This is a genomic window from Kutzneria buriramensis (assembly GCF_003387475.1).
In the GTDB taxonomy this organism is placed as follows: Bacteria; Actinomycetota; Actinomycetes; order Mycobacteriales; family Pseudonocardiaceae; genus Kutzneria; species Kutzneria buriramensis.
In genome coordinates this window covers 283727-341397 of record NZ_QUNO01000005.1, presented here as the reverse complement: position 1 = coordinate 341397, position 57671 = coordinate 283727, and the positions used below count along the sequence as shown (strand labels likewise).

At 67.8% G+C, this 57671-nt stretch carries 43 protein-coding genes (2 of these 43 running past the window's edge); 21 read left to right on the top strand and 22 right to left on the bottom strand.

What is annotated here, in order from left to right; translation table 11 throughout:
* From BCF44_RS16830 to BCF44_RS16795, 8 genes are all read left to right on the top strand, one after another.
* Positions 1–719 carry the 3' portion of a DnaJ C-terminal domain-containing protein gene (locus BCF44_RS16830; RefSeq protein ID WP_116175224.1) on the top strand. Its footprint begins 136 nt before the window's first position, so 719 of the gene's 855 nt are visible here — the last part of the coding sequence; the start codon falls outside the window, past its left edge; the stop codon is at positions 717–719.
* Complete coding sequence (locus BCF44_RS16825; RefSeq protein WP_116175223.1) at positions 719–1015, top strand: chaperone modulator CbpM; 297 nt, start codon at positions 719–721, stop codon at positions 1013–1015. The genes BCF44_RS16830 and BCF44_RS16825 overlap by 1 nt, the downstream gene beginning before the upstream one ends.
* Positions 1006–3618, top strand: coding sequence for an ATP-dependent chaperone ClpB (clpB, locus tag BCF44_RS16820; protein ID WP_116175222.1), 2613 nt, complete (start codon positions 1006–1008; stop codon positions 3616–3618). Before BCF44_RS16825 ends, clpB begins: the two co-directional genes overlap by 10 nt.
* Complete coding sequence (gene trxA, locus BCF44_RS16815; protein WP_116175221.1) at positions 3615–4058, top strand: thioredoxin; 444 nt, start codon at positions 3615–3617, stop codon at positions 4056–4058. The genes clpB and trxA overlap by 4 nt, the downstream gene beginning before the upstream one ends.
* 61 nt (positions 4059–4119) lie before the next feature.
* The gene (locus BCF44_RS16810; protein ID WP_116175498.1) at positions 4120–4383 is read left to right on the top strand and encodes a UBP-type zinc finger domain-containing protein; all 264 of its coding nucleotides are present in this window, start codon (positions 4120–4122) and stop codon (positions 4381–4383) included.
* Positions 4380–6059, top strand: a complete 1680-nt coding sequence (locus tag BCF44_RS16805) for an FAD-dependent oxidoreductase (RefSeq protein ID WP_246015159.1) — start codon at positions 4380–4382, stop codon at positions 6057–6059. Before BCF44_RS16810 ends, BCF44_RS16805 begins: the two co-directional genes overlap by 4 nt.
* Positions 6059–6511 (top strand): DUF1931 family protein, encoded by a 453-nt coding sequence (locus BCF44_RS16800; protein WP_116175219.1) that lies wholly within the window; start codon positions 6059–6061, stop codon positions 6509–6511. Before BCF44_RS16805 ends, BCF44_RS16800 begins: the two co-directional genes overlap by 1 nt.
* A 135-nt stretch (positions 6512–6646) precedes the next feature.
* Positions 6647–6883: a hypothetical protein gene (locus BCF44_RS16795; RefSeq protein WP_116175218.1), complete on the top strand. Its 237-nt coding sequence runs from the start codon at positions 6647–6649 to the stop codon at positions 6881–6883.
* A 465-nt stretch (positions 6884–7348) separates the two neighbouring features.
* On the opposite strand, the gene BCF44_RS16790 is transcribed toward BCF44_RS16795, so the two are convergent.
* A complete protein-coding gene (locus BCF44_RS16790) occupies positions 7349–10216 on the bottom strand; it encodes an ATP-binding protein (protein WP_116175217.1) in 2868 nt (955 codons plus the stop codon).
* Positions 10217–10538: 322 nt separating this feature from the next.
* On the opposite strand from BCF44_RS16790, the gene BCF44_RS16785 reads away from it, so the two are divergent.
* Positions 10539–11513 carry a ribosome-inactivating family protein gene (locus tag BCF44_RS16785; RefSeq protein ID WP_170217574.1) on the top strand — a complete coding sequence of 325 codons (975 nt, stop codon included), beginning with the start codon at positions 10539–10541 and terminating at the stop codon, positions 11511–11513.
* Positions 11514–11712: 199 nt separating this feature from the next.
* On the opposite strand, the gene BCF44_RS16780 is transcribed toward BCF44_RS16785, so the two are convergent.
* From BCF44_RS16780 to BCF44_RS16760, 5 genes are all read right to left on the bottom strand, one after another.
* Entirely contained in the window at positions 11713–12105 is a 393-nt protein-coding gene (locus BCF44_RS16780) for an LLM class flavin-dependent oxidoreductase (protein ID WP_116175215.1), read from the bottom strand.
* A gap of 207 nt (positions 12106–12312) precedes the next feature.
* Positions 12313–12882 carry a carboxymuconolactone decarboxylase family protein gene (locus BCF44_RS16775; RefSeq protein ID WP_116175214.1) on the bottom strand — a complete coding sequence of 190 codons (570 nt, stop codon included), beginning with the start codon at positions 12880–12882 and terminating at the stop codon, positions 12313–12315.
* Between the two features lie 32 nt (positions 12883–12914).
* Positions 12915–14438 (bottom strand): bifunctional 3-(3-hydroxy-phenyl)propionate/3-hydroxycinnamic acid hydroxylase MhpA, encoded by a 1524-nt coding sequence (gene mhpA / locus BCF44_RS16770; protein ID WP_116175213.1) that lies wholly within the window; start codon positions 14436–14438, stop codon positions 12915–12917.
* Positions 14435–15370 (bottom strand): fumarylacetoacetate hydrolase family protein, encoded by a 936-nt coding sequence (locus tag BCF44_RS16765; RefSeq protein WP_116175212.1) that lies wholly within the window; start codon positions 15368–15370, stop codon positions 14435–14437. The genes mhpA and BCF44_RS16765 overlap by 4 nt, the downstream gene beginning before the upstream one ends.
* Positions 15367–16500 (bottom strand): VOC family protein, encoded by a 1134-nt coding sequence (locus BCF44_RS16760; protein WP_116175211.1) that lies wholly within the window; start codon positions 16498–16500, stop codon positions 15367–15369. The genes BCF44_RS16765 and BCF44_RS16760 overlap by 4 nt, the downstream gene beginning before the upstream one ends.
* A 92-nt stretch (positions 16501–16592) precedes the next feature.
* Here BCF44_RS16760 and BCF44_RS16755 point away from each other — a divergent pair, with 92 nt between their 5' ends.
* Positions 16593–17303 carry a TetR/AcrR family transcriptional regulator gene (locus tag BCF44_RS16755; RefSeq protein ID WP_116175210.1) on the top strand — a complete coding sequence of 237 codons (711 nt, stop codon included), beginning with the start codon at positions 16593–16595 and terminating at the stop codon, positions 17301–17303.
* Between the two features lie 225 nt (positions 17304–17528).
* A complete protein-coding gene (locus tag BCF44_RS16750; RefSeq protein ID WP_246015157.1) occupies positions 17529–18188 on the top strand; it encodes a TetR/AcrR family transcriptional regulator in 660 nt (219 codons plus the stop codon).
* 5 nt (positions 18189–18193) lie between these two features.
* On the opposite strand, the gene BCF44_RS16745 is transcribed toward BCF44_RS16750, so the two are convergent.
* Genes BCF44_RS16745 through BCF44_RS16735 form a run of 3 tightly spaced genes read right to left on the bottom strand, consistent with a single transcriptional unit; the run spans position 18194 to position 21271 of the window.
* The gene (locus BCF44_RS16745; RefSeq protein ID WP_246015155.1) at positions 18194–19291 is read right to left on the bottom strand and encodes a catalase family protein; all 1098 of its coding nucleotides are present in this window, start codon (positions 19289–19291) and stop codon (positions 18194–18196) included.
* A gap of 26 nt (positions 19292–19317) precedes the next feature.
* A complete protein-coding gene (locus BCF44_RS16740) occupies positions 19318–20649 on the bottom strand; it encodes a Dyp-type peroxidase (RefSeq protein ID WP_116175208.1) in 1332 nt (443 codons plus the stop codon).
* Between the two features lie 13 nt (positions 20650–20662).
* Positions 20663–21271 carry a hypothetical protein gene (locus tag BCF44_RS16735; protein WP_116175207.1) on the bottom strand — a complete coding sequence of 203 codons (609 nt, stop codon included), beginning with the start codon at positions 21269–21271 and terminating at the stop codon, positions 20663–20665.
* Positions 21272–21523: 252 nt separating this feature from the next.
* On the opposite strand from BCF44_RS16735, the gene BCF44_RS16730 reads away from it, so the two are divergent.
* From BCF44_RS16730 to BCF44_RS16720, 3 genes are read left to right on the top strand one after another with little or no spacing between them, the layout of a single operon-like run.
* The gene (locus BCF44_RS16730; protein WP_116175206.1) at positions 21524–22753 is read left to right on the top strand and encodes a recombinase family protein; all 1230 of its coding nucleotides are present in this window, start codon (positions 21524–21526) and stop codon (positions 22751–22753) included.
* Positions 22750–23379 carry a hypothetical protein gene (locus tag BCF44_RS57540; protein ID WP_246015153.1) on the top strand — a complete coding sequence of 210 codons (630 nt, stop codon included), beginning with the start codon at positions 22750–22752 and terminating at the stop codon, positions 23377–23379. Before BCF44_RS16730 ends, BCF44_RS57540 begins: the two co-directional genes overlap by 4 nt.
* Entirely contained in the window at positions 23376–24041 is a 666-nt protein-coding gene (locus tag BCF44_RS16720; protein WP_116175205.1) for a DUF2637 domain-containing protein, read from the top strand. The genes BCF44_RS57540 and BCF44_RS16720 overlap by 4 nt, the downstream gene beginning before the upstream one ends.
* Positions 24042–24545: 504 nt before the next feature.
* Here BCF44_RS16720 and BCF44_RS16715 read toward each other — a convergent pair.
* Positions 24546–25673 carry a DNA cytosine methyltransferase gene (locus tag BCF44_RS16715; RefSeq protein ID WP_116175204.1) on the bottom strand — a complete coding sequence of 376 codons (1128 nt, stop codon included), beginning with the start codon at positions 25671–25673 and terminating at the stop codon, positions 24546–24548.
* Between the two features lie 252 nt (positions 25674–25925).
* Between BCF44_RS16715 and BCF44_RS16710 the strand changes: the two genes are divergently transcribed.
* The 3 genes from BCF44_RS16710 to BCF44_RS16700 are packed head-to-tail and all read left to right on the top strand — an operon-like array spanning position 25926 to position 32279.
* A complete protein-coding gene (locus BCF44_RS16710) occupies positions 25926–27464 on the top strand; it encodes a sigma-70 family RNA polymerase sigma factor (protein WP_116175495.1) in 1539 nt (512 codons plus the stop codon).
* Positions 27464–30523 carry a helicase-related protein gene (locus BCF44_RS16705; RefSeq protein ID WP_116175203.1) on the top strand — a complete coding sequence of 1020 codons (3060 nt, stop codon included), beginning with the start codon at positions 27464–27466 and terminating at the stop codon, positions 30521–30523. Before BCF44_RS16710 ends, BCF44_RS16705 begins: the two co-directional genes overlap by 1 nt.
* Positions 30524–30536: 13 nt before the next feature.
* Complete coding sequence (locus BCF44_RS16700; RefSeq protein WP_116175202.1) at positions 30537–32279, top strand: hypothetical protein; 1743 nt, start codon at positions 30537–30539, stop codon at positions 32277–32279.
* On the opposite strand, the gene BCF44_RS16695 is transcribed toward BCF44_RS16700, so the two are convergent.
* A complete protein-coding gene (locus BCF44_RS16695) occupies positions 32269–32703 on the bottom strand; it encodes a very short patch repair endonuclease (protein ID WP_116175201.1) in 435 nt (144 codons plus the stop codon). The genes BCF44_RS16700 and BCF44_RS16695 overlap by 11 nt on opposite strands.
* Positions 32704–32805: 102 nt before the next feature.
* Here BCF44_RS16695 and BCF44_RS16690 point away from each other — a divergent pair, with 102 nt between their 5' ends.
* The 4 genes from BCF44_RS16690 to BCF44_RS16675 are packed head-to-tail and all read left to right on the top strand — an operon-like array spanning position 32806 to position 48924.
* Positions 32806–35715, top strand: coding sequence for a helicase-related protein (locus tag BCF44_RS16690; protein WP_116175200.1), 2910 nt, complete (start codon positions 32806–32808; stop codon positions 35713–35715).
* Positions 35712–40451: a class I SAM-dependent DNA methyltransferase gene (locus BCF44_RS16685; protein WP_116175199.1), complete on the top strand. Its 4740-nt coding sequence runs from the start codon at positions 35712–35714 to the stop codon at positions 40449–40451. Before BCF44_RS16690 ends, BCF44_RS16685 begins: the two co-directional genes overlap by 4 nt.
* Entirely contained in the window at positions 40448–46786 is a 6339-nt protein-coding gene (locus tag BCF44_RS16680; protein WP_116175198.1) for a DEAD/DEAH box helicase, read from the top strand. The genes BCF44_RS16685 and BCF44_RS16680 overlap by 4 nt, the downstream gene beginning before the upstream one ends.
* Positions 46786–48924, top strand: coding sequence for a UvrD-helicase domain-containing protein (locus BCF44_RS16675; protein WP_116175197.1), 2139 nt, complete (start codon positions 46786–46788; stop codon positions 48922–48924). The genes BCF44_RS16680 and BCF44_RS16675 overlap by 1 nt, the downstream gene beginning before the upstream one ends.
* A 132-nt stretch (positions 48925–49056) precedes the next feature.
* Here BCF44_RS16675 and BCF44_RS16670 read toward each other — a convergent pair whose 3' ends face one another.
* The 11 genes from BCF44_RS16670 to BCF44_RS16625 all read right to left on the bottom strand — a co-directional run.
* Positions 49057–49311: a hypothetical protein gene (locus tag BCF44_RS16670; RefSeq protein WP_116175196.1), complete on the bottom strand. Its 255-nt coding sequence runs from the start codon at positions 49309–49311 to the stop codon at positions 49057–49059.
* A 13-nt stretch (positions 49312–49324) separates the two neighbouring features.
* Positions 49325–50359 carry a TNT domain-containing protein gene (locus BCF44_RS56595; RefSeq protein ID WP_211353048.1) on the bottom strand — a complete coding sequence of 345 codons (1035 nt, stop codon included), beginning with the start codon at positions 50357–50359 and terminating at the stop codon, positions 49325–49327.
* A gap of 111 nt (positions 50360–50470) precedes the next feature.
* Positions 50471–51721 (bottom strand): PPE domain-containing protein, encoded by a 1251-nt coding sequence (locus BCF44_RS16660; RefSeq protein WP_116175195.1) that lies wholly within the window; start codon positions 51719–51721, stop codon positions 50471–50473.
* 13 nt (positions 51722–51734) lie between these two features.
* Positions 51735–52259: a DUF3558 domain-containing protein gene (locus BCF44_RS16655; protein WP_170217573.1), complete on the bottom strand. Its 525-nt coding sequence runs from the start codon at positions 52257–52259 to the stop codon at positions 51735–51737.
* 77 nt (positions 52260–52336) lie between these two features.
* Positions 52337–52744, bottom strand: coding sequence for a hypothetical protein (locus tag BCF44_RS16650; protein ID WP_116175193.1), 408 nt, complete (start codon positions 52742–52744; stop codon positions 52337–52339).
* A gap of 57 nt (positions 52745–52801) precedes the next feature.
* A complete protein-coding gene (locus BCF44_RS16645; RefSeq protein ID WP_170217572.1) occupies positions 52802–53590 on the bottom strand; it encodes an ESX secretion-associated protein EspG in 789 nt (262 codons plus the stop codon).
* 88 nt (positions 53591–53678) lie between these two features.
* Positions 53679–54083: a hypothetical protein gene (locus BCF44_RS16640; protein ID WP_116175191.1), complete on the bottom strand. Its 405-nt coding sequence runs from the start codon at positions 54081–54083 to the stop codon at positions 53679–53681.
* A 41-nt stretch (positions 54084–54124) separates the two neighbouring features.
* On the bottom strand, positions 54125–55117 hold the full coding sequence (locus BCF44_RS16635) for a hypothetical protein (RefSeq protein ID WP_147328510.1): 993 nt from the start codon (positions 55115–55117) through the stop codon (positions 54125–54127).
* 99 nt (positions 55118–55216) lie between these two features.
* Positions 55217–56059: an SAM-dependent methyltransferase gene (locus tag BCF44_RS16630; RefSeq protein ID WP_246015151.1), complete on the bottom strand. Its 843-nt coding sequence runs from the start codon at positions 56057–56059 to the stop codon at positions 55217–55219.
* Positions 56060–56091: 32 nt separating this feature from the next.
* Complete coding sequence (locus BCF44_RS57535) at positions 56092–56658, bottom strand: hypothetical protein (protein WP_246015149.1); 567 nt, start codon at positions 56656–56658, stop codon at positions 56092–56094.
* A gap of 95 nt (positions 56659–56753) precedes the next feature.
* Positions 56754–57671 carry the 3' portion of a helix-turn-helix domain-containing protein gene (locus tag BCF44_RS16625; RefSeq protein ID WP_116175189.1) on the bottom strand. Its footprint extends 255 nt past the window's final position, so only the last 918 of its 1173 coding nucleotides appear in the window; the start codon falls outside the window, past its right edge — the gene reads right to left on this strand; its stop codon occupies positions 56754–56756.

Sequence of the window (57671 nt, the reverse complement as noted above, 5' to 3'; positions counted from 1 at the left end):
AGGAGGTCAGCCAGGCGTACGAGGTGCTGTCCGATCCGGCGCAGCGCAGCCGGTACGACCAGTTCGGCGCGGACTTCCGTCGGGTTGCCGTGGACGCCGATCGGCCGCGCGGAACCTCAGCGACACAAGGTTTCCAGGGCATCGACATCGAGGACCTGCTGAGCGGACTGTTCCGTGGCCGCGGGCCGATTCCCGGCGCCGACCAGGAAGCCGTGCTCGAGCTGACCGTCGAGGAGGCGTACCGCGGCGGACACCGGCGGCTGACGCTGCCCGGCACCGACAGACAGTACGACGTCACGGTGCCGCCGGGAGTCCTTGACGGACAACGGATTCGGCTCGCCGGAGAGGGTGGGCGCGGCGCGGGCGACGCGCCGGCCGGGGACTTGTACCTGGTCGTCCGGATCCGGCCGCATCCGCGCTACCGATTGTCCGGCAGGGACATTCACCTCACACTGCCGGTGACGCCGTGGGAGGCCGCGCTCGGCTCGACGGTGCCGGTGACCACGCCCGGCGGCGAGGTGAAGGTCCGCGTGACCGCCGGATCGTCCAGCGGCCGGCGGCTGCGACTGCGCGGCGAGGGCATGCCGAATCCACGCGGCACGGCCGGCGACCTGTACGCCGAGGTGCGGGTGATGGTGCCCAAGCACCTCACCCGGCGTGAGCGCGAACTCTTCGAGGAACTCGCCGCGGTGTCCGAGTTCACCCCAAGGAGGACCTGATGGCCGCATACCAACTCGTCCGGCCGGTGGTGCTCAGCGCCGAGACGGTGGCCGCGCGCAGCGGGCTGCATCCGGACCTGGTCCGCCGCTACGCCGCGCTGGGTCTGGTGGAGAGCACGACCGACCGGTCCGGGCGGTTGTGGTTCCCACCGGCGACGGTGCCGGTGCTGGCCCGCGTGCAGCGGCTGCGCGACGGTCTGGCGCTGAACTACGCGGCGATCGGGCTGGTGCTCGACCTGCTCGACCGGATCAGGGTGCTGGAAGCCCAAGTCAGGAGCCAACAGCGATGGACATGAGCGAACTGACCGAGAAGTCGCAGGAGGCGCTGCGGGACGCGCAGGCCGTCGCGACCCGGCAGGGGCACACCGAGACCGACGCCGAGCACCTGCTGCTCGCCCTGCTCGACCAGCCCGACGGCCTGGCGCCCCGACTGCTGGAACGGGCCGGCGTCGACGTGTCCCGGTTGCGCGCGGCGGTGCAGGAGGAACTGGGCCGCCGGCCGAAGGTGACCGGACCGGGCGCGACCCCCGGGCAGGTCTACCTGACCCGCAGGCTGGCCGGGCTGCTCGAGTCGGCGGGCCGGGAAGCCAAGCGCCTCAAGGATTCCTACGTCTCCGTCGAGCATCTGCTGCTGGCGCTGCTCGACGACGGACCGGCTGGAAGGATGCTCGCCGACGCCGGACTGACCAGGGACAAGTTCCTCACCGCGCTCACCGAGATCCGGGGCAACCAGCGGGTCACCTCGGCCAGCCCGGAGGGCGCGTACGAGGCGTTGGACAAGTACGGCCGCGATCTGGTCGCCGACGCACGGGCCGGCAAGCTCGACCCGGTGATCGGCCGGGACGCGGAGATCCGGCGGGTGGTGCAGATCCTCTCCCGCAAGTCCAAGAACAACCCGGTGTTGATCGGCGACCCGGGCGTGGGCAAGACCGCCATCGTGGAGGGCCTGGCGCAGCGGATCGTGCGCGGTGACGTGCCGGAGGGCCTGCGCGACCGCACGATCTTCTCGCTGGACATGGGTGCCCTGGTGGCCGGCGCCAAGTACCGCGGGGAGTTCGAGGAGCGGTTCAAGGCCGTGTTGGCCGAGGTGAAGGCCGCCGACGGCCGCATCCTGCTGTTCGTCGACGAGGTGCACACCGTGGTCGGCGCCGGCGCGACCGAGGGCGCGATGGACGCCGGCAACATGCTCAAGCCGATGCTGGCCCGGGGCGAACTGCACATGATCGGCGCGACCACGGTGGACGAATACCGCAAGCACGTCGAGCCGGACGCCGCACTGGAGCGCCGATTCCAGCCGGTGCTGGTGGACGAGCCGACGGTCGAGGACACCGTGTCCATCCTGCGCGGGCTGCGCGAGCGGTTCGAGGTGTTCCACGGCGTCAAGATCCAGGACTCCGCGCTCGTCGCGGCGGCCGCGCTGTCACACCGGTACATCACCGACCGGTTCCTCCCGGACAAGGCGATCGACCTGGTGGACGAGGCATGCGCGCGGCTGCGCACCGAGATCGACTCCATGCCGGCCGAACTGGACGAGCTGACCCGGCGGGTGACCAGGCTGGAGATCGAGGAGGCCGCGCTGGCCAAGGAGGACGACCCGGCCAGCCGGACCCGGCTCGCCGACCTGCGCCGAGAACTGGCCGACCTGCGCGCGGAGGCGGACGCCAAGACCGCCCAATGGAGCGCGGAACGGCAGGCCATCCGCCGTGTGCAGCAGCTGCGCTCGGAGCTGGAACGGCTGCGGCACGATGCCGAGGAGGCCGAGCGCAACTACGACCTCAACCGCGCCGCGGAGCTGCGCTACGGCCAGATCCGCGAGCTGGAGCGCCGCCTGACCGGCGAGGAGGAGCAGTTGGCCGCCAAGCAGGGCGGCGCGCGGCTGCTGCGCGAGGTGGTCACCGAGGACGAGATCGCCGAGATCGTCGCCTCCTGGACCGGCATTCCGGTCGCCCGACTCCGCGAGGGCGAGCGGGCGAAGTTGCTGCGCCTGGACGAGATCCTGCACGAGCGGGTGATCGGTCAGGACGAGGCGGTGCGGCTGGTCGCCGACGCGATCATCCGGGCCAGGTCGGGCATCCGTGATCCGCGCAAGCCGATCGGCTCGTTCGTCTTCCTCGGCCCCACCGGGGTCGGCAAGACCGAGCTGGCCAAGACGCTGGCCGCGGCGCTGTTCGACAGCGAGGAGAACATGGTCCGGCTGGATATGAGCGAGTATCAGGAACGTCACACGGTCAGCCGGCTGCTCGGCGCGCCGCCCGGCTACGTCGGCTACGACGAGGGCGGCCAGCTCACCGAGGCGGTCCGCCGAAAGCCGTACTCGGTGGTGCTGTTCGACGAGATCGAGAAGGCGCACCCGGACGTGTTCAACACGCTGTTGCAGGTCCTCGACGACGGTCGCATCACCGACGCGCAGGGCCGCACCGTCGACTTCCGTAACACCGTCGTGATCATGACCTCCAACATCGGCTCGCAGCATCTGCTGGACGGCGTCACCGCCACCGGTGAGATCAAGCCGGATGCCCGGGACGCGGTGTTCGCCGAACTACGCCGGCACTTCCGGCCGGAGTTCCTCAACCGGGTCGACGACATCGTCCTGTTCACGCCGCTGGGACGGCCGGAGATCGAACGGATCGTGGAACTCCAGTTCGGGCAACTGCGCGACCGGCTGGCCGAGCAGGGCGTGTTCATCGAACTGACGGAGGCGGCCCGCAAGCTGATCGCCGGCCGTGGCTTCGACCCGGTCTACGGGGCCCGACCGCTGCGACGGTTCATCTCCCACGAGGTCGAGACCAGGATCGGCCGAGCGCTGCTGCGTGGCGAACTCGCCGACGGGCAGGTGGTGACGGTGGATGCGGAGGACGGCGAACTCGCCGTGCGGCTCGGGGCGGTGGCGGCGGCATGACCACGGTGGTGTGTGGCCACTGTGGACACCGCAACCGGCTGCCGCCGGCGGCCGCCGGTCGGCCGAGGTGCGGCAACTGCCACGAGCCGCTGCCGTGGATCGTGGACGCCGGCGACAACGACTTCGCGGAGGTCGCCGAGCGAGCGACGCTTCCCGTGCTCGTCGACCTGTGGGCGACGTGGTGCGGGCCGTGCCGCATGGTCAGCCCGGCCCTGGTGCAGCTGGCGACGGAGAAGGCCGGCGAGCTGAAACTCGTCAAGGTCGACGTCGATCGGGCGCCGATGCTGTCCGAGCGGTTCACCGTGCGCGCCGTGCCGACCTTGTTGGTGCTCAAGGAAGGTCAGGTCGTCGCACGGCAGGCCGGTGCCGCGCCCGTGCCGGAGCTGCGCTCCTGGTTGGACCGCGCGCTCGCGGACCGCAGCGAGGAGGCCAGGACATGACCACGAACCGGTTGCCGTCCCGGCTGACGGCCGTCGACGAACGCGGAGCGGAGGAGTGGCGATGACCGCGATCGTGGATCCGCATCTGATGTATGTGCGGAACGTGCTGCCCCGCACCCCTCAGGGCTGCGAGGAATGCCTGGCAGGCGGCACATCGTGGCTGCATCTGCGGCTGTGCCTGACGTGCGGGCACGTCGGCTGCTGCGACTCGTCGCCGATGCGGCACGCCAGCCAGCACGCGCACGCGGTCGGCCATCCGATCGTCGAGTCGTTCGAACCGGGTGAGAACTGGCGATGGTGCTACGTCGACCAGGCCTTCGTGTGACCGCCCCCGTGGGGCAGCCGCTGCTGGAGACGCCGGACCCGGACGGCGCATTCCCCCGACTGACCGACGAGCAGATCAAGACTCTGGCCCGACTCGGCTCCGTACGGCCGACGAGGGTCGGCGACCGGCTGTACGAGCAGGGTGCGCCGGCCGGCGACTTCTACGTGGTGCTGGCCGGAATGGTCGCCGTCGTCGAGGGTGTCGGCGCACGGCAGCGCATCGTGCAGGTGCACGGCCCCCGCCGCTTCCTCGGCGAAGTCGGTCTGCTGGAAGGACAACCGGCCTTCGTCGGCGCGGTCGTCGCGCAGCCGGGCGAGGTTCTCGCCGTGCCGCTGGACTCGCTGCGGCCGGTGGTGCTCGGCGATCCGGCGCTCGGCGAGGAGATCCTGCGCGCCTACCTGATCCGACGGTCGCTGCTGATCGGGCACGGCGCCGGCCTGCGGATCATCGGCTCATGTTTCTCGCCGGACACCCGGCGACTGCTGGAGTTCGCCGCCCGCAACCGGCTGCCGCACCGGTATCTGGACGTGGAGAAGGATGCCCAGGCGGAGACGTTGCTCACCCGGTTCGGCGTGCCGCCGGACGAGACCCCGGTGGTCGTCCTGGACGGCGCGGACCTGCTGCGCAACCCCAGCAATGCGGAACTGGCCAGGAGGATGGGACTGCGCCGACCGCAGCCACGGTCCGACCTGTCCGACCTGCTCGTGATCGGCGCCGGTCCGGCGGGACTGGCCACGATCGTCTACGGCGCCTCGGACGGGCTGACGGTCACCTCGGTGGAGGGCACCGCCACCGGTGGACAGGCCGGCACCACCTCCAGGATCGAGAACTACCTCGGCTTCCCGTCCGGAATTTCGGGCGCGGAGCTGGCGGAGCGGTCCACCATCCAGGCGGACAAGTTCGGCGGACGGATCACGGTGCCCGCGGAGGCGCTGACTCTTCGTCCGTGCGGGGGCCATCACCTCGTCGGCCTCGACGACGGCACGGAACTCACCGCCCGCGCGGTGGTGATCGCCACCGGCGTGCGCTACCGGCGACTGCCGGTGCCGGGCATCGAACGCTACGAAGGGACCTGCGTGTACTACGCGGCGACCGCGCACGAGGCCCGGACCTGCCGCACCGCGCCGGTCTCCGTCGTCGGCGGCGGCAACTCGGCCGGGCAGGCCGCGGTGTTCCTGGCGCACGAGTCGGCCCAGGTCCACCTCCTGGTACGCGGTGGCGACCTCGGGGACAACATGTCCCGCTACCTCGTCGATCAGGTGACTCGTCATCCACGGATCGCGGTGCTGACGCACACAGAGGTGCGGGACGTGGTGGGAGACGAGGACCTGCGGGAGCTCGTCGTCGAGAACACCACCACAGGCGAACGGCACGTCCTGCCCACCCAGGTGTTGTTCGTGTTCATCGGCGCCCGCCCGCACACCGCGTGGCTGGCCGGCGCGGTCGCCCTCGATCCGGACGGATTCGTGCTCACCGGCCCGGACGCGGATGGCCATCGGGATGACGACGTGTGGCGGCAGGTGCCACGGCGACCGCTTGCGTTGGAGACGACCCGGCCCGGCGTGTTCGCCGTCGGCGACGTGCGCCGTGGGTCGGTCAAGCGGGTGTCCGCCGCGGCGGGCGAGGGCGCGACGGCGGTGCGGATGGTGCACGACCATCTCTTCGAGGAGGACTGATGCCGGTTTTCAGCGTGACCCGCTTCGAGCGGTTCTTTCGCGCGGCCGCTGGGCTGCACATGGACAAGAGCGATCTCAAGCGGTATGAGGACTTCCTGGACCGGAACGTGCACGACCTGTTCGTGGCGGCCGGCGTGACCGCGAAGGCGAACGGCCGGGACGTGATCGAGCCGGCCGACCTGCCGATCACCAAGGGCCTTCAGGAATGCGTGCGCGAGTTCCGCAAGCTGGATGAGGAACTGGACGTGGCGCCGATGCTGGCGCAGGTGATCGCGCTGCCGCCGCCGTTGCACCAGACCATCAGCGCCGACGCGAGGGACCGGTTGCCGGACATCGCCGGCGGACTCAGCGTGGCTCTGGCGCACGCGTTCCCGCTCGTCGCCCCGTCCGTGAAGAACCCGCGTACCGCCGAGTGGGAACAGGTGTTCGCGCTGTTCGACCTGCTGCTGTAGACCGCGGTGTCCACTGCCGGCCGGTGGTTCGGCACCGCCGGCCGTGGACGTCCGGGAGCTCGTCGTCGATCTGTCCCACGCCGGGCCGCTGCCCAGCGCCCTGCTCGACCTGATGCGAGGGTGGAGACGAAGGTAGTGGCACACAACGGAACCTTCGAGAAGCGGGCGGCCGGTCTCCTACGCCGGCAGGACAACCTGCTGAGCCAGGCCGAGAACGCTGACCCAACGGACCCCTTCACTCGAGGGCTTCGCGAGCGCTACAACACGCTGATCGCCGACCACCAGCAGGTGCTGGACCAGATCACCGCTCTCGACCAGAGCGAATCCGAGTCGCCAAGTGCTCCCACATCCGACGAGCTCTCGGTCGTCTAGCTGCTCCCGCACTTGGCGATGAACCTCGACCGACTGCCGCCTGACCTGCGCGCTCGGCTGTATGAGCTGACCAAGCTCCGGGTCCACGTCGCCTACGAAACGGACAACGCGATGATTGAGCTCACGCTTCCCGGGGACGGTATAGGCGCCTTTGTAGCGGTCGCGGAACAAGCGCCACTTGAAGCGCCGCCGCGCCAGGAGGATGCTGGACCTGCGAACCTGCAGGTCAACGTTGGTGTGAATGCTGCTGGTGCCCCCGGCAGGACACGCCGGCCCGTCAAGCTATTGGGGGGGAGCCGCTGATCTGTGGGACTGTGGCGCTACACGCCGCCCAGCGTTGTCTCGCATGGTCGTATATGAGTACCGACCTGCGTGGATGGAGTTTTCAACACGCACAGCCACCACCAGCCGGAACACCACGCCATTGAGCGACAACGAACTACCCGAAACCCACAGAACGCCCTATCAGGCACGTTCGACGGACCCGTGACTGTCCGAGTTCGACCGGCCGCCGTGGATGTCTTTGCGCTCGGTGCCCAGTTTCGTCAGGACGCGGGCCACGTGCTTCTCGACGGTCCGTGGGGACAGGAACAGGGTCTGGGCGATGTCCTGGTTGGTGGCGCCGCCGGCGAGCAACTCGGCGACCTCCAGTTCCCGGGGCGACAGCTCGCTTCCATAGCCACGGCGTCCCGGTCGCCGCAACGCCTCGGCACCGAGTTCGCGCAGACGTTGGTGGCAGCGTGCGGCGTCACCGGTCGCGCCCAGCTCGGTGAAACCGCGCACGGCGTCGGCCAGGTGTGACGCCGCGTCCTCGGGACACACGCTGGTCAGGGCCTCACCACGGCGTTCAGCGGCCTTGGCTACTTCGTAGGGGCGGCCGATGTCCTGCCACCTCTGCTGCGCCTCGGCGAAGTGCTCCGCGGCCCGTGCCGGCTCGGTGGCGCGTCGCAGCAGACCCCGGGCCAGCGCCAGCTCGGCCATGGCGGCCGGCGCGTCGCGGTCGCTCAGGTCGGCCTCGGCCTCCGCCGCGAGTTGTTCGGCCGCCGCGGGGTGTCCACAGGCCAACGCGGCCTCGACCGCGACCGGCAGCAGCCCCCCGGTCCGAGCCCAGCAGCTCAGCCCACGCAGCATCGCCAACGCGGGCTCGACAGTTGTCCAGGCAGCCTGGGGGTCGCGCTGGGTGAGCCTGGCCATGGTGAGGGCGGCGGCGATTTCCAAGCTCTGGGCTGTCGCGTCACTTCCACGCGTCGCCGCGGCCGCGAAGTGGCCGAGGGCCTGGGAGCACCGGCCCTGGGCGAGGGCAAGGCGCCCCTGGCACAGCAGGCGGTCGATCTCGACCTGCCGGACATCGGCGTAGGCACGACCAAGGGCCGCATACTCGCCGTCCAGACCGGTCCAGCGGCCGGCCAGCCACTTGATGCGGAGCTCCGTGGTGCGAATGACACACTCGAACGGCCGGCGGTCCACGCCGTCGACCAGGCTCTCCATGTCGTCCACCAGGGCGCGGGCCCGCCGGTCGTGGCCGATCTCGATCGCCGTCGCACTGACGTTGCCCAGGGCGAAAAAGGTCAGGTTCAGTGCGACGCTATTCTCGGCTCGGCGCGGCATCCGGTCCACCAGCGGCCAGACGGCCGGATCGCCGTCCCGGACCATCAGGGTGAGGCGGACCGCCCGCGTCGCCATCCGGCTCTCTTCGTCGGCGCTGCCCCGCGCGGCGCGCTCGGCCCGGCCGAGCCAGTCCCAGGCGTGCGCGGCGGCGCCGTCCCGGTCGTTGAGGGCCAGCGCGAGCATCGCCCGCGCGGCCTTGTGCGGGAGCGTGGCCAGCTCGTCGACGGCGTGCTCGAGCTCGCGGAAACCGGCCGGGTCGGCGCCGACGTTGAGCATGAGCAGACCGAGCCCCAGGCGGATCTCGCCTCGGGTGGCGTCCGACAGCTTCGGATCGGCCAGCACGGCCCGCAGTTCGCGGACGGTCACGGCATACTCGACGCCGTAGTTGACGATCCGGGCCAGCGCCAGCGCGGTTCGGGACCGCCGCTCACCGTCCACATCGGACCGTTCCAGGATCTGGTGCAGCAGGGTGGCCGCGGTGCCGGCGTCGCCCAGCGCGACAGCTTGGTCGGCGGCCTGCTCGATACGGTCGAGCCAGCCCCGCTGGTCGCCGGTGGCCAGCGTGTGGTGCGCGATCTGCACCAGCGGCACCGGATCCTGGGTCTGGAGCGCCTCGATGGCCCGCTGGTGCAGGCGGGTCCGGCGCGGCCCGGGGATGTGCCGGTAGGCGACCTGCTGGGCTAGCACGTGACGGAAGGCGTACTTGCCGGTTTCGGTCTCGCGCAGCACCGCCGCCCGCAGCGCATCGATCAGTCCGTCGGCGGCCGCATCGCCGTCCAATCCGGCGACCGCGGCAAGCAGCGCCTCGGTGGCCGGCACGGCCAGCACGGCCGCCGCGTCCACGACCGCCGCCCCGGGCGGCGACAGCGCGGTCATCCGCTCGGTGACCGCTTCCCGCAGGCCGCTGGGCACCTCGGCCCGCTCCAAGTCCCCCACGTCCCGGCGTGCCTGGTCCCGCAACGTGATCAGGTCTTCCTCAGCGACCAGCGGCAGGCCCTCGCTGCGGCTGTGCAGCACCGCGCACAGCTCGGGCGTGGCCTGCGCGCCGAGCGCGGCAGCGGCCAGGTCGGCCACGTCGGTCTCGGTCAACGGCGACAGTCGGATCACCGTGCCGCTGGCGCCGGGCGGCGGACGGTAGGCCGCACCCAGCACCACCGACCCGTGCGAGAGGTCCTCGGCCCGGTAGGTGAGGACCAGCGCGAACTGCTCGGGCAGGTCGCGGGCCAGCATGAGCAGCAGCTCACGGGTGGCGTCGTCTACCCAGTGCGCATCCTCGATGACCAGCACCACCCGGCCGACCGCCGCCAGCACCGACCGCACGGCCCGGACCAGCTGATGGCGCGCCGCGCCCGGCCCCTCCGGTGTGGACGGCGCGGGCGGCAGGCGGTCGGCCAGGTCCGGCAGCAGCGGGGCCAGCGCGCCGGCCGTCGGCGGCAGCGCGTCCGGCAGCCACGGCCCGATCCGGCTGAGCGCGTCCACCACCGGCCCGTACGGCAGGGGCTCGCGCAGCGGGTGACAGAAGCCCGTCGCCACCCGCCAGCCCTCCGTCTTCAGGATCGCGGTGGCCTCACGTACCAGGCGGGACTTGCCCATGCCGGCGTCGCCCTCGACCATGACGACCGCCGGTGGCTGACGGACGGCGGCCAGCAGCAGGTCGAGTTCACGGCGGCGGCCGACGAACGCGAAGCCCCGGCCGAGCCCTGGAACTTCCTGCTGGGCTGCCACCCCATCACCGTCCTTTGCGGACACCCTGCCCTCGGTCGGTCACGCGCGGTGGCCGGCGAGTCGCTGGTTGGTCCGGCGTCGTCGGCCATACCCATCTTATTGCGCCGGCTACCCACTCAATGCGTCCCCCATTGTTTCGGCGTATCGCGGACCTGCATCGTCGGTGTCGTCCACAAGCACCATTCCCGGACGCTTCCAGAGACGAAACCCGCCGTCGCAGCCACCGACGGCAGGTGGCCGCACGCTCTGGCGCAGGCCGACGACGTCTGGTGCACAACACCCCGAGCAACGCGAGGTCACAGGCATGCCAACTACCACTGTCATGAACGTTTCCGAACAGATACCGGCACACCGTCAGGACGCGGGCACGGCACACCGCGACGGCCGTCGACGCCGACGCCCCGCCACCATCGCGGCGGCCGCGATCGCACTGGCACTCGCGGCGGTGGCCGGGCTGCTCGGTCCGCTCGGCAGCGCGCCGAGCGCGCACGCCGAGGACGGCAACCCCACCTACTACCTCGGGTCCAACAACGGCGGCGACTACATCAACTTCATCAACGACATCCGAAACCGGGTCAACGACGGCGGATCAACCTCGGTCCCGGGCGCTGGTTCCGGCTACCAGGTGGACCACACCGGCAACTGGCCGGCCGACCGGGCCGCGGGCATGGCCGACTTCATCCGGGTCGACATCCACATGTGGGGCAACCCCAACTTCGTCCGCCTTCAGCTGCGGCGCTCCGACCTGTACATCGTCGGCTGGTGGACGGGCCAGGGCACCTACAACTACCTGGGGGATCGCGCCGTTGCGGGTCCCTCCGACGGTGCCAGCCGCGGGGAATGGCAAACCCGGTTCGGGGAGAGCTACGTGAACCTCGAGGGCTGGGCGGGCCAGCAGCGCGCCGGCCTGCCGATCGATCGGGGCACCGTCAACGGGGCGGTCTGGGACCTGTGGAACGCCGGCAATGACCGTGACATGGCTCGCGGCGTGCTGATGATGACCCAGTTCATCTCCGAAGCGGCCCGCTTCCGGCCGCTGCGGGACGAGATCGCGCTGGCCATGAACGGCAACAACACGCTGTACCTGCCGGGCGAATACGCCGACCAGGAGAACAGCTGGGGCCAGTTGAGCGGGGCCTTCAACAGGTTGTTGAACCAGCCGCAGGGAACTCGCGACAACACCCCGATGACCGGCTATGGACGCATCGAGCCCTGGACCGGTCGTCCGCAGCGGATCATTCTGGACACCGCGGTCGCCTACGCGCAGTACGTGCTGGGCACATCGCTGCACCGCTGACTCCGGATTCCGATTCCCTCTGCCCCGTCGAGTGCCACTCGACGGGGCAGACTCGTTCCTGCGCAACGGTGGCAGAGGGCGTTCAGATCCTCACCGCATGCACACCGCGACGGCCCAGCCTGCGCCCAAGAGGTGTGCCGTGCCCTCGGCGCCGGGCCCACGGGCACCGGCGGCATCCGCGCCGCGCTCACATGCCCGGTCAATCGCCGCGGCCGCCGGTAAGGTGGCTCAGGGTCGCGGCGGCGGCGTCCAGTTCGCGGGCTTCTTCCTCGGTGTCGCCGATGACCGGCACAATGCCGGGCAGGATCAGGACCTGCTCGGGGTCGCGTCCGAGCCGCGCGGCCCGGTCCTTCAGGTCGGTGTAGAAACCGTTGCCCTCGTCCAGGGTCTGCTGCGCCGTGAACACCGCCTCCGCGTGCCGGGCCGCGAAGTCCCGGCCGTCCTCCGACGATCCGGCCTGCACCAGCAGCGGATGTCCCTGGGGCGAGCGGGGCACGTTCAGCGGTCCGCGCACCTTGAAGTGCTTGCCCTCGTGGTTGATCACGTGCACGCGGTCGGCCTCGGCGTGCACGCCACGGTCCTTGTCGGCCACGAGACTGGCAGAGCCAACCGGCGGTGCCCAGGCCGCTCACATCATGGGAGTGCCGCCATCGTTCCCGTCGCAGGCGGCGTCGATCACGTCGTCCAGCACGTCGCGGGCATTGACCAGTTCGGCGATCATGCGGTCGATCTGGTGGTCAACAGAGCGACGACCGAGGCGAGCCCGATGTCCCGGCCTGAGGAGCGGATGTGCCGATGGTCAAACGTGCCGCGCGTGGAGAGGGACGAGTGCGGTCATGCCCGGTTCGACGCGGGTGCCGGCGCTGTTGAGCAGCCCGGCCAGCATGGCGTAGTGGCCGGCCAGCATCACCGTCTCGATGGCGCCTGCGGTGCCGTACCGCGTGGACAGGGCGACCCATTGCCGGTCGTCCAGGGTGTGGTCGAGCACCACACTGTCCACAATGGATAGGAGTTCGGCGTCGCGGGCGTCCCACCCGTCGAGTTCGCCTTCGGTGACGCGGCGGATCGCCGCCTCGGTCAGGCCGCACTCCAGGCCGATCCGGGTGTGGTGGGCCCATTCGTACTCGCTCGCGCACCGCCAGGACGTACGCAGAATGATCAGTTCGCGGTCCCGCGCGGGCAACACGCCGTCGGCGATGAAGCCGATGCCGAAGGCGTGGTAGCGCTGCGCGAGCGCGGGATGGTGCAACATCGTCAGGCTCACGTTGACGGCGCCGCCCGTCACCGCCCCCACGTGCTCGGTCGGGCCTCGAAACTCCTCCGGAAGTCGCAGCTGTTCGGTGATCCGCGCGGCATGAGTGGTATGCACCGGATATTCCTTTCCCAGGTGAAGGGTTTGAGTCAGATGGCGAGTGGTCGCTTGGCCCGGCGGGGCGTCGTCGACCCGGCGCCAGAGGCGGGCAGGGCGTGCATGACCGTCCCGTCCGGACGGACGAGCGCAGCATGGGCGTGACCGGCGGCCAGCCAACCGTGCAGTGGGTGGCCAGGGTGGACCGGGATGATGGCGACCCCACGCCGTTCCAGGTCGGCGCGGTGCTGGGCGGTGAGCTCGCCTGCGGTGACGAACGCGAACCGGCCGGCGGCCACGTCATCCAACCGGCGCCCGTCACCCAGCGCCGCGTTCGGGCATAGCGTGCCGGCCAGCGAGGGCCCCAGTCGGGGCCGCAGCACCAACTGGGAGCGGTGCAGGGCGGGGGTGCGGCTGTCCATGACCCGCTTGGCCAGGCCGGGCACGAGGTGCGCCCGCGGCGCGACCACCCGGCGGACGGCGTCGCCGACGTTGCCGCCTTCGGTCATCACGGCGCCGACCAGCTTGGCCAGCCGGATCATCGCGCGGGCGTGTGGTCTGCGCTCGATCTCATAGGTGTCCAACGCGGATTCGGGCAGGGCGCCGTCCAGCACCCCGGCGACCTTCCACGCCAGGTTGGCGGCGTCGCGCAGGCCGGCGCCCATGCCCTGGCCGATGAACGGCGGGGTGAGATGGGCGGCGTCGCCGAGCAGGAACACGCGCCGGTCGCGCCATCGGTCGGCCAGCTGCGCCCGGAAGGTGTAGTCCGTGATGCGGACGATGTCCAGCTGGTCGACGGGGATGTCCTTGGTCCAGGGGTTGATCAGTGGGTGCAGTCGGGGCAGGTCGCGGTAGTCGTCGGCGGTTTCTCCGGGCAGCAGCCGGAATTCCCAGCGGTAACGGGTCTTGCCGACCCGCATGTAGGTCCCGGCGCGGGCCGGGTCGCAGAACTGGTGCACGCCCTCCCATTCGCCGAGTTCGGCGTCGGTGGCGATGTCGACGACCAGCCAGCGCTGGGTGAACTTGAGGTCCTGCATGGTGGCGCCGATGGCAGTGCGGGTCAGGCTGTTGGCGCCGTCGCAGCCGAGCACGTACCGCGCGTGGAGGGTCTCGCGTTCGCCGGTGGCGGTGTCGGTGACCGCGACCCGCACGCCGTCGTCATGCTGGGCGATGCCGGTGACCTCCACGCCGCCGCGCAGGACGGCTTCGGGGTGGCGCCGCAGGTTCGCGCGCAGGATCGCCTCCAGCTCGGGCTGGTCGAACAGGCTCTCCTCGGGGTAGCCGTGCCGGCCGTGGCTGCCGTCGCGGCGGAACTCGGCCAGCACGCGCATGCTTCGGTCCACCAGCCGCAGTCCCTTGCAGGGCCAGGAGATCGCGGCGAAGTCCGCGGCCACGCCGAGCCGGCCGAGGATGCGGTAGACCTCGTCGTCCAGCGCGACCGCGCGGGGTTGCGGGTAGACCGACTCCCAGCGGTCCAGCACCAGGCATTCGATGCCGCGCTGGGCGAGCAGCGTCGCGGCGGTGAGTCCGGTCGGCCCGGCGCCGACGACAACGACCGGGATCGTCGTGTCGGTCACCGGTCCTCCCGCACGACGGTGCGCTGGGCGCCCAGGTCGATGGCGCCGTCGTCGGTGGCCACCCGTGCCTCGACGATGTCCCCGTCGCGCAGGTACTTCGGATTCTTGGCCTGGCCCGAGAAGAACAGCTTCCACTTGACCGCGGGCGGCAGCAGTGACGCGATGATCTCGACGGGCTTCGGCGGTGCGCTCAACGCGGTGCCGACGGGAGTTCCGGTGAGCACCAGGTCGCCGGGATCGAGACGCTGGAACCGGGACAGGGCCTGCAGGGCCTGGAGCGGCTGGTAGATCATGTCGGCGGCGGTCATGTTCTGCCGGGGTTCGCCGTTGACCCGAAGCGTCAGCCGCAGGTCGGTGAAGCGCTTGAGCTCGTCGGCGTCCAGCAGGACCAGCGCCGGGCCGGTCGGGGTGAAGCTCGGGTACGACTTGGCTTCGTAGAACTGGGTCTGTGGCAGCTGGATGTCGCGGGCGGAGACGTCGTCGGTGACGACAAGACCCGCGATGTGCTCGGCCAGGTTGTCTTCCGTGATCGTGGTGCCGGTCGGGATCTCCCTGCCGATCACCAGACCGATCTCGACCTCGTAGTCGAGCAGCCGCACGTGCGCCGGTTTGACGATGTCGTCGGTCGGCCCGCTGATCGAGCCGGAGGACTTGCGGAAGAACGTCAGCGGCACGGTGGTGGGGTCGCCGTTGGTGTCGGTGACGTGGGAGACGAAGTTGGTCATCTGGGCGACCACCCGGCACGGCGTGGTGACCGGGGAGACCAGGGCGAGATCGTCGACCGGCACGGGGTCCCCGGCGGTGGCGGCGTCGACAGCCGGCCGATCGGCCAGCAGTGCCGCGGTCGTGGTGGCCGCGGTGTCGATGCGGAACGCGCCGGCGGGTGTGTGCACCCACCAGGCGTCGGCGGTGCGCAGCACGGAGGTGGTCATGACGTGGCTACTTTCATCAGGCCGCGCAGGCGGTCCAGGTCGAATTCGTTGTCCGCGCGCAGCGCGGTGAGCAGTTCGCGAAGTTCGCGGGCGGATTCCCGGCCGGGTTTGACGCCCAGGAAGTCCTTTGTGGCCGGTGGTCCCCACTGGGCCAGACCGGAGGCGGTCATCGGCGCCCAGCCGGGTTCGAGGGTGTTGTCGAACAGGTCGCCGTCGGTGAAGTGCTCGACCAGGAAGTCGTCGGGATCGCGCCAGTAGTCGAAGATCTGGCTGCCCTGGATGTGCCGGCCGATGCCCCAGGAGCGGTGGTAGCCGTGGTCGCGCAGGTACTCGCCGCCGGCGGCCAGCGAGTCGAGGTCGGCGACCTGGTAGGCGGAGTGCACGTAACGGTTGCTCGGACCCAGCGTCAGGGCCAGGGTGTGGTGGTCGGTCGGGGTGGCGCCGCGGTCGCAGCGGATGAAGCTCATGACCGGCCCGCGTGCGCGCTGGTCGGCGTAGTAGAGGAAATCGCTGACGATCAGCCCCAGGTGGCCCAGGTACCAGTTCAGGGTCTCGAGGTACTTGGTGGTTTGCAGCACGACGTGGCCGAGACGCTGGATGGACACTGGCTGGCGGGGCGGCCGCTGGGTGGTGTTGATGCGGGGTGCGTCGTGCCCGAGATTGAGCGTCAGTGGGTGTTGTCCGGGCAGCGCGGGCAGTTCGTCGGTGTCGGAGACCACCCGCACCTGGCATCCGCTGGGGTCGATGAGGTCCACGGTGGTGCCGCCGAGGACCACGGGCAGTCGGGTGACCGGTCGCCGGGTCGCGTCCGCCAGGCGCATCACGTCCTGGGAGTCGGCGGCCCGGAACGCCGGGCCGACGAACCGGGAGCGCGGACCGCGGTGGATGAGCACGCAGGGTGAGCCCGGGTCGGTGCCGCGCAGCTGGAGTTGGTCATGGGTGCGCAGGACGGTGGTGAAGCCGAAGGCGTGGGCGAAGATCTCGGCCCGTTCCAGGTCGGGCTTCTGGAATTCCAGCCAGGCCAGGTCGTGCACCTTGATGATCGGGTCGGGGGCGCGGCCGGGGTGCTCGCCGCGCAGCGCGCCCTGCTCGCTGTGCAGTCCGGTGTGCGGGTCGTGACGGTCGATCACGGGTCCCTCCCTCGTTGTTTCTGATGAACTCATCATCTATGATGAATTCATCAGAAGTCAAGTGGTGGTGGGCCGGAGGTGATGAGCGGGTCATGGCCGAGCCGTTGGGAAACGCGTTGAATCGGGTGGCGCGGCGGAAGGCACGCACTCGCGCGGCGCTGGTGCGGGCGGCTCAGGCGCTGATCGCCGCCGGACGGTCCAATGTGCCGATCCTGGAGCTCACCCAGGCGGCCGATGTGGGGATGGGCTCGTTCTACAACCATTTCGGCACCCGGGAGGAGCTGTACGCCGCGGCCGTGGCCGACGCGCTCGACCGACATGGCGCGCTGCTCGATCAGGTGGGCAGTGGCTTGGACGATCCGGCCGAGGTTTTCGCGCTGAGCTTCCGGTTGACCGGACGCCTGCACCGGCACAATCCGGCACTGAGCAAGGTGCTGCTGTCCGCCGGTGTACCGCAGGCGGGGGCGGACTCGGCACTCACTCCGCGGGCCCGCCGCGATATCGATGCCGCGGTCCGCGCCGGCCGCTTCCGGGCGCCCGACGCCGAGTTGGCGTTGATCGTCGTCTCGGGCGCCGCACTGTGCCTGGGCCGGTTTCTGCACGATCGTCCGGATCGGGACGATGCTGCTGCCGCCGACCAGGTGACAGAGGATCTGCTGCGCATGTTCGGCCTCGCCGCCGAGGAGGCCCGGCTGATCAGCCGCCGTTCGCTACCGGAAGTCGACCTCGCCGATCCGGGCCCGGACCGTGCCCCGTGGGCGGGTCGAGGACGGCTGAGGCCACCATCGTCTGAATCCGGCTGAGAACGTGCGGGCTCGCCGGTGGTCAGCTGGCGGACGATTCGAGGTGGCGCAGGTCGCGGCGAGCGACCTGCTGATGGCCGCTTCTCGGTCCGGGTGATTCACCGGCGGAGTTCGCACGGCCTGAACCTGGACGGTCTCGGCGGGCTTGGGGCCACCGAAACCGTCAGACCGACCGGAACGAGGTGTGATTGATTCATCAGGTTTGTGATGCAGTACCTTGAGAGTGTGGCGACCTCATCCGAACGTGCCGAACCGGTCTCCCGGGTGGCGCGGCGCAAGGCGCAGACTCGGCAGAAGCTGATCGATGCCGCGCGCGTTCTGCTGGCCGGTGACACCGCGTCCACGGCGAGCATCCAGGACATCACCGATGCGGCCGATGTTGGTTTCGGCTCGTTCTACAACCACTTCACCAGCAAGACGGAGCTGTTCGAGGCGGCCGTGAGGCAGGTGCTCGAACAGCTCGGCCAGCTGCTCGACACGCTCTCCATCGACGCCGACGATCCGGCGGTGACGTTCGCGCGGTCGGTCCGGCTGACTGCGCGGCTGGCGGTGGCGCGCCCGCAGACCGCGCAGGTGTTGGTGCGGCACGGCATGGCCTACATCGACGCCGACGAGGGCCTCGCCCCACGCGCGCTGCGCGACATCGAAGCCGGCGCCGCAGCGGGCCTGTTCACCGTCGGTGATTCCCGGTTGGCGCTGGCGGTCACGGCCGGCGCGCTGCTGGCCGTGCTGCACATGTCGCTGGTCAGCCCGGACAAGGTGACCGACGCGACCTGCGACGAGGCTGCCGAACAGCTGCTGCGCATGCTCGGCGTGCCCCTCGACGAAGCCCACCGGGTGGCCACCGCCCCGTTGCCCGACGTCTCCGCTGTCGACGAAGTGTGACCGGCTCACGCCGGCAGCTCGTCGATGCTCGCCGGCTCGTGCTGCTCGATCCCGTTGAAGGTGTGACGGAACTCGCTCGACCGCGGATAGGCGGAGCGGCGGGATCGCATGATCGAGCCAAGTGGACGGTGCGCTTCCAGGGCGTGCCACGGGTTGTAGGAGAGCACGTCGTCGGCGTAGCGGCGGCGGGCGTCGCTGTAGGCGTCCTGCGCGGGCAGGTGCAGGGTCGCCACCACCTGGTGGGGTGAGAGTTCTTCCTGCCACAGCACCGAGGCGTCCTCCACGGGCATCCGGTCGATGTCGGTGCACAGCTGCGCCCGCAGTTCGTACTCGGCGCTGTTGTGCGCGAAGAAGTCCACGACGAGGTCACGCAACGCGGACTCGCCGGCTTTCTTGTCGACCGGCCGTCCGGTCAGTGCGCGCACGTTCGTCGAGCGGGGCGCGGCCGAGAGCTTGGCGACATGGTCGCCATAGCGCAGGGCCGCCATGGAGTGGAACGTCTCGCCGAGGATGTGGTTGTTGGCGGCGGCAAGGGTCTCGATCTGCGGTGGCGACGGCCGGCCGAGGTGGCTCAGGGTCCGGGCGGCGAGACGGGCGCCCAGGCCGGCGACCTGGAGTTGTTGGTCGCTCTGCCGCGGCTGCGATTCCAGCAGCCTCTGGAGTTTGGCGTACTCGCCGATCGTCCCGAATGGCAGTGTGGCGTGGTTGACGAGCAGAAAATCCTGGGTGGTGAACCCGTCGTCGACGGCCCGCGGCCCGGTTGCGCCGATCACCTTGATCGCCATGCCACGCTGCACGGGAACCTGGTCGGAACGCAGGTCACCTGGGGCGGTGGAAAACCGCACGATCACCGGATAGGTGTGTTCGGCGGCGAACAGGCCTTGGGCGAGGTGCTTGGGCAGGCTCGGCTTGACACGCAGTTCGCCGGCCAACACGCCGTGGCTTTTGGCGTGTGCGTCGCGGAGCCCGTGCCGGTGCTTGGCCGCGACCTGTTGGTTGGCGTGCAGCATCGCCGTGACGACCTGCTGGACCAGTTCTTCCTCGTTCGGGAAGGGCTGCTCCAGGTCCGGACGGTAACGGACGTAGCTGGTTATGGTGGTCATGAGGACTCCGAAGAACAGGCGCGGTGTCAGCCGGCCAGCCAGTGGATGGCGGATAGGCTGGGCATGAACAGGTACTCGCCGCCGCGTAGCGTGTTGAAGCTCTGGATGCCGTGCACCCGGCGTGGGGGACTGCCGGGCACGGTGAAGTACGCGCCCTTGTCCTGCAACGAGATCATGGGATCCTTCTCCTTGCCCAGCCCGACGAAGTTGCCGGAGTTGACCCATTCGCTCTGGAGGAACTCGACGTTGTCGATCGCTCGTGCGCCCAGGGCGATGAAGTCCAGGCCGCGATCGGCGCCGTCGGCGGTGAGCACGGTCGGGACGACAGGTTCGCCGAACGAGGTGGAACGCCGGATGATGCGGCGGATGTTGACGTCGCTGAGGGTCTCCAGCTTCGTCGAGCGGGGATTCATCCGGCGGATGTGCGAGCCCAGCGGGGTACGCAACCCACGGGGGTCGTCGGTGTAGTCGAAATCGTTGATTCGCCGCGGGTCCGCGCCCACAGCGGGGTCGTCCTGCTCCGGCGTGAGGGCCAGGGGCGCGCCGCTGCGCCAGCGGCCGACCAGCTTGGCCGCCAGCAGCTCCCGGTCCTCCTCGGTGCTGGCGTTGTCCCGGAGGTAGCGGTTGAACGTGGCCACGTGCGAGTGGTATTTGCGGAACACGACATAGGTTCCGTTGCGGCCCAACACATCGGGGGTGGGCATGGGGAGCGGCTGGCCGGTCTCGCTCGGGTAGCCCAGCACGAACTCGCCCGCCTTGATCGGCCGCCCGTCACCGGGGAGCGGCTCGGCGCCGCTGCCCTCGACCACTGGCTGGGAGAACCCGTCCCGGTAGCCGAACACGTTGAACCCGGTCGCCCCGAAGTCCTGATGCGACAGCAGCCGCACACCGGCCAAATCCTGCAACTGCCGCTCGTAGCCGGCCATGGTGCCGCGCCAGTCGTCTTCGTTGTCGGCGTAGACGCTCACCGCCAGGTGGGCCCGCCCGCTGCCCCACGGCGCTTCCCAGTGCTGCGGCGCGTTCGGCCCGGTGTCGCGAAGCCGGTCGGCGCGCGCGGCCATGCCGGCCCGGAAGTTGGCCGGGAACGACTCCAGCGAGTCCTGCGGCACGCCGAGTGCCACCAGTCCGGCGTAGCTGATGGCCAGTGCCATCCAGGATGATCGCGGTTCGTCCCACCGGGCCGCGGAGCTCACCAGGGGCGCCAGCCTCCGCAGCAGTTGCCTGCCGGCTGCCTGGTCGGTGATCTCGATGATCGCGTGCGTGCCGAAGTAGGGTTCGGGCCGGGCGCGCAGCACCGTCGCCTGGATGTCGTCCAGGTCCAACGTCGGGCGCCGGGTGCGGCGTCGGAACAGTTCCACCGTCGGTCCTCGCTCAGTTGAGGGCGTCGACGAAGGTCTGCACTGCGGCGTCCTGCCGCTTGAGCCGGTTGGCCTCGGCGACGGTGATGTTCGGGTGGGACACGAACCAGGCCTCCGCCGGGATCTGGTGCTGGGTGATGAAGTCCTTCACGGCGGGCGAGGTGATGCCCGGCCAGCCCTCCACGTTGCCGAAGAGGTAATCCATGAACTCCGGGATCTTGGTGGCGAAGTCGTCGATGTAGGGGTCCCACTCGCCGTCGTAGGCGGTCGCGAACAGCAGCTTGGTGTCGTTGTCCAGGAACACGAACCGCATGTTGTGCAGCGTGCCGACCTGACCCGCGCCGGCGAGGTTGCCGCCGACCAGCGTGAAGAACTTCCTCAACCGCTCCGCCCCGTTGGGCTTGAGCGGCATGATGGCTGTCAGCTCCGAGACCTCACCACTCTTCGCGCCGACTCGGCCGGCGGTGGTGACGGCGTGCTCGGCGTGCTCGGCCGGGTCGGCCAGGATCTCCGCGATCTTCAGCTTGACCGCGATCTTCGCGTCCGTCAGCACCGTGTCGACCTTCTCGCGAACGGCGGCCGGAAGTTCCTGGAATCTGGTCTGGATGTCGTGCTCGCCCATGGCGCGTCTCCTCGTGCGTCTGTGCCTGCCGGTCAGCCGGCGCGGCCTGCCGGCACAGTCAACGCCACGGTGATGATTCTGTCAATAATGATGGATTCATCATCTTGGGTGAGAGTTGAGTGCTGGCCGGGAGGGGCATGAGAACCGAAGGGAGGTGACCGGGCACACGGCGGCCTGTGGGGTTCCAGAAGTCGGTTCACGCGTCCGACCTGCGGCAACGGGCGCGTGACGGGCAGGGCATGATCGCCAGCCGTGGGCTTCGGCACGATCGCAGAGCGCCTCAACCTCGATCTCGAGGCGCACCCGCCACCTGAACCACCGGGCGACGGTCGCGCCAGGGGAGCGTGGGCGAAGTCCTCGGTAGCCGACGTGCTGAAGAATCCGAAGTACACCGGCTGCCAGGTCTACAACCGTCGCGCCCGCCGCAGCCGCGGGGGAACCGGTGTCTACAACCCGCCGGAGATGTGGGTCTGGTCGACCGAACCTGCCCACGAGCCACTGATTCCTAAGTGGATGTTCGACGAGCTCACCACCCGCAGGACGGCCAAGCGCGGCTCACGCGACGGCAGCGGGCAGAACCGTCACCCGAACACCAAGCACGTCTACGAGCTTCGGGGACGGGTGCTGTGCCGCTGCGAACGTCGCATGCTGGGGCATCGGCATCGCGGCCATAGCTATTACCGGTGCTGGCCGAAGGACAACAACTGTGGCCGGCTGGACAAGTTCGGTGACCATCCCGGGACCGTCTACATTCGAGAGGACGCGCTGCTGGCTGCGATCAACACGGCCTACCAGGAGTGTCTGTTTGGCCATCGGCGCATGCAGGTCCTCACTGGCGGCCTCCAGCAGGCAGATGTACGCGAGCAGACCGAACGCGCCGAACGGCGCTCTCGACTGCAGAAGCAGGCGGCCGATCTGCTACGCCGGCAGGACAACCTGCTCAGCCAGGCTGAGAACGCTGATCCGACAGACCCGTTCACTCGAGGGCTTCGCGAGCGCTACAACACACTGATCGCCGACCACCAGCAGGTGCTGGACCAGATCACCGCGCTCGACCAGAGCGAATCCGAATCGCCAAGTGCCCCCACAGCCGACGACCTCTCGGTCGTCGAGCTTCTCCCGCACTTGGCGATGAACCTCGACCGACTGCCGCCTGACCTGCGCGCTCGGCTGTACGAGCTCACCAAGCTCCGGCTCCACGTCGCCCACGAAGCGGACAACGCGATGATTGAACTCACGCTTCCCGGGGACGGTATAGGCGCCCTTGTAGCGGTCGCGGAACAAGCGCCACTTGAAGCGCCGCCGCGCCAGGAGGATGCTGGACCTGCGAACCTGCAGGTCAACGTTGGTGTGAATGCTGCTGGTGCCCCCGGCACGAACCAGACTCCATCCGCACGAACCCGTACCCGCTGTGAACTGCTGGTTTCCGCCACCCTGGAGATCACGCGTCGTCGCCGTCGTCCGGACGGTGGTGCCCGATGAGCACGCCTGCCTCGTTCGAAATGGCCGAGTCGCACCGACTGGACGCCTTACTGCTGGTAGCTCGGCATCTCCGTCGGCACCGCTACCTGCCCGAGCCACACACAATCGCCGTAGATCGTGTCTGGCAGCGCGTTCGCCTGTTCCTACTCGGCGAGCCGGACCAGGAGCTACGTGACCTGTTGGTGTGGCACGATTCGCTGCGCGACCCGACCGCCGATTTCTGGCGGACCGCCTGCGGTACCCAACGGGTGGTCTCGGTGCTGGGCCAGACCGCCGACGGGCTGCCGGTCAAGGTCTTCACCGGCCTGCCCTACCAGGAGGGCCTGGTCACGCTGCCCGTCGAGCCGAACGCGGGACAGCCAGCCTCGCGTGACGACCTGGAACGCGCAGCGTCGAAGTGCGCACGGCGGATCGGCGAGCCGGCGGCGAATCCGAATACGACCATCATGGGGCTGAGCGCACTCCAGGCCGACGGGCTGGCCTGCGTGGTGTGTGGAGCTGACTACCTCCGCGTCCGCATCCCGCACGTGCCGGTGGGCCGGTCGGTGACCGGATCACAGGTGTTTGTCTGCGTCGGCTGCCGCACGGACGACGCGCAGCGTGCGGCGGGAGGTGTGCTGCGGTGAGCGCCACGGCATCCCCGGTTCGATGGGACCGCACGCTGTGGGTGCAGTGCGTCTGCACCGCCCTGGTCGCGCTCGGCGCGGCATACGCCTCGTACCGACATGGTCGCGATTTCGCCTTGAGGTTCGGTGCCGACGAGACCACCGCCGCGATCTGGCCTCTGATCGTCGATGGCTTGCTGACCATGGCCACGGTCGAGCTGTGGAAGACCAACCACGGTCACCAAACCACCGGCCGCTGGGCCGCTTGGCTGGCTTTCGCTTTCGGCATCGTGCTCTCGCTTTGCGCCAACATCGCCTCGGCTCCAGAGCTGAATGTGTTCGCCATCGCGGTCGCCGCCTGTCCGCCGCTTGCACTCCTGCTGGCCGTCGAACTCCTCAACCGTGCGCTCAAGCGGCACCGCTTCGAGACCACGAGCGAGACCACCGCCGAGACCGAAGACATGGAGGAGATCAAGCGCGAGACCGGCCAGGTCGTGCGTCTCGCGGCCGTTTCGGAGCCGTCTCGCCCGCCGGCCGAGCCGACCGCCGAACAGCGCATGTGGGCGTACTACGTGGCCGAAAGGTCCAAGGGCCGTATGCCGACCGGCGCGGAGTTGGACCGAATCGCCGGCACGAACAATTACGGCCGCAAAGTGTTGCGGCGGTGGCGCCTGGTCGAATGAATCCCGCTGCCGCGGACTGGCAACGATCGAATGAGAAATTTGGCTGATCTTTGCTTGCAATGGGCCGCGCCAAGCGAGTCTGGTACGTGTCGAATCTCGGCGTCGACCGGGATGGCGAAGAAAATGTCGCCGCAAGCTTCGCCCTGCGCCACGCCGCGCGGCGAGCAGGTGACGCGTGATTATCGCGGTTTCGATCGAGCTGACCTCAGCAAAATCTGCAGTCGAACACCGATGGCGCAAACGTGAGCCGCATAGACGGACGCTCCGCTGACCGGGTCCCCTGGTAAAGGGGCGGGGAGTCTCTGGTAAGGCTGATTTGCGGAGATTAAGTCTGGGGTAGAAAGGCTGCTCATGATCGCTATCGGGCCACACTCGACGTGTCCCGTAAACTGGCGTAGCACTTCAGCCAGCTGCTCTGCGCCGGTCAACGCGGGCGCTGCACCCGCAAGGCCACCCGCGCACTGACCTGCTGCGGGCAAGTTGCGCCGTCGTCACGGGAGAGGATCAGGCGTTGCGGCTTGTCGATCGCGTAACTCGTCGGTTAGTTCGCTGGGCTTCCGCTGCGCCGGCCGAAGCACGCATGATCGCCTTGACATGATCCACGATCGCGGTCCCGATGGCTTTGGCGAGTCGGGGTGGCACGGCGTTGCCGATCAGTCTGCCGAGCGGAGCGAACTGGACCGGCTCTTCTGGGGCAACAAACTCGTAATCTGGTGGGAAGCTTTGCAGGTTAGCTGCTTCTCGCAAAGTGAGGGCGCGATCCTGCTCGGGATGGCCGAAACGGCCCGTGCCGAAGTTGTACGCCATGGTGGTGATCGTGGGAGACGGATCGTCCCATGTCATGCGTGCGTAGACGTTGCGGAAGGTCGACCCCGACGCCTTGCGATGGCATGGAGCTCGTAGTTCCTCGGGCCATTCTTCCCAGGTGCCACCAGGTGTGGACCGCTTGATGCGTTTGAGATTGATCTCAGTCATATAGCGGCTCTTGTGGAGGCGGTCATGGGGGTGCGCCTGCCCGTGAGACAATGGAGGAAGATCGTAGATGGCCTGGCGTACGGTGGCGTACTCAGCTGAACTGACAATGCCCTTCGGTGCGACGATCTCGCCTAGCCGCGAGGCCAGAAGAACCAACCGCCTGCGGTGCTGGGGAACGCCATACTCTGGGCAATAGCACGACTTGATGTCGACGTGGTACCCCAGCTTCTGGAGCCGAGAAACGAAGTTCTTGAAGATCGAGGCACTCGCTATGCGAGGAACGTTCTCCATCGTGACCACGTGCGGCTTTGTCCGTTCAACCAATCGGCGTACCTCGTCGACCAACGGCCACTGCCGCTCCTGTGAAGTGTCGACGCCACGCCGGTAGGACGAGAACGGTTGACACGGAGCGCAGCCGGCCAGGACGCGGATATCGGTGTTGGCGGGCCACATCGCCGCGAGCTCGTCGGCCGTAAGGTCGCAGATGTCCTGCTGATGGAACGGTGCCCGGATGTTGGTACGAAAGGGGTACGCGCAGGCAGGATCGAGGTCGACGCCCGCGGCGATGCGGATGCCTGCCTCCCGTAGACCGTAGGACAGTCCTCCAACGCCACAGAAGAGATCGACTGCAGAGATCTTGTAGCGTCGGGCTGCCATGGTCGAGACTGTAGTGGATCTATGATCGTGGAGTGGGACCGACACCGAGTCCAGAAGGTGGCCAGCAAGGGGCTCGCTCGTGACGCGCTCCGCGCCGAGCTCGGGTCAGCCCAGCTGCTGAGGAGACGAGTCCCTCGAACGAGTAACGGCGGCGCAGTGGGCACCGATCATGATTCGGTACCTGTTCGTCTGCACGATTGTCGATGTGCGCGTTTCCTATGATGGGCTCTCCCTGAGACGGTGGAGGTGGCCATGGCGACCCCGACACGAGCCTCGACCTGTCGAACATCGAACGAGGCGCGTGTTGGCGAACTGGTGGATGAACTGCGTGCGATTCGCCAGACTCACGATGGAGGCACAGGCCGGCAGTTTCTGTCCGAGTTCGCGACCCGGCAGGGCCTGACCCACCGCGACATCGACGTTCTGCTGGTCGCATTGAGTCAGGACGATGCTGCCTCACCCGATCCCGGTGCGACCGGCGCGGAGGTCGTGCTGAGTGAGGTACCGGAGGAGGCCCAAATTGTGGTGCCAGACGGCGACCTCGCCTGGATGTTCCGGGAGGAGCCAGAGGCGCCTCCCCTGCGGGCCGTGACTGACCTCGTGGGTCGGGCCTTCGACGATTTGCTGGGGGATTGGTCACGCCGAGGAGGACACCTCACTCGAGCGGACGTCGCGCTTCTCGCGAGTACCCGAGGGCTCCTACCTGACCAGTATTGCGAGCTCTTGGATCTGTTGACCGATGCAAGAGTCGAGCTACCCGATCCTACTGGCCCGCGACCGATGCGGGCCGCCGAGCAGAGGGACGAGTACCAAGGCGATGCAGTCGGACAGTACCTGCGGGCAATCGGCCGTTTTGCGTTGATCGACGGCCCGCGAGAGGTCGAATTGTGGTCGTTGATCTCGCAGGGTGCCGCGGCCCAAGGGGAACTCGACGAGGCTGGAGACAGAACGCTGGCGCCAGACATCCGGCGAGGCTTGCGGTCCCAGGTCCAGGCAGGTCGACGCGCCCACGCTGAGCTGGTGTGCGCCAACCTACGGTTGGTGGTCTCGATCGCCAAGGCAAGGCATTACGAGTCGTCCGGCGTGGACTTCGCCGACCGCATCCAAGACGGCAACCTGGGGCTGATGCACGCGGCCGACAAGTTCGATGGGTCGAAGGGCTTCAAGTTCTCGACCTATGCCACGTGGTGGATCAGGCAATCGATCGAACGTGGTATCGCCGACAAGGGGAACACGATCCGTGTTCCCGCCCACGTCTACGAGCGGGTACGCAAGGTCCGGAGAACAGCCGCCAGGCTGGCCGCTCGGCTGGACCGTCAGCCCAGTCTGGCTGAGGTCGCGGATGCGACTGGCATGGAGCCAGGGCAGGTTCAAGCGGTGCTCGATCTTGTGCAGTCCGTGGTCAGCCTCGACCATCTCTTGGGGGACGGGGAGGACCTCCGGCTGTCCGACGTGCTGGCTGCCGAGGAAGATCGCGACGGCCGTGCCGATCCGGCGGAAATCGTTGCCCACGCCATGATGCGGGAGGACCTGATGCGTGGGCTCGCGGCGGTGCTGTCTGCCCGCGCGGTCGAGATTCTGGAACGCAGGTTCGGCATCGGCACGGGCGACGAAGAGACGCTGGACGAGATTGGCGCATCCTTCGGCGTGACTCGCGAGCGCATAAGGCAGATTCAGAAGAAGTCCTTGGACATGCTCCGGCAGGACAGATCCATAGCCTCGTTGCGGGCATACGTCATGGACGATTCGGAGCCGGTCGGGCCGGCGATCACCTGGGGAGGAACGGGGTAGTGCGCAGCACCAACGACCAGTCGCCGGAGCAGGCTTGTGAGGCATTCGTCGAGTGGCTCGATCGTCGGGTCGTCGCAGCAGGGCGTGGTGACGGGCTGGAGCGGTTGGAGGTCGCGCCCGCGGGAACCTTCTGGTTGGGCCGGCTTGCGTGTGAGGACGAGGTTCGCAAGGGCGCAGGCGATGAACGATCGGAACGACTGGACCCGTGCGCGATTGGCATTCGGCTGCGGCCGGCAAGCGGACCACCTTGGTCTATGACGGTGACGGTCCGATCCCGGGCATGGGTGCAAGATCCGAAGGATGGGCCCGTCCCGGACAAGCGCTGGTGGCGTACCGACCTTGTCGAAGAGCATGTTTCCGTACTTACGGGAACGAGGGGTGGGGCGTTCGGAGCCAAAGAACTGGCCGACGCATTCGCGTTGGTGGGTGCGCCCGGCTTGACAGCAGAGGTACGCGTCGACGTGGAGGACTGGCATCAACAGACCGAACTGGTGGTGCAACTGGTCAACACCAGCCCCGAAAAGGCGAAGGGCTTGACCGATTCGCACCTGTACGAAACCCAGATCGAGATCTCGGGCCTGATGACGGTGCCATTCCAACTGGAGGCGCTGCCGGACAGCTTCCGCTACGACCGAGCAGTGCCCGCCTACGGCGTCAACGTCGGCATCGACGTACCCAAGCCCGGGGTCTTCCGTACTTCGGACACCGTCAGCGTGCAGACCCACCGGCCCGACTACTGGAACAGCGCCCGGGAAAAGCCGGATCTGTCGTTCGCGACGCTGGCCACGAACCCGCTGCCACAGCTCGCGGCGCTGCTCGATGCACTGGCCGCTTACGACGATGCTCACTGGTCCTCGGCAGCGCTGGACGCTCGACAGACCGCCGACGGATGGACGGCGATGATGCGTGCCGAGGCGGACCGGTCGGCGGCGGAGGTGTTTGCCGAACTGGACCGGCTGCAGAACGGGCTGGAGCTTATGCGGACCCGCTCGGAGATCCTTCGTGCCTTTCAGCTGATGAATGAGGCGATCGGGCTCAGCGCACGCGGGTACACCGATTGGCGGCCGTTCCAGATCGGCTTCCTGTTGTCGACGATTCGCTTTCTCGCCGAGCCTGAGGAGGAGGCCCGCTACGTCGACACGGTCTGGTTCGCCACTGGTGGCGGTAAGACCGAGACCTACCTTGGACTCCTGTTGACGGCGGCGTTCTTCGACCGCCTGACCGGCAAAGTCCTGGGTGTGACGGCGTGGTCGCGTTTCCCACTGCGGCTGCTGAGCCTGCAACAGACGCAGCGGTTCGCCGACGCGCTGGCCGCGGCCGAGGTAGTCCGTAAGGAACGGGGCGTGGGGGGAAGCGAGTTCAGTCTTGGCTTCCTCGTCGGCCAGGGAGGCACGCCCAACAAGATCGTCCCGAGGCCGGAGAACGACGAAGACGTCACTCCGGCCAGCCCGGGAATGCCCGGAAAGTATCAAGTGCTGTTGCGTTGTCCATTTTGTCGGGACGAGAACCTGCAAATGTACTTCGACCGCCAGCGGTGGAAGCTCGAGCACCGCTGCACCAATCCGACGTGTCGAATGCACCGCCGGGCGCTGCCGGTGTACGTCGTGGACCAGGAAGTGTTCCGATTCCTACCCACCGTAGTGGTCGGAACTCTGGACAAGGCCGCCTCGATCGGACTGCAGCAGGCCATGCGTGGCCTGGTCGGACCGCCGCAGAAGGTGTGTTCGGTACCGTGGCACGGCTTCACCTACGCCGAACGCTGGAAGACACCGAACGGCTGCTTGGTGCCCGACTGTCAGGGCGGCCCGGTCCTCAAACCGCTACCGATGGATGCGCGGCGATTCGCGCCGTCCCTGAGGTTGCAGGACGAATTGCACCTGCTGCGCGACAGCCTCGGCGCTGTCGACTCTCATTACGAAAGCCTGCTGGATCACCTACAGAGCGAGCTTTGCGGCAGCCAGACGAAGATCGTAGCGAGCAGCGCGACCCTGACCGGCTACGATCGCCAGGTCGATGTGCTCTACCGGCGCCAGGGCAGGGTGTTCCCGCAACCGGGCCCGCGACCGGGCGAGTCGTTCTGGACAGTGCCAGCCAAGCAGCCTCTGCGCCGGTTCGTAGCCGTTGCCCCGCGCGGGGTGACGCTGGAGCACGTGAGCGACCGCACCCTGGACACGTTGCAGCACTGCATACGGGACCTGCTGAAGGACCCAACAATGGTCTGCGCGGAGGCAGGCGTCGACCCGCGGCACGCCGACATGTTGATCAGTCAGTACGGTACCAATGTCGTCTATGGCACGACCCTCTACGACGTGGAGGCCGCCGGGCGCAGCCTGGGCAGCAACAACACCGTCGATGGCATCAACGTCGAGCAGCTCACCGGTCAGACGGACTTCGACGAAGTCCGCGGCATCCTCGAACGACTGGAGCACCCTGAAGACGACTTCGACGAACGCGTCCACGTCGTCGCAGCAAGCTCGATGCTCTCCCACGGTGTGGACGTCGAACGGCTCAACACGATGGTGATGCTGGGCCTACCGCTGACCACGGCGGAGTTCATCCAGACGACCGCACGGGTAGGGCGACGGCACCCCGGTCTGGTGTACGTCCTACACAAGATCGGCCGGGAGCGCGACGCCCAGACGTTCCGCCACTTCGGACCGTACGTACGTCAGGGCGACCGGTTCGTTGACGCGATCCCGATCACCCGCCGCAGCCGCCGTGTCCTGGATCTCACGATCGCGGGCGTCGTGGCAGCCCGAATACTGATGCTCCTCGAACCGGCGAGCCGGCAGCGGCTGAGCACCCCGTCGAGACTGCGCGACTACGCCCGCAATGCCGGCCTGATCCCCGCGCAGGAAGCCGCGACCGTGGCGGAGGTTCTTGGATTGGACGGAGCCGAGGACACCTTGCACAAGCAGCAGATCCTCGACTGGCTGAAGGCATGGTTCGCCGATCTGGAGGACCCGACCACCAAGGCGCGATTCATCAGTGAACTAGGCCCGAATCCTCCGATGAGGAGCTTGCGGGACGTCGAAGCCACCGCTCCCATCCACGACTGACTGGGCGGACGACATGACGATCTTGGGAAGTCGAAGTGGCAGCCAGATCCTGCGGACCTTCCTGCCTGACCAAACGGTCGACCTGCGAGGGGACATCTACCGTGTCTCCGAGTGGTCGGCACCGAGCCCGATCCAGGTCGACACGGACCTCGTCCGCTGGAACCTGCTACGTGAGATCGGAGCGTGGCTCGTCCACGACACCGACGGTGGCGTAGGCGACGAACTGTTGCGGGGTGCCCAGATCGAAGTCGTGGAGCTCGATGAGCGGCGCGGCGTCACGGTCGAGCGATACCCAGAGGTGTGGCTGTGCCGGGCCTGCAAGCGCATTGGCCGATCCGTTGAGCGGCCCTGCAAATGCGGGCAGCGCAAGTGGGGCCAGCTGCATTTCGTCGGGATCCACGACTGTGGCGCGATCGAGGTGCCATGGATCCGGCGGTGCAAAGAGCACGACGACGTGATGGTGGTCATCCCGAAAAGCGCCAAGGCTGCCGACATCACGTTCAAGTGCCCGACCTGCCACACCCAGACGATGCAGGGGCTCGGGTTCAACCGGACCTGCCCGTGCGGCAATGGCACACTGCGGTGGAACGTCCACAAGGCCCGCACGGTCTACACGCCGCGCGGCATGGTGCTGATCAACCCTCCGCGCCCGGAGCACCGCGAAGGCCTCAAGCTCGCCGGCGGTGCCCGAAAGGCTCTCGTGTGGGTGGTGGAGGGCCTGACCGCCGAGCGCCCCGCGGACGTCACCGCGAAGCAGACCAAAGAGGACTTCCTCGCGAAGTTGATTGCCGACGGCATAGACCCGGCATTCGCCCAGACGATGGCGGACATGGCCGAGCAAGGCGGACAGCTCGCCAAACCCGGCGACCACCCGGTCGACTCACTGCCGGGTACGCGGCGAGAAGAGGCCGAGCGTGAAGCCGTCGACATCGCCATGGCACTCGCCGAGAGCCGCACGCCGACGACCGCGTTGCGTAGCACGACGCCTGGGGACTCGCTCGACCTGCGCTACCGGGACCGCTACCCGGCGGCGCTCACCCGAGCGGGCATGGACGGCTTGGACCTGGTCGATCGGTTCCCGGTGCTGAGCGCTATGTACGGCTACACCAGAGGCGAGGATGACCCAGCCAAGTGCCGGCTAGTGCCGTTCCGACGCAAGCGCGGCGTCTACCGCCTCTACGGCAACCTCGCCGAGACGGAGGCTTTTCTGGTACGTCTGGACCCGGTACGGGTGGCAAGCTGGCTGTCGGGTCGTGGCCACCGGCTGACCGGCTGGTCGATCGGTGACAGTGATCCAGTTGCGGCGCGCGTTGCGGTCCTGCAGTCGGCAGTGATCCCCGACAAACGCGAAGACCAGTCGATGGACACACCCGGCGCCGACGTGCTCAGGCTGGTCCACACCTACGCGCACCGGTTCATCCGCCAAACCGCGGTCTTCTCCGGCATCGAACGCGACGCTTTGAGCGAATACCTTCTTCCTGGCCACTTGGCGTTCTTCGTCTATGCCGCCGCCCGCGGCGACTTCGTCCTGGGTGGCATGCAGGCGGTTTTCGAGTCCAATCTCGACGATCTGTTGGCTGCGTTCGTCGACGCCGAGCATCGCTGTCCCCTGGATCCGGGGTGCAGCCGGGGCAGCGGGGCGTGCACTGCCTGCGTGCACCTCGGAGAGCCGTCGTGCCGGTTCTTCAACCGCTTCCTGAACCGGAAGACGCTGTTCGGCGCCGACGGTTATCTGCGTATGGCGGTCAGCTCGTGACGGAGGGAAGCCGTTGCCGCCATTCGGCCTCGACCCGATCGGCGGCCGTACCAGGCGCCTCGTGTTCCCACACGTGCAGGACGCTCCACCCCAGGCCGGTGAGCGCGGCGTCCTTGGCTCGGTCGCGGGCAACGTTGCGGTCGAGCTTGGCACGCCACCAATCCCGGTTGTTGCGAGGCAACGTGCCGTGGTCGGGGCAGCAGTGCCAGAAGCATCCGTCGACGAAGACCGCGACTTTCGCTCGGGTGAATGCAAGGTCTGGGCGACCGGGAAGCCCTGGGTGGTTCACACGGAACCGCAGGCCGCGGCGGTGTAGTTCGCGACGTAGCGCGACCTCCGGTTTGGTGGCGGAGCGTGGTTGGCGCCGCAGCCGAGCTGACGTCGCAGCGTCGAGCGGTGCTGGCCGAGCCACCGAGTGGTCCATGTCCTCGACCTTAGCCAAGGAGACCACGACAGCTCTCACTGCGAGTTACGCTGCGGGCCGCAAAAATGACCATGCGCTGTGGATGAACCTCTCTTGCACTCGATGACGGAGAACGTATCTGTGACGGCAACGAAGTCCGAGGACCGCGTGGCACTCGCGCCAGGATCGATCGTCGTGATCCGCGACGAAGAGTGGCTGGTCCGAGCGGTCGAGGAGACCGCCGACGGCACCCTCGTCCACGTGCAGGGCCTCGGCGAACTGGTCCGCGACACCAGCGCCTCGTTCTACACGAGCCTCGACGAGGTCGTTCCATTGGAGCCGGCCCGCGCGCAGGTAGTGGCCGACGACAGCCCGCGCTACCGCACTGCTCGGCTATGGCTGGAGTCGACCATTCGTAAGATCCCCGTGCCACTCGGGGAGCGCTCGCTGTCAGTGGCCGTCCAAGGACTGGCTGACGCGCTGAGCTACCAGCAGTCGGCGGTGCGCAAGGCACTCGATCCGGTGAACCTGCGGCCGAGGATTCTGCTTGCTGACGCCGTCGGCCTCGGTAAGACCCTCGAAATCGGCATGATCCTTTCGGAACTGGTGCGGCGTGGCCGTGGTGAACGGATCCTCGTCGTGACCCCGCGGCATGTGCTGGAGCAGATGCAGCACGAGCTGTGGTGCCGGTTCGCGCTGCCGTTCGTCCGGCTGGACTCCGCCGGCATTCAGCGCGTGCGCCAGAAGCTGCCGGCAACGCGAAACCCCTTCACCTACTACAAGCGGGTGATCATCTCGATCGACACCCTCAAGTCCGATCGGTACGTGACGAGCCTGCGCAAGCAGCGCTGGGATGCCGTGGTCATCGACGAGTCGCACAATCTGTCCAACGCGGCGACGCTCAACAACCGGCTGGCGCGGCTGTTGGCCCGCAACGCCGAGGCGCTGATCCTCGCCTCGGCAACCCCGCACAATGGCCGTGCCGACTCGTTCGCCGAGCTGCTGCGGTTGCTGGACCCCTCGTCCGTGCCGGCCGATGACCGGCTCGACCCAGACGAAATACGACGGCTGGTCATCCGGCGGCACCGGCACAGCCCCGAGGTCGCCCAGGTCGTCGGCGGCGACTGGGCCGAACGGCGCGAGCCGGACAACGTCCTCGTGCCGGCGACGGACGAAGAGAACGCCGTGGCCCGCGAACTGGAAGAGACCTGGTTGTGGCCGGGTCGTGGCGGCAGCCCGTACTCCGGGCAGAACGCATCGCTGTTTCCGTGGACGCTGGCCAAGGCGTTCCTGTCCTCGCCGGCCGCGCTGAAAGAAACCATCGACGGGCGGTTGGGGCGCCTCGGGCACGACGACCGGGCCGGGGTGGAACGACAGGCATTGCACCGGCTGGCTGAGCTCAACGACAAGACGTTGCGGCGGCCGCCAGCCAAGTACCAACGGCTCGTCGAGCACCTGAAACAGATCGGGGTGGGCCGCGGCTCACCGGTCCGGGCGGTGGTGTTCGCCGAGCGCCTGGAGACTCTGCGTTGGCTGCACCGCAGTCTTCCCAGTGACCTTGGCCTGCCTGCCGACGCTGTCGCGCTCATGCATGGCGGGCTGGCTGACGACGAACAGCAGAACATCGTGGAGGCGTTCAAGCAGGAGCAGGCGCCGGTGCGGGTCTTGGTGACCGGTGACGTGGCCTCCGAGGGAGTGAACCTGCACGCCCAGTGTCACGACCTGATTCACTACGACATTCCCTGGAGCCTCATCCGCATCGAACAGCGCAACGGTCGCATCGACCGATACGGGCAGAAACACGCCCCGCGCATCACGGCACTGCTGCTCGACCCAGCCAGCGAACGGTTCGCCGGAGACATCCGGATCCTCGCCAAGCTGGTGGAGAAGGAGAACGAGGCACACACCGCGCTCGGTGACGTGGCTTCCCTGATGGGGCGTTACGACGTCAAGAGCGAGGAGGACGACATTCGCGCCGTGCTGGCCGGCAGCAAGGAGTTCGACGACGTGGTCCGCCCGGTCGCCGCCGTCACGGCCGGTAACGACCTCGGCGCGCTGTTCGCCCAGCTCTTCGACGCGCCACCCGCACCCATGCCCGAGCCGTCGGCGACGCACCAGTCGGAGACCACCGCCGGGACAGACCTCGGCTCGATGCTGTACGACGACGAGGTGTCGTATCTGGAGGATGCACTACGGGAAGCCTTCATCGACCCGACGGCGCCACCGGCACGCGGTGGAGTCGGGTGGCGCCGAGACGCCGCCTTCGGCACTGTCGAGCTGAACCCACCACCCGACCTCGTGCAGCGCCTGGACGTGCTGCCGCAGAAGTACCTCGCCGAACGTGACGTCACCGACAAGCTGGTGCTCGCGACCACCCCGGCGCGCGGCAAGGACCGGCTCGCCGCGGCGCTGCGCGACAGCAAGAAACTGAGCTGGCCGGACGCACACTATCTCGCTCCGCTGCACCCCGTCCTCGACTGGGCCGCAGACCGGGCCCTGGCCGTGCTGGGCCGCAACGAGGTCTTCGCGGTACGCGGCGGCGTGAACGCCCCAACCGTCCTACTCGTGGGCACGCTGACCAACAGGCGCGGCCAGGTCGTGTCGGTCGCTTGGCTGACCGCGCAGTTCCCAGCGCAGGACGATCCGTCTTTCGCACTGATCGCCCCGCACAGCTCGGCCCGGGAGGCGCTGGCCTCGCTGGGCTGGGACCGGCCGCGCGTCAACCCGGGGCCGATCGACGACGTGGAGGCTTTCCAGAGGCTCGTGGCCCCGGCGGTCGACCAGGCCGAAAAGCACCTGCTCACCCTCTTCGAAGCAGCCGCCAACGACGTGGCAAGCCGAGTGGACCAGTGGTCCACCCGACTGAAGCGCTGGGACAACGATGCCGAAGCGCTCATCCAACGCAGCGAGATCAAACACCGGCGAGCGAGCGTGGAACAGGAACGGGCCATGGTGCAGGCCATGGCACCGGACCGACAACTCGCACGGCCGCTACTGGTCGTCGTCCCGGACGTGGAAGGTGTGACGCGATGAACGGGTCGGACGCGATCCTCGTCGGTGAGGGCTGGATCTCGGAGCACTACTTCACCACCGAAGCCAAGAGTGAGTCTTTCCACGCCAAGGTGCTGGAGCGGCGGGCATTCTGGGACGCGGAGGCCAAGGAGGGGAGGAAAACACCCCGATCACGGTTCGTCGATGCCCGGCAGGGCCTGGAGACCGACCTAGCGGCCTTGGCCGAACTTCTCGACCCGGCCGCCGAGGCCGACGCACGCGACGGACGCAGTGCCGACAATGCCGCGGCCGCAGTCCACGAACGGCTACTTGACGTGCTCGAACTGACCGGTCATGGCCTCGTCCTCGACCGGCAGGGCCCGCTGCTCCGGGTGTCGTCTCCGGGTGTCACCGAGCACGCACCCCTGGTCGTCATGACCGCTCGACCGGTCGCCGTGGTCGAGGACCTGCTCGCCCGCGACGCCGTCACCCTGCGCGAGCCCGTGCAACTCAGCGAGGACGCCGAGGAGGTGAAGTCGGCCGCGCGGCTGACCTCGGCGCTGTTCGTCGCGGACGACGCCCCAGACCTCGTCCTCGTGCTCGCCGGCCGTTGGGTGCTGCTCGCCGAGCGGGAGCGCTGGGCCGAGGGCCGCTACCTCGCCGTTGACGTGCAACTGGTCTGCGAACGCAACGAGGGGAAGAAGGGCGGGGAGATCGATCGCGCGCTCACCTGCCTTTCTGCCCAGTCCATCGCACCGGACGCCGACGGCAAGCTGTGGTGGCACGACGTTCTCGAAGCCTCCATCAAACACACCGTCGGCGTCTCCAAGGACCTGCGCGACGGAGTCCGCCTGTCCATCGAAATCATCGCCAACGAGGTGGTCACCCGCCGGCGAGACAAAGGACTCGATCCACTGCCGGCCAGCGAGGCCCAGCCGCTGGCCAAGCAGGCGTTGCGGTTCCTCTACCGCGTCCTGTTCCTGCTCTACGCCGAGGCATCGCCCGAACTGGGCGTGCTCCCGGTCGGCGCCCGCGAGTACGACCAGGGCTACAGCCTGGACCGGCTGCGCGAGCTGGTCCAGGTCGAGTTGGCCAGCCCACGGTCCCGCAACGGCACCCACCTGTACGACTCAATGGGCGTGTTGTTCGGGCTGGTCGACACCGGACACGCCCCGATGGCGGTAGGCGGCAGCAGCGAGGACGAACATGATTCGGCGTTCGCCGAGGGACTGCCGTTCAACGCGCTGCGAGCCGACCTGTTCCGGCCGGAAGCGACCGCGCACATCGATGCCGTTGGGCTGGGCAACGCCGCGCTGCAGCAGGTGCTCACCCATCTGCTGCTGAGCAAGGAGTCTCGCGGCAAGGACCGCGGCTTCATCTCGTACGCGGAGTTGGGCATCAACCAGCTCGGCGCGGTCTACGAGGGCCTGATGTCCTACACCGGCTTTTTCGCCGAGACGGACCTCTACGAGGTGGCCAAGAACGGTGACGGCTCCAAGGGGTCATGGGTCGTTCCCGTCGAGCGAGCCGACGGAATCGCGCCGGCCGACTTCGTGAAGACCGTCGACCCGCACACGGGTGAGCTGCGGCCGGTGCTGCACCAGAAGGGCTCGTTCGTGTTCCGCCTGGCCGGGCGGGAGCGCCAACAGTCCGCGTCCTACTACACGCCCGAGGTACTCACCCGCTTCACCGTCGGCCAAGCCCTCGAAGAACTGCTCGACCAGGACGGCCGCACTACGGCCGCGGCGGAGATCCTGCAGATGACCGTCTGCGAGCCCGCCCTGGGCTCAGGGGCGTTCGCCATCGAAGCGGTGCGGCAACTCGCCGAGCAGTACCTCAAGCGCCGCCAGAACGAGCTGGGCGTGCGCATCGACCCGGACGAGTACCCGCGCCGGCTGCAGGAGGTCAAGGCCTACCTGGCGCTGCACAACGTGTACGGCGTGGACCTCAACGCCACAGCTGTCGAGCTGGCCGAGATCTCCCTGTGGCTAGACACCATGGTCGAGGGGCTGTCGGCGCCGTGGTTCGGGCTGCATCTGCGGCGCGGCAACTCCCTCGTTGGCGCCCGCAGGGCGGTGTACCAGCGCAGGCAGGTCAGCGACAAGTCCTGGCTGAACGAAGTACCGCGAGACGTTCCTCTGGCGTCGCTCGTGGAGGACATCGAGGCGGGACGGGTCGCCGGCGGCGGTATCCACCACTTCCTACTGCCGTCAATCGGGTGGGGTTCCTCTGCGGAGGTCAACGAGGCCAAGGAGGCCAGGGATCTCTATCCCGAGTCTCGGGCCCGTCTCAAAACTTGGCGCAAGAATGTGACTAGCAAGCCGACACAGAGGCAGATCGAAGCCCTCTGCGACCTCGCGCGGCGGGTGGAGAAGCTGTGGCAGATCGCGACGAACCGGCTCGGGGTTGCAGAATCAGAGATCCGTCGGTCAGTCCCGGTGTGGCGTGGTCAAGACATACCTTCGGGCGGAAAGGTTCAGAGGGCCGAGATCGAGGCGGCCCTTGCCGACCCCTCCGGTGCCTATCGACGTCTGCGTCGCGTCATGGATGCATGGTGCGCCCTCTGGTATTGGCCAGTCTCTGAAGCTTTCGTCGAGGAAGTGACGGGCCAGGCTGGCGATGCAGTGACGCCTCCCAACCTCGACCAGTGGATCGAGGGCATGCGCATGCTCGTCGGCGTCCATGCTGGTAAGCGGCGGGCACCTGAGGGGCAGCTCACCTTTGGCACCGCAGTGAGTTGGGAAGACTTGAATGTATACGAAGAGCTGGACTTGGGCCTTGCCGGCTGTTTGACCGTTGACGCGACGCTACGTGCGCATCCATGGTTGCGAGTATGTGAAGCCGTTGCCGATCGTGAAGGCTTCTTTCATTGGGCGCTGGATTTTGCGCCTGTCTTCGTCAAGGGTGGATTCAACCTGCAAGTCGGTAATCCGCCGTGGGTAAGGCCGCGAACCGATTTTGAGGCGCTGCTTGCGGAGCGTGATCCTTGGTGGAAGCTCGCCGAACGGCCATCCGTCACTGCCAAGGAGCGCAAACGTGCCGAGGCGTGGACGGACCGTAGATGCGTTGATACCGCTGCGGAAGGGGTTGCGACCACTGCGGCGGCCATCGCATTCGCCGGCTCCGTGGCGAACTTCCCCCAACTGGAGCGGTTGACGCCGGATTTCTACCGCTGCTTCATGGTTCAGGCCTGGCGCAACGCCTCACCTGTGGGAGTCGTCGGCCTTATTCATCCCGAGTCGCATTTCACCGACGAAAAGGCTGCAGCTCTTCGTTGTGACGCGTATCGACGGCTTAGGCGTCACTGGCAGTTCGTCAACGAGCTGAAACTGTTCGAAATTCACGATCAAGTAAGTTATGGCGTGCACGTCTACGGCGCAGTGCAACCGGTGCCTGACTTCCGTATGGCCACGTCGCTTTACCATCCCGACACGGTCATTCGCTCGCTCGACCACGATGGCTCTGGGCCTGAACCTGGTATTAAGGATCCGGATGGTAACTGGGATGTGCGCCCGCATCGCAGCCGCATTACCACCGTCACCGACGAAACCCTTGGCATGTGGCACGCGATCCTCGAATCCCCTGAAACGCCAGTTCGGCAGACTCGGATGGTATACGCGGTCAACCGCTCCACGGTCTCGGTCCTTGACAAGCTTTCGCACGCGCGACGGATCGGCGAATTGGAGCTCCACTTCTCGGAAGGCTGGCACGAGAGTCGGGATCGCAAGAGTGGGTACTTCGAATCAGAATGGGGCAAGCCGGCGTCCTGGGACGACGTGATCCTGCAAGGCCCGCACCTGTTCGTGGCCACGCCGATGTACAAGGCGCCGAACAAGACCATGCTGCACAACCAGGATTGGTCGGCGACGGACTTTGAGGCACTGTCAGCCGACGCAATCCCGGTCACTGCGTACAAACCTCGAGGCGACCGGAGTCGCTACGCCCGCGACTACACCCACTGGGGCGACCAGAACGCCCATCCCGCCCGCAATTTCTATCGCGTTGCATGGCGTGCAATGGCGGCCAATAAGAACGAGCGAACCTTAATTCCAGCGCTCATTCCGCCAGGTAGTACTCATGTTCATACGGTTTCATCGGTAAGTTCGGTTAGTTCTGAACCGGAGTCCTTGGTTGCAATGTTGGCAGTTCTATCGTCGCTGTTGGCTGACTTCTTCGTTCGTGCCGCGCCTAAGTCGGCGATCACGGCAGCGACTGTTCGGCGCCTTCCGTATGCGAATGACGCCTTCCTGTCGGAACTTGTTTTGCGCACCCTAAGGCTCAACTGCATTGCGGATGCGTATGGAGACCTCTGGTATCGCTGTTACCGCCGATCATTCCGCGAAGACGCATGGGCCGGAGGTCTTACGCACGCGAGACGGCAGCCGCTCGGGGCCGTCAGGCCTGTTTGGGATGTCGACACACCGCTACGGATCGCGGCTGATCGGCGGCAAGCCCTCGTCGAGATTGACGCGCTGGTGGCGCTGGCGCTTGGGCTGGCCGCCGACGAGCTGTGCACGATCTACCGCACCGAGTTCGCGGTGCTCTACGGCTATGACCGGAATGTGTATTACTACGACGCCAATGGACGGCTCGTGCCCAACTCGGTGCTCACCGTATGGCGGAAGAAGGGCGACCGGATCACCGAGGAGGAGCGGACCGCGACCAATCAGGCGGGCAACGCCTATACCTACGAGCTGCCGTTCGTGACGCTGGACCGGGAGGCGGACATGCGGCAGGCTTATGCCCATTTCGAGCGCCTGCTAGAGGAGCGTTCGTGAGTGAGCTGCTGCCCACCCTGCAGGCGGCTCGCATCCGGACGAGCCTCGTCGACTACCTGACGACGACCTTCGGGCTCACAGACGGAGACGCCCGCGATGGATTGGACCGGTTCCTGTCCGATCCCGACACGGGCATGTTCAAGGGCCCATACGTCCGGCTGCGGTTGCCGTTCCGACCAGCCGATGCCGGTTGGCGGGACACCCTCGGCTGGTACGAGGGCTTCCCGCCGTACGGGCACCAGGCGGCGGCGTTCGCTCGGCTGGCGTCCGCCGCGGACGGGAGGCCACGTCGTCCATTGCCGACGCTGGTCACCACCGGCACCGGCTCAGGTAAGACCGAGGCGTTCCTCTACCCGATCCTCGACCACGTGCTGCGCGCTCGCCGGGAGGGCGTGACGGGTACGAAAGCGCTCATCCTCTATCCGATGAACGCGCTCGCGAACGACCAGGCGGCCCGGCTGACGAAACTGCTCACCACGCATCCCGCTCTCGCCGACGTGACCGCTGCGCTCTATATCGGACAGAAAGGGTCAACCCGCACCACGGTTACCTCGGACGGGCTGATCACCGATCGGGCGATCATCCGGGACAGCGCGCCGGACATCCTGCTGACCAACTACAAGATGCTCGACCAACTGCTGCTGCGCCACGAGGACCAGGACCTGTGGCGGCAGTCGTCGACCAGCCTGCGCTACCTGGTACTCGACGAGTTCCACACGTACGACGGCGCGCAGGGCACCGATGTCGCGATGCTGCTGCGCCGGCTCGGACTGGCGCTCAAGAGCCACTGGCTCGACGAAGACCCGAGCATCGACGATGCGACACGCGCTCGACCGCTCGGCCTTGCTACTCCGGTCGCCACCTCGGCGACCCTGGGCGACAAGGGCGACCCTACGGTGATGCTCGATTTCGCGCGCGCTGTCTTCGGGGAGCGGTTCGACGCCGACGCCATCGTGACCGAGACCCGGCTGAGTCTCAACGAGTGGACCGCTGACGCGGTCGAAACCGTCGCAGCGGCCGGACTCACCCCGGTCGGGACCGAGGACCTCGACGTAGCGGGAGCGGCCGATACGGTGTCGGTGCACGGCAACGACGCCACTGGCGCACAGATCGCTCACACGATTTTGGGCGTCCTCTATGGAGTCGACGCGGATCGGTTTGACGACAGCTCGGCCGAGTTCTTGTTGGCGGTGTGCCGGGCGCATCCGCTCGTCCAGGAGTTGGCTCGGCAGGCCGAGCATGCGGTGCCCCTCGACGCTTTGGCCGCTCGTGTGTTCGGCCGGGGCGACGGGGACGCCGACCGGGTGACGATCTTGCTGTCCTACGTGTTGGCGGCGCTCGGCCATGTGCGCGCGGTTGTGGGCCGGGACGCGCTGTCGGTCGACGTGCACCTGTGGGTGCGTGAGCTGACACGCATCGACCGGGCCGCGGCGGCTTCGGCACGGTTCCGGTGGGGTGATGACGGACCGCCGGTCGCCGACGGCGACGCGGAGGAGGCCCGCCCGTCTTTCCCGGCGATCTTCTGCCGCCACTGCGGCCGGTCGGGGTGGGGCATCGGTCTGGCGCCCGTGGGAACCAGCTTCGCGGTGGACGACGACGACATCCGCCGCAACCACGCGGCCAGGGAAGGCCGGTTCCGTCCGCTGCTGTACGCGCCCGCCGAGGCGGCCGTCGGCCTCGACGACGAGCGGCCGGTCGACGGCCTGATGTGGTTCTCCGTGCGCCACCGGGAACTGCTCACCAGCGTGGCCGAGGACGATCCCGATCTGCGCGACGGCTGGATCCTGCCGGTGCTCACCAACGTCGGTTCCGACGCCGACGACCAGAGCCGCAAGGACACGTGCCCATCCTGCGAGCAGGAGGACGGCATCCGGTTCCTCGGTAGCGCGATCGCCACACTGCTGTCGGTGTCGCTGTCCACGTTGTTCGGCTCGCCCACCCTCGACGCACGGGAGAAGAAGGCACTCGTCTTCACCGACTCGGTGCAGGATGCCGCGCACCGCGCCGGGTTCGTGCAGGCCCGTTCGCACACACTCACCCTGCGGTCGGTATTCCACGATGCCGTGAGCGAGGGTGCGCTCGCCCTCGACGCGCTGGTCGACGAAGTGATCCGGCAGGCCGGCAACGACCCGTTCGCGCGCTACCGCATCCTCGCTCCCGACTGCGCCGATCGGGAGTCCTTCACCGACTTCTGGCAGGCGAAGACGCTGCGCGGGGCACGCGCCTCGGTGCGCTCCCGGGTCCGCAAGCGGCTCGCGCTCGACGCCGCGCTGGAATTCGGCCTCAACTCACGCACCGGCCGTACCCTGGAACTGACCGGCTCGGTAGCCGTCGAGGTCGAGGCGGGCCTGCCCCCGCGCATGGCCGGCGTCGCTCGCGCCGCCCTACAGGGCACCTCCTGGCAAAACCAGCTCGACGCCGAGACCCGCAGTGATTCGACACTGGTGCAGTGGGTACGCGGCGTGCTGGACCGGATGCGCGCCCAGGGCGCGATCGACCATCCGTGGTTCGATCGGTACCGCGCCGACGACGGACGGGACTGGTCGATCTGGGGCGGACGCCCGCGCGGTGAAGGTATGCCAGCGTTCCCCCGGGACCGGCCCGCCCCGGCGTATCCGAAGGTCGGTGGGCAAGGCGGATCGACTCGCGGGTTGGACGCCGTCACGTCCGCCCAGTCCTGGTACGCCCGCTGGACCGCCCGGGTACTCGACGTTTCCCCGCCCGACGGTGGGCGGCTGGCCCGGATGCTGCTGGACCGGCTGGCCCGTGACGGCGTGCTCACGACCACCACCAGCGACTCCGGTGCCACCGTGTACGCCATCCCCGCGTCCGGCGTCGTCGTCGCGCCCACCAAGCTGGCAGACCTGTCCCTCGGTCGGCACCTGCTGGTCTGCAACATGTGTCGTGCCACGACTCCGGGTTCCGTGGCCTCAGTCGAGCAGCTCGCCGGAGCACCGTGCCTGAACGTGCAGTGTCGTGGCCGTCTGACCGCCGAGGCATTGCCGGACAACTTCTATCGCCGCCTGTACGCCTCCCCGGACATGCGCCGGGTCGTGGCCCGGGAACACACCAGCCTGCTCGACGACGAGACTCGCCTGGCTTACGAAGACGGGTTCCGCAACTCGGGCGGTAGCCCACAGGCGCCGAACGTGCTGGTGGCCACGCCCACACTGGAGATGGGCATCGACATCGGCGACCTCTCGGCAGTGTTCCTGGCTTCCTTGCCGCCCACCGTCGCCTCCTACCTGCAGCGCGTGGGCCGGGCGGGGCGGCTCACCGGCAACGCTCTCGACCTCGCCTTTGTCACCGGCCGTGGTGAGCAGCTGCCCAAGCTCGGCGACCCACTGTCCGTTGTGGACGGTGAGGTACGGCCACCGGCGACCTACCTGGCGGCCGAGGAGATTCTGCGCCGGCAGTACACCGCATATCTGGCGGACGCGTTCGCCCGCGACGTCCGACGGCCTCACCCGCGCAGGGCAGCCGGGGCGATCGGATCGTGCAAGCCGGGTACGTTCCTTGGCGACCTTGTCCTGCACGCCGAGCAAGGCGTTGACGAGTACCTGCCGCGGTTCGTCGCCACCTTCGACGGCTTGCCGGACGAGGTGGTGACTGGCCTGCGTGAGTGGCTGCGCCCCGCAAACGGGCCGCGTACCAGCGGCTTTGCCGACCATGTGCACGCCGCCAGCCAGCGGTGGCAGGAGACTGTGCAGACACTGCAGCAACGGCAAGCCGAAATTGTCAAGCTCCTGCCTGATCTGGAGGCGCGCGTGGCGTCGCCGGCCGTGACGGACGACGACCGGCAGGCGCTGCGCTCGGCCAAGGCCACCGGGAAGTTGACCGCCAGCCAGCTCTCTCATCTGCGCAGCACGTACTGGATCAGCGTCCTGGAGGAGTACGGGCTGCTGCCCAACTACACCCTGCTCGACGATTCGGTCACGCTCGATGTGGGCCTGTCCTGGACCGATCCGGACACTGGTGTGTACGAATACGGCGCCGCGCAGTTCCAACGTGGCTCGGCGCACGCATTGCGTGAATTCGCCCCAGGGGCCACGTTCTATGCCCGTGGATGGGAGATCACGATCGATGCGGTCGACCTAGGGCTTGACGGCGCGTCGATCCGTACCTGGGCGTTCTGCCCTGCCTGCGGCTATGCGGCAGACGTCGCCGAATCCGGTCGAGAACTCCCCGTACCACCGTGTCCCCGGTGCGGCAGCCGCGGTATCCAGGACACTGGCCAGCGCATCGACGTGGTCGAGCTGACCCGCGTGTCGGCCGAGGTTCGTCGGGACGAGGTGGCGATTTCCGACCGTCGCGACGAGCGCGGTCACGCCGCGTTCCAGATCGTCACTGCTGCCGACATCGACCCCGCCAACGCGGTGCGCCGCTGGTTCGTCGAGGACACCGGGCTCGGCTGTACCTATCTGCGTTCGGTCGACCTACGGTGGATCAATCTGGGGACACCGAGCCATGGAGTCACCCGAACCGTCGGTGGTCACGAACGGCAGGGCATGCTGTTCCGGGTCTGTTCCGGCTGTGGGAAGAAGGACACCGAATCCGGGCGGAACCGGCCGCACGAGCACCGTCCCTGGTGTCCACACCGGACATCTGCCGTCGAGGTGACGAGCACGGTTGCCCTGTCGCGGACACTGCGTACCCAAGGGCTGGTGATCCGGCTGCCTCGCTCGGTGACCATCGGCGACGACTTCGCCGTGCCCAGCCTCGCTGCGGCGCTGCTGCTCGGCCTACGTGAACAGATGGGTGGCCATCCGGATCACATCCGCGTCGAGCACGTCGTGGATCCGACCCTGTCCGACGGCACGGACAACCACGAGGCGATTCTGCTGCACGACGCGGTCCCCGGTGGCACCGGCTACCTCGCCGAGAACGCCGACCCCGACCGCCTGCGTGAACTGCTCGTGCTGGCCTGGAACCGGGTCCGCGACTGCGAGTGCCGGCACGAGGAACGGCTTGCCTGTCATCGGTGCCTGCTGCCGTTCACCGCTCCTGGTGCGGTCCGGCGCGTCTCCCGCGCCTCGGCCGAGCGGCACCTGCGCACTCTGCTCGCGTTGGGCCCCGATGCCCTGACCGCTGAAGGGACGGCCTGGACCGTGACCGAGGTGGCACCCCACGAGGAGCCGGAGTCGCATCTGGAACGCGCTTTCCACCGGCTGCTGGTCGGCCAGCTACGCCGTAACGGTGCCGCCGTCACCGAGACACCGGGCCCGACCGGCAATCTGGTCCGCTTCACCTTGCCCGGTGCGCACCGGCAGTGGACACTCACTCCGCAGGCGAACATCGCCGACTCCCGCCCGGACTTCCTGCTGCAGACCACCGACATGAACGTGCCGGCCGTGGCGATCTTCACGGACGGGCGGGCCTATCACGCCACAGCTGCCTGCAACCGGCTCGCCGACGACGCGACCAAGCGAGCGAACCTGCGTGACGCAGGCCTGATCGTCCTTGGTGTCAACCTCCATGATCTGTCCACGGAGGACGCCGACCGTCGACCGGAGTGGTACAGCCCCGACCTCGCCGGCAGCCTGATGAACGTGCCGCAGCTTCAGGCGCCACCAGAGGCGTACAGGGCGCTCGGTCGTGGCCCGGTGGACTGGCTCGTCGACTGGGTGACTGCCCCCAATCCGGGCGCGGTCCAGACCGTTGCCCGGGCTGTGCCGATGTTCCTGTCCCGAGGCGCGCAGCCAATGCAGGTCCCCGATGATGTCAGCCTCGAGGAGGTGGCCCGCGCCGTCCTGCTCGACGAACATCTCCCTACGGGAGACCGCCGGGTCCAGCTGTACCGTGTGGGCGCACTTGCCGCGGTCATCGAGATGTTGCCCACAACGATGGTGCGCGTGGCCGTCGTCCTCGACGATCGTAACGAGGTTCTCGACGACGCCCACGCGGCCGCGTGGCGAGGGTGGCTGCGCCTGTCCAATGCTCTCGCGGTACGCGACTGGCCCACTGTGGTGACCACGACCAGCCTTGTCGCCCCGTCAAGTAGCGCTGACCACGAGACAGAACGGCAGGACAACCGACCCGTAGGAGCATGGGCAGACGTCTACGACAGAGCGGCACCTGGGGCGGAACGTGAGCTTGTCGCGGCCCTCGCCGCCCAAGGGCTCGCCACTCCGCCTGCAATCGGCAAGGAAGGCCCCGACGGCATCGCGCTCGACGTGTCCTGGCCCAACCTCCGAATCGCTGTCGCCTTTTCGCACATGCCACCGGAGGATCGCGCAGATTTGACCGCAGCAGGCTGGCTGGTGGTGGAACCCTCACCCGAGCTGGTCGCCGTCGCCGTCGCCGGTGCCACTTCGCATCGATCCGGGGAGCGTTGATGCCGACCATCATCATGGGCAAGCTTGCCAGCAAGCTCGACGGTTCGATCCATGGCAAGGCCATGGCGTTCCTGCAGAAGCTCAGCGTTGACGACACCACTCCCGGTTTGCACGTCGAACCAATCCAGAACGCTGTGGACCCGCGGGTTCGCACCGGCCGGGTCAACGACTCCTGGCGGGCCGTCATGTTCCGCCTCGACAGCAACGACGAGCGCCACTACGTGATTCACGGGATCTGGCCGCACGACGATGCGATCGCCGTGGCACAACGCGTACGGCTGAGTGTCAACCCGATCAACGGTTTGCCGCAGATCGAGGAGATAGCATTGCCGGCGGCGCCGAGCGCGCCCGTCCCGCCCAACACGGCCCTGCCGGACGGTCAGCCGCTGCTCGCCCGTCTTGGCCACGACCACGGGGCCCTGATCGACACCCTCGGCCTGCCCAACGACGTCGCCGATCAGGCGCTCGCCGCCGCGGACGAGGACGCTGTGCTCGACCTCGCCCAGCGCTACGACGGCTGGATCGGCACCATCCTGGTCGACCTCGCCGCCGGCGACACCGTCGAGGCGATCGTCGCGCGCATGCAACTGGAAAAGGCCGCTCCGTCCGGCGATGACGACGCCGATGTCCTGCACTCACTCATGCGGCCCGCAGCGGCTCTCCAGTACGCGTTCATCGGCGACCAGGAAGAACTGCGCCGCGTCATCGAACACGGTGACTTCGGCGCTTGGCGAGTCTTCCTGCACCCCGAACAGCGCCGTTACGTCGAACGCAGTTACAGCGGTCCGTTCCGCCTGTCCGGAGGCGCGGGCACCGGCAAAACCGTCGTGTTGGTCCACCGGGCCCGCGCGCTGGCCTGTCGCGACCCGCAGGTCCGAATCGTGCTGACCACGTTCACCACCAACCTCGCCGAGGCGCTCAGCGACAGCTTGACTCAACTTGATCCGCGCGTGCCGCAGACCAAGGCCCTCGGCCAGCCGGGCGTGCACGTCACGGGGGTGGATGCTCTGGCCTCCGCCGTGCTGCGCGGCGCCGGCAGCAGCCTGTCCTTTGCCATGCGCGAGGTCCTCGGTGAGGAACGTTCCGCACCGATCGCTCGCACCGTCGGCACCCGATGGCGCGAGGCCATCGAGTCAGTCGACACGTCGCTGTCACCAGAGTTGGCGAACGAAGCATTCCTATCGACCGAATACGCCCACATCGTGCTTCCCAACAAAGTGCACGATGAGGCCGGTTACCTTCGGGTGCGTCGTCCCGGCCGGGGCGTAGCCCTCGACCGAGCCAAACGATCCGCCTTGTGGGCGATCATCGCGGCGTACCGGGCACAGAGCCGCATCGACGGCAGCCTCGATTTCACCGAGGCCGCCGCCGTTGCCGCCGCACAGTTGGCTCGGCAGATTGACAAGCCTGCCGACCATGTGCTTGTAGACGAAGGTCAAGACCTCTCGCCCAGTCACTGGCAGCTGCTGCGCGCCCTCGTCGGAGAGCATCCAGACGACCTTTTCATCGCCGAGGATGCTCATCAGCGCATCTACGGTAGCCGTGTCGTCCTCGGTCGTTACGGCATAGCCATCGTCGGCCGCTCACAACGGCTCACCCTCAACTACCGAACCACGGCTCAAAACCTGCACTACGCGTTGAGCCTCATCGACAGCGGACAGTATGTCGATTTGGAAGATCAGCCCGAGGCCACCGGCTACCGGTCCGCCCGGACTGGCCCGGCCCCGACCATCAAATCCGTCGACTCACTCAGTGACGAGTTGCAGGCCGTCGCTGACCACGTCCGAAGCTGGCTGGACGCGGGGGATGCTCCCGAGACTGTGGCGGTCCTGGTTCAGGATCGCTTTCACCGCGACCGGGTAGTGACGGCGCTGAACGAGCATGGCATCGACGCTCGGGCGGTCGATCGCGACCGGCCTCCTGCGGGCCGGGTGCCAGTCATGACCATGCACCGTGCCAAAGGCACCGAGTTCTCCAAGGTCGTGCTCGCGGCCGGTCGTCCGTCGCCGGCGGAGCTGGCGCGCTTGGAAAGACTGGATCCCGCTGAGCGGGCCGATGCCGAGTTGCGGACCCAGTCGCTGCGCTACGTGGCGGCCACCCGCGCTCGGGACGAGCTCGTGGTCGTGACCCGCCCGTGACGCCGCCGCCACCCTCGATCATCAGCGAAGGGAATAGCCGTGGGCGATCTGCTTGGTCCGCACGGCGGTGGCTTGGACGGTAGCGCAACGAGGGCTTGTCAGTCTGGCCGCCACGACGACGGGTGGCGCCGTTCAGTCTGCGAGGACCAGCCTCTCTGACAATACCTGCGAGTGAGCCAGCAGACCGAAAATGTAGGTGCACGCGACGTCTTCGGTTGCAACGACGACCCGGTGGCGCTTTTCACCGCGTTCGTAGAAGAAGACCTCCCACTGGTCGTCCTCGGTGCGCATGATGCAGTGGTGGTCGTCGGCCAGTCCGCCGACGACCACGGTGGTTGCGGGAAGTCCGATGTACTGCAGGTTGGTTGCCAGGTTGCGGGTGTTCATCAAATCTCCTCGATCACTCGCCGGTCGTCTCGCGTAGATAGCCGGCCTTGAGTAGGCGGTCGACGTCGTACTCTCCAAGGAAATACTGCGTCGCGCCGCCGGGTTGGTCGAACCAGCCTGCCGCGGGTCCGACCCACGAAGGGAACGGCCGCGTCACCTCATAGGTGTGGTACGGCGAGCTGAGAGTGTACGGTGGCAACGCGCGCTCGGACCAGGGAGCACCCTCGGTCGCCAGGAACGAGCCATACTCACTTCCGAACCGGTCCAGTTTGGTTCCCGGCGGCACCCACTCGGCACGCTTGTCCTGCGGCGTGTCGAAGCCGTTGGGGTGCCCGTACTCCTCGGTGGGATACCGGTACTTCTCGAACCCGCTGTTGGGATCGCGTCCCTCTGACCATTTTGAGTTGAACTGGTCGAGTTCGATGCCTGTCGGAGGTTTGTGGCCCCTGGTGACGGCATCGAACTTTTCGTTCCCAGGCATCAGGCCAGGGTGGCGGCGATGCTTGACGTCGTCGGCGTCGGCGAGCCAGTCGCTGTCGGGCTTGGGTTCCCCGTACTGCTCACGTAGCCGCCGCTGCTCCTCAGCACGGCTGTCGGCGGCCCCAGCGGAGTGTCTTGGCGTTGCATGGCTCTCGGTCGTGGTGCCGTGGCCCTTGCCGGTATGCGTTCCACGCCCACGAGACGCGCTTGAGGACCCGTGTCTGCCCTTCGAGTCAACGTCCTTGGAGTCGGGATGCAGTCTCTTGAGCAACCCGGCGCCCTTGCCGTCAGCCTCTTCGTAGAGATCAGCAGTGGTTCCCAGGCGCTTGCCGGCGCCTTCGGCCACTCGGCCGCCCTCGTTGAAGACCTTGCCCGTGATCTGCACGCCCTTGCCCATGGCCTTGGCCACCACGGCTCCGACGCCGGACTTGTCGTTGCTGGCGTGCGAGACCAGGTTCTGACCGGTGTTCTCCAGCTTCTGACCGCCTTCGGCGAGCTTCCCGCCGAAGGCGCTGAGCTTTCCGCCGGACTTACGTAGGTGGTCAGGATGCGCGTTGATCTTGCTCATGGGAGTTGTCCTGCCTCACGAGACGAGGCGTAGATCGCAGTCCAACGATCCATCTGCCTCGTGCAGGGGTCCCACTCATTCGCGGCCACGTCGGCCTTTCGTACTCGTGGTCTACAGGCCACTGTGGTAGTCGGGGTCCCCGATTACGGGTGGCACCGTTTTCTCCCCGGTGCCCCAGTGTTCGTCTGTGGGCTCCATGAACTTGTTCAGGTGCTCCTGGTCTTCGTCACCCTTGCCCTTGCCGCGCCCTGCGGCCCCGCTCATTCCTAGGCTGCCGGCGGCACAGGGCCTGCCTGCGGCACCAGCCGCTGCGCGTGCACCTGGACCGCCTTCCTCCAGCGCGCCCGCCCCGGCACTGGCACCACGCCCCGCTGCATTGCCGCCCGCGCCAGCGGCACCGCCACGGGAACCGAAACCTGTCGACACACCACCTCGAGTGCCAGCACCGCGACCACCGGCACCGCTGTCGCCACCAACGTCACCGGACCCAGACGGACCGTAGAACCCGATCGGGCCGATGGGCGAGTTTCCGCCGGGTGGTGGAGTCGGCTCGCCAACTGGCGGGAAGCCGCCGGGCGGACCGACCGTTGGCGGGCCGCTGACTGGGGCGTGCTGCAGTTCCGTGGGCGGCGGAGTGTACGGGGGCTGCTGCCCGCCGGGCGGTCCCGACGGCGGGATTGGCGCGTGGCTGACCGGGCCGGGTGGGGACACCACGTGCGGCGAGTAGCCGCCACCGCCTGGACCTGGCTGATAGCTACTTCCCTTGTAGGGCACCGGTCCACCGGGCTGCTGCTGCGGTGCGGCATCGACGCCGTTGCTGCTCGGCACCACCGGGTAGCTTGCGGGGGACGTGGTGGTCGAAGTCGTGCTGTTGCGGTAGTCGGCGTAGATCGCTGCGGCGTGGTCGGAGGCATCGATCGCTTGCTGCTCTTGGACTTCCTTGTCAGTCTTGTCCCCGGTGACGTGTGCCCAACCACGGGAGAGCCAGTTGTCGCTCGCGGTGACCTGTACCGGGGGCGGCATCTTGTCCCGCACATCGGTGAAGTGGCTGACCTGCTGCTCGTGCGCGTTCGCCACGGTGGTGGAGACGTCTTTGGCGTCCAACACGAACTGCGCCATCGGCGCGGTGTCGCTGTGGAACGCGTCGGCAGCTGCGCCTTCCCACGATGCGCTGGCCTGCTTGAGCCCGGTGGTGATCAATCCGTGGATCTCGTCGAACTGGCCGCCGATGTCGTTGTGCCAGCCACCGACCGCAGTGGACAGGTTGGTGGGGCCGCTGCCGCTGTGGATCTGGTCGTAGACCGTCTTGTGGTCGAAGGCGGCGTGCGCCTCGCCTGCAACTTCAGTACTGAAAGGCCACATGCTTCCCTCCCCTTTACCGCGCAGCGGGCAGATTGACCAATACAGCGGCGGCGACCTTGGGCGCGAACGCGCACGGATTGTGGTAGTCCGGGTTGCTCTGTCCCTCGACGAACACGGTCATCGACAACTCCTGAGTATCGGAGACCCCCAGGAACAGACCGCACGACAGGGACTGCTTGTTGACCTGGACGGCTGGGTAGGAGCTGACCGTGGTCGGCTGGAAGCCGTTGAAACTGCTCTTCTTCTTGTAGGTCTGGGCGAGCCCGGCACCTGTGGTGGTGTCAGGTGCGAGGTTGATCGTGACGTCGTCACCGCTCCAGGTGCAGTCCGCATCCCCCCACGGTGAGGAGCCCTTCTTTGGCGCACCGGTAGCGCCCAAGGTCTGCAACTGCTGGGCCGTGAGCAGCTGGCAGGCATCGATCCCCTTCATGGTCTTGGAATTGACGACCTTGGGGACTTCGCTGGCGGCGCTGGTGGTCGTACTGGTCGCCGGCTGTGGGCTGCCTGTGCCCGTCGACGTGCATGCGGCAGCCGTCAAGGTGGCCAGGGTGCATGCCATGGCGAGTGCGGTCCGAGGAAGGACTCGGTTCACGATCACGTCCTGGTTCGAAAGTGTCAGGGCTTGAGTTTGATCGAGGCGCTGGTGTCCGCGACCTTGTACAGCTGCATGGACTTCTCGACGTTGCCGATGATGTCGTCGCAGCGGGCGATGCAGTCGTTGAGTGTCTTGCCGAGACAGCCGTCGCCGTCACCAGCGAACTTGCCGAGATCCTGGACCGCCTTCTTGCTCACCTCGTCATCGCCGGGAGGGGCGATGTTCTGCAACTTCTGGGAGGAGATGACCATGGCCTTGAACTTCTCCCGCGCCTGCACGAAGGTCGCCTTCACCGTGGGCAGCTGCTCCGGGTCGACCTTGAGCTGGCCTTGAGTGAACCCGCCTTTCCCATCATTGGCCCAGACCGCGAGCGTCGCCATTTCCCGACCGACGGCTCCTGCGGCACCGTCGGTGAATCCGTTGGCCATCGTCGATGTCCTCCCCGGGATGATGGTTCACGCACGCGGCAATGATGGTGGCACGAATCAGACGGTCATAGCCCGCCGCCTGGTTCCCTCCAGCAGCTCACCCGCAACCCGGACGAGCAGCGCCGTGTCGGCAGGTGCGGCGGTGGTGTAGCCGGAACGTGTGAACATCGCCACCCGGCCGCGTACGGTATCCAGCACCTTGACCACACGGGGGTCGCGATAGCGCCGGCCACTGGAGTCGCGTGCCGCGGCGCCGAACGTGCCGTACCCGGTCCGCTCGATTGCGACCAGGGCGGTCAGGCCCCGCGCGGCGTCTGAACGCACACCTCGGGCACGCAACGCTGCCTCCACTGCGGCATCAGATCCGCCCTGCCGGCCGGCGTCGGTCACCGCCGCATCCAGATCGCTGGTCGGCACGCTCACCGTGGCGCCTGGACACGGTGACAGGTCGGGAAGTACGCCGACCAGAGAAGCGATCGCCGAGTAGTCCGGAACGGTATCGATCCGTACCCGGTCGCCGTCCAGGACCACCCGAGCGGCGTAACCGTCTCGCGCGGCTACACACGCTCGGATCTCACGGGCTGGCGCTGGTGCGAACCGCAGGTCCAACTCGATCGGAGCAAGGGCGAACAGCGCGAGCACGCCGTAGAGATCGTCGTCCAGTCCGCCTCGACGCTCGATCAGACCCCGCGCGCGCAGCCGATCCTCGGCATCACGCAATGCCTGCTGTGGGTCATCGGGCGCGCTCGCGTGGCTGCGCCAGGTGAAGACTGGCGACAACCTGGGCAGCTCTGAGCGCTGCCAGGCGATCCCCAGCTCGGCGTAGTCGAGCTCGATGACCGGCACGAGACCCCCGTCTCCCCAGGCCCGCCGCTCCCGCGGGCGACCAACTAGCTGAGAGTAGCCGATGAGTCACTGCGTGCAGGCAGATTCGTCAGATGAGGGGAGTCTCGAGCAGCGCGAGTGCGCTGTGGAGGTGGTTGGTCAACTCGGCCACCTGCTCGCGATCGTGCACGATCTGACAGACATGCACAACCGCCTGGCATTTTGGCTCGCCGGGCAGTTCCAGGTACAGCAGCATCGCCCCATCGCCGACCGGTACCTCGAACGGCGCGACGCCACCCTCGTGGTGCGGATGTGCGCCCAGCAGTCGCCAGCTGTGGGAAGCGTGCAAGCCAGATACGTAGCAAATCTCACCCTTGCCCAGGGCGTTGAGCAGCACACGTAGATCGACTGCACCCAGGCTGAGGGTGAACCGTGCGTCGGCTGTCAGTTGGACCAGCACGCGATGGTGATCCGCATCGAGCGTCACGATCGTGACGCCAGCGGTGCCGTCCATCAGTGCTCCAGGCACCGCGTGACGGAGCACTCGTTTGGGTGTCATCGCGCCGCGACCTCTACGCGCGGGAAGCTGGGGTTGGGTGCTGTCATGACGCGCTTGAACTCGGCCCATGCGGCGGTCACGTCGACGCGGGTGAACGGTGGCGTCGCGGTCAGCGGTGCCTGATGCAGAGCGAGCTTCGCTGTCGGCTCGCCGGAGATTCCGGTGGCGATGATGGTGACGGAGCCGTCGACGACCCGGGTGACGTAGAACCGCTCTCCGGCAAGGCCGGTCAAGGGATGCACGAGTGCGGCGGCGACCTGCGCGGCGGAACGCCCACCGGCCCAGTCCACGCGCATGCCGTCGGGACCATCGGTGCGGACGGTCAGCCAGAACGTGTCACCCAGTATGCGCAGGCGGCGCAACAGCGCGCTCGCCAGCGCTACGGGGCCGGGAATCCGGCCGGCGCGGATCACGTCTCGCTCGGCCACGGTCAGACCGCCGTCGAGGACGGGCAACCGCTCGGGACCGATCACCTGCTCGGCGAAAGCAAGCGTGGCCGCCCATTGGCGAAAGCTCTTGCCCGACAGCGCCACCGTCGAGGTCGAGCCACCGTCGGCGAGGTGGAGTTGGACGTGGCGACGATGCACCGTCGCGCGCAGGCCCGCGAGCCCCTGCACCTGGCCGTTCACGACGTGAGGAGCCAGGACGGCCATCATCGGCGCCAGGATCCCCGCGTTCAGGTGCAGAATCGTCTCCCCGGTATCCCGGATGGGGCGCACGATCCGACAGACCGGCATCGGCGCGACCACCTGCGTCTCTGGCCAGTGGTAGGGCGCGATCTGGCCCAGCGCGAACAGGATCCCGGCCTCCAACTGCTGCTGGGCGGCGTCGGTGGCGTCGGCCAACAGCACGTCACGCAACCGCTGATCCACTGTGGGAAAGGGATTCTCGCCGAGCAGCCTGGTCTCGTAGCCGTGATCGAGCACCCCGGCAAGGGTTCCCCGCTCGTCCGCGGAGAGCCTCCCGAGTCCCTGCGTGATGATCGGCAACAGGGTCGAGTCGGTTTCGCCGGTGTAGCTGCGGCGCAGGTTGGCGGCGCGGCGGACCAGCGAAAGACGGTGGGGCATGGCGTCGTGCTCCCAGCGTGATCAGGGATGGCGAGCGAGGGCGGCGAAGGCGAGTGACTGCGCGGGATCGCCGACGTCGGCCCAGTGCTCGGGCCGCCACTCCGGGGTGTAGACCACGCCGGGCCAGACCAGGTGCTCGAAGCTGGCGAGCATCGTGGTGATCTCCGCCCGCGAGCGCAGGTGGGCCTGGTTCTGGGTGTGCCGGTAGATTTCGACGACGTCGGCCAGCCGGTCGGGGTAGTCGCTGGCGGTGGCGTGGGACAGCGCGAGGTAGCTGCCGGAGGCCAGGGCACCGGAGTAGGCCTGCACGATGCGGGCGGGCTGCTGGTCGTCGGGCACGAAGTGCAGCACGGCGCACATCAGGACCATGATCGGTTGGGAGAAGTCGAGCAGCCGCAGTGTTTCGTGGTGGTGCAGCACACGGTCGGGGTGGGTGATGTCCTCCTGGATGCAGGTCGCGTACGGGTTGCCGGTGAGGATGTCGAGGCTGTGAGCGACGGCGACGGGCTCGTTGTCGACGTAGACGACGTGAGCGTCGGGGACGAGGGCTTGGGCGATCTCGTGCACGTTGCCCACCGTGGGAAGGCCGGAGCCGAGGTCGAGGAACTGTCGGATGCCGTGCTCGACGCCGTACTGGATGACTCGGCGGAGGAAGGCGCGGTTGTTGCGGGCGAAGGTGCGGGCCTCGGGCAGGACGGCGAGGACTTCCTTGGCCTTGTCCCGGTCGACCTCGAAGTTGTACGAGCCACCGAGGTAGTAGTCGTACATCCGGGCGGCACTGGCCCGCTCCGTGTCCACTTCGGAGGGACGCCAGTCGGAGTTGCGCGTCCAGTCGTCGTTGTCGTGGCCGTCGGCGATGCCCACGGTGGAACTCCTTGTCGGAAACGGATCTGTGGTCAGGCAGACAGGGCGTGACGACCGCTGGGCGCTTCGACGCTCGGCATCGGGATCGTGGGCACCGGTGACGTCACGCCGGGCTGGGTCAGTTCGTCGTCCGTCGGCCAGACCGGCTCGTGCTCGGAGGTTGCCGCCAGGCGCGCGAGTTGGTCGCGGATGTCTTGGAGCTCGCGGTGGATGCCGAGGTGCGGCAGGATTTGGAACCAGACGTGTTCGGTCGGGACCGTCGAGTAGAACGAGGCGACGCTCAGGATCAGGCATGGGGCTTTGCGCGTTGGCCAGCGAAGCCAGCGTCGGCAGCCTGACCTGCTCGGTCGGCATCGGCGGCAGCGGCCGTGGTCGTCGACGGAGTGCTGACGCAGGATCTCGAAGGCGAAGCAGGCGAGCCGGAGCAGGAAATCCTGGTGGTCGACTGCTGCCGGTGACGGTACTGCCGCGTTGGGATCGTCGAGCCGGCGGATAGTTGCCAGCATTTCCTTCAGCATCCGCTCACGGCGTGCCGAAGGCTTCTGGCTGTGTCGATGCTTGCGTTGTGTCGCAGTTGGTTCTGCGTCTGAAATGGTCACGGCCTTCTCCGAAGTCCCGTCTACATCAGCGGAACCATCGTGGCCAGACCGCAGGTCGACGAGGGGCACAAAATTGTGTCCCTCGCGTCACCTGACTAGATCAACGACAACCAGCTCGCAAATCCCACGAGCGCCGCGTCCGGCCGCCGGGACAGCCGCAACAAGGTCTGCGTGGTTTCCTTTACTCGCGGGTGTTCCCGCACGTGTTGGGGTGCGATCTGGCGTGCCGACTGAAGAGAGGCCAGGGATCGATCTCGGCGACCGGCCCACAACTGGGCACTCGCGAGGTCGATGTAGAAATGAGATCGGCGTTCGGCGGGGAGTTCGGCCGGTGGTGCCCAGTCCTTCGCCGCGCGCAATGCGCCCGTAGCGTCGCCCAGCTCCACGGCAACGGCGACCTCGTGCACACGGACCGAGGACGGACCGAACGCCGTCCCGAAGTAGACACCCTCGCGAACACGAGCGGCGGACTGGTGGGCCTCCGCCAGGTGCTCGATGGCCGAGGATGCCTTGCGGGCTCGGGCTGCGACGACGGCGGCCCGCATATGCAGGCTGCCGTAGGTCGCGGCGGCCGCCATCGACTTTGTCGGCGAGACGCGGCTCGCGGCCTGGTCAAGCGCGTATCCGGCGGCCGCGAGGTCGCCGGTCGCGAAGAAGGTCTCCGTGTGCACGTACGCGGTGGCCGCCCCGACCAGTTCGTTCTGGAGCTGCTCGGATGTGCGGCGCATCCGTTCGATGATCCAGGCAGAAAGGTCGAGATACCCGAATTTGTAGGCGATGCCGTCCGCGGCGCGTAGGCCCTGGACCAGCAGTTCCGCGGCCCGCTCGTTGTCTGCGCCCGCTTGGGAGTGTGCTCGTGCCAGCTCGGAGAGCACGTCGGGAAGCTCATCGCTGAGTCGGCGGTACCGCGACGCCACCCGATAGTCGACAAGCGCCGCCGTCGCCCCGACCAGCTGCGGCAGGGGCCGCACGGGGCCGTCCTCGGGGTGGTCGAGCGAGCCGATGATCCGCCG

Excerpts from the sequence above, each read along its gene's own strand:
- BCF44_RS16810 (WP_116175498.1), top strand. The coding sequence starts at position 4,120 with ATGACCGCGATCGTGGATCCGCATCTGATGTATGTGCGGAACGTGCTG.
- BCF44_RS16715 (WP_116175204.1), bottom strand. The coding sequence starts at position 25,673 with ATGGCAGCCCGACGCTACAAGATCTCTGCAGTCGATCTCTTCTGTGGC.
- BCF44_RS16745 (WP_246015155.1), bottom strand. The coding sequence starts at position 19,291 with ATGACCACCATAACCAGCTACGTCCGTTACCGTCCGGACCTGGAGCAG.
- BCF44_RS16685 (WP_116175199.1), top strand. The coding sequence starts at position 35,712 with ATGAACGGGTCGGACGCGATCCTCGTCGGTGAGGGCTGGATCTCGGAG.
- trxA (WP_116175221.1), top strand. The coding sequence starts at position 3,615 with ATGACCACGGTGGTGTGTGGCCACTGTGGACACCGCAACCGGCTGCCG.
- BCF44_RS16800 (WP_116175219.1), top strand. The coding sequence starts at position 6,059 with ATGCCGGTTTTCAGCGTGACCCGCTTCGAGCGGTTCTTTCGCGCGGCC.
- BCF44_RS16695 (WP_116175201.1), bottom strand. The coding sequence starts at position 32,703 with ATGGACCACTCGGTGGCTCGGCCAGCACCGCTCGACGCTGCGACGTCA.
- BCF44_RS16735 (WP_116175207.1), bottom strand. The coding sequence starts at position 21,271 with ATGGGCGAGCACGACATCCAGACCAGATTCCAGGAACTTCCGGCCGCC.
- BCF44_RS16640 (WP_116175191.1), bottom strand. The coding sequence starts at position 54,083 with ATGGACGGCACCGCTGGCGTCACGATCGTGACGCTCGATGCGGATCAC.
- BCF44_RS16765 (WP_116175212.1), bottom strand. The coding sequence starts at position 15,370 with ATGACCACCTCCGTGCTGCGCACCGCCGACGCCTGGTGGGTGCACACA.
- BCF44_RS16650 (WP_116175193.1), bottom strand. The coding sequence starts at position 52,744 with ATGGCCAACGGATTCACCGACGGTGCCGCAGGAGCCGTCGGTCGGGAA.
- BCF44_RS16755 (WP_116175210.1), top strand. The coding sequence starts at position 16,593 with ATGGCCGAGCCGTTGGGAAACGCGTTGAATCGGGTGGCGCGGCGGAAG.
- clpB (WP_116175222.1), top strand. The coding sequence starts at position 1,006 with ATGGACATGAGCGAACTGACCGAGAAGTCGCAGGAGGCGCTGCGGGAC.
- BCF44_RS56595 (WP_211353048.1), bottom strand. The coding sequence starts at position 50,359 with ATGAGCAAGATCAACGCGCATCCTGACCACCTACGTAAGTCCGGCGGA.
- BCF44_RS16710 (WP_116175495.1), top strand. The coding sequence starts at position 25,926 with ATGGCGACCCCGACACGAGCCTCGACCTGTCGAACATCGAACGAGGCG.
- BCF44_RS16670 (WP_116175196.1), bottom strand. The coding sequence starts at position 49,311 with ATGAACACCCGCAACCTGGCAACCAACCTGCAGTACATCGGACTTCCC.
- BCF44_RS57540 (WP_246015153.1), top strand. The coding sequence starts at position 22,750 with ATGAGCACGCCTGCCTCGTTCGAAATGGCCGAGTCGCACCGACTGGAC.
- BCF44_RS16825 (WP_116175223.1), top strand. The coding sequence starts at position 719 with ATGGCCGCATACCAACTCGTCCGGCCGGTGGTGCTCAGCGCCGAGACG.
- BCF44_RS16700 (WP_116175202.1), top strand. The coding sequence starts at position 30,537 with ATGACGATCTTGGGAAGTCGAAGTGGCAGCCAGATCCTGCGGACCTTC.
- BCF44_RS16660 (WP_116175195.1), bottom strand. The coding sequence starts at position 51,721 with ATGTGGCCTTTCAGTACTGAAGTTGCAGGCGAGGCGCACGCCGCCTTC.
- BCF44_RS16675 (WP_116175197.1), top strand. The coding sequence starts at position 46,786 with ATGCCGACCATCATCATGGGCAAGCTTGCCAGCAAGCTCGACGGTTCG.
- BCF44_RS16690 (WP_116175200.1), top strand. The coding sequence starts at position 32,806 with ATGACGGAGAACGTATCTGTGACGGCAACGAAGTCCGAGGACCGCGTG.
- BCF44_RS16785 (WP_170217574.1), top strand. The coding sequence starts at position 10,539 with ATGAACGTTTCCGAACAGATACCGGCACACCGTCAGGACGCGGGCACG.